General features: G+C 65.5%; 53 protein-coding genes (2 of these 53 running past the window's edge). 22 read left to right on the forward strand and 31 right to left on the reverse strand.

The features are described from left to right. The 3 genes from BW38_RS03740 to BW38_RS03730 form a co-directional block, all read right to left on the reverse strand. Positions 1 to 713, reverse strand: the start of a protein-coding gene (locus BW38_RS03740) for a NosD domain-containing protein (protein WP_032977600.1). 799 nt of this gene lie to the left of the window's left edge; 713 of the gene's 1512 nt are visible here — the first part of the coding sequence; it begins with the start codon at positions 711 to 713; its stop codon lies off the left edge, out of view. A gap of 681 nt (positions 714 to 1394) precedes the next feature. Continuing rightward, complete coding sequence (locus BW38_RS03735) at positions 1395 to 2960, reverse strand: YdiU family protein (protein ID WP_032977602.1); 1566 nt, start codon at positions 2958 to 2960, stop codon at positions 1395 to 1397. A gap of 31 nt (positions 2961 to 2991) precedes the next feature. After that, positions 2992 to 3681, reverse strand: a complete 690-nt coding sequence (locus BW38_RS03730) for a glutathione S-transferase (RefSeq protein ID WP_025875105.1) — start codon at positions 3679 to 3681, stop codon at positions 2992 to 2994. A gap of 91 nt (positions 3682 to 3772) precedes the next feature. Here BW38_RS03730 and BW38_RS21250 point away from each other — a divergent pair, with 91 nt between their 5' ends. Next, positions 3773 to 4192 carry a hypothetical protein gene (locus BW38_RS21250; protein WP_051585111.1) on the forward strand — a complete coding sequence of 140 codons (420 nt, stop codon included), beginning with the start codon at positions 3773 to 3775 and terminating at the stop codon, positions 4190 to 4192. Between the two features lie 78 nt (positions 4193 to 4270). Here BW38_RS21250 and BW38_RS03725 read toward each other — a convergent pair whose 3' ends face one another. Beyond that, positions 4271 to 4480 (reverse strand): cold-shock protein, encoded by a 210-nt coding sequence (locus BW38_RS03725; RefSeq protein WP_025875108.1) that lies wholly within the window; start codon positions 4478 to 4480, stop codon positions 4271 to 4273. A gap of 304 nt (positions 4481 to 4784) precedes the next feature. Between BW38_RS03725 and BW38_RS03720 the strand changes: the two genes are divergently transcribed. Then, positions 4785 to 5273: a YaiI/YqxD family protein gene (locus BW38_RS03720; RefSeq protein WP_032977605.1), complete on the forward strand. Its 489-nt coding sequence runs from the start codon at positions 4785 to 4787 to the stop codon at positions 5271 to 5273. 13 nt (positions 5274 to 5286) lie between these two features. Here the strand turns inward: BW38_RS03720 and BW38_RS03715 are convergent, their stop codons facing one another. Then, positions 5287 to 6156 carry a pseudouridine synthase gene (locus BW38_RS03715; RefSeq protein WP_032977607.1) on the reverse strand — a complete coding sequence of 290 codons (870 nt, stop codon included), beginning with the start codon at positions 6154 to 6156 and terminating at the stop codon, positions 5287 to 5289. Between the two features lie 180 nt (positions 6157 to 6336). On the opposite strand from BW38_RS03715, the gene BW38_RS03710 reads away from it, so the two are divergent. From BW38_RS03710 to BW38_RS03700, 3 genes are all read left to right on the forward strand, one after another. Continuing rightward, entirely contained in the window at positions 6337 to 6885 is a 549-nt protein-coding gene (locus tag BW38_RS03710) for a YaeQ family protein (protein ID WP_025875114.1), read from the forward strand. After that, complete coding sequence (locus BW38_RS03705; protein ID WP_032977610.1) at positions 6882 to 8066, forward strand: NAD(P)/FAD-dependent oxidoreductase; 1185 nt, start codon at positions 6882 to 6884, stop codon at positions 8064 to 8066. The genes BW38_RS03710 and BW38_RS03705 overlap by 4 nt, the downstream gene beginning before the upstream one ends. A gap of 91 nt (positions 8067 to 8157) precedes the next feature. Further along, positions 8158 to 10227 (forward strand): EAL domain-containing protein, encoded by a 2070-nt coding sequence (locus BW38_RS03700; RefSeq protein ID WP_032977927.1) that lies wholly within the window; start codon positions 8158 to 8160, stop codon positions 10225 to 10227. Between the two features lie 119 nt (positions 10228 to 10346). On the opposite strand, the gene fabV is transcribed toward BW38_RS03700, so the two are convergent. The 6 genes from fabV to queA form a co-directional block, all read right to left on the reverse strand. Further along, positions 10347 to 11606 (reverse strand): enoyl-ACP reductase FabV, encoded by a 1260-nt coding sequence (gene fabV, locus BW38_RS03695; protein ID WP_032977613.1) that lies wholly within the window; start codon positions 11604 to 11606, stop codon positions 10347 to 10349. Between the two features lie 687 nt (positions 11607 to 12293). Next, positions 12294 to 13274, reverse strand: a complete 981-nt coding sequence (secF, locus tag BW38_RS03690; protein WP_025875120.1) for a protein translocase subunit SecF — start codon at positions 13272 to 13274, stop codon at positions 12294 to 12296. Between the two features lie 15 nt (positions 13275 to 13289). Continuing rightward, positions 13290 to 15155, reverse strand: coding sequence for a protein translocase subunit SecD (secD, locus tag BW38_RS03685; RefSeq protein WP_032977616.1), 1866 nt, complete (start codon positions 15153 to 15155; stop codon positions 13290 to 13292). Between the two features lie 61 nt (positions 15156 to 15216). Continuing rightward, positions 15217 to 15561: a preprotein translocase subunit YajC gene (gene yajC / locus BW38_RS03680; RefSeq protein WP_025875124.1), complete on the reverse strand. Its 345-nt coding sequence runs from the start codon at positions 15559 to 15561 to the stop codon at positions 15217 to 15219. Positions 15562 to 15697: 136 nt separating this feature from the next. Next, complete coding sequence (gene tgt / locus BW38_RS03675) at positions 15698 to 16828, reverse strand: tRNA guanosine(34) transglycosylase Tgt (RefSeq protein WP_025875126.1); 1131 nt, start codon at positions 16826 to 16828, stop codon at positions 15698 to 15700. A gap of 137 nt (positions 16829 to 16965) precedes the next feature. Beyond that, positions 16966 to 18033, reverse strand: a complete 1068-nt coding sequence (gene queA / locus BW38_RS03670) for a tRNA preQ1(34) S-adenosylmethionine ribosyltransferase-isomerase QueA (protein WP_032977618.1) — start codon at positions 18031 to 18033, stop codon at positions 16966 to 16968. Between the two features lie 210 nt (positions 18034 to 18243). On the opposite strand from queA, the gene BW38_RS03665 reads away from it, so the two are divergent. Then, positions 18244 to 19740, forward strand: coding sequence for an aminotransferase class III-fold pyridoxal phosphate-dependent enzyme (locus BW38_RS03665; RefSeq protein ID WP_032977620.1), 1497 nt, complete (start codon positions 18244 to 18246; stop codon positions 19738 to 19740). Positions 19741 to 19934: 194 nt separating this feature from the next. After that, entirely contained in the window at positions 19935 to 20528 is a 594-nt protein-coding gene (locus tag BW38_RS03660; RefSeq protein ID WP_032977621.1) for a TIGR00730 family Rossman fold protein, read from the forward strand. A gap of 19 nt (positions 20529 to 20547) precedes the next feature. On the opposite strand, the gene BW38_RS03655 is transcribed toward BW38_RS03660, so the two are convergent. Continuing rightward, positions 20548 to 23394 carry an EAL domain-containing protein gene (locus tag BW38_RS03655; RefSeq protein ID WP_032977624.1) on the reverse strand — a complete coding sequence of 949 codons (2847 nt, stop codon included), beginning with the start codon at positions 23392 to 23394 and terminating at the stop codon, positions 20548 to 20550. 247 nt (positions 23395 to 23641) lie between these two features. On the opposite strand from BW38_RS03655, the gene BW38_RS0120870 reads away from it, so the two are divergent. The 5 genes from BW38_RS0120870 (at position 23642) to BW38_RS03635 (ending at position 27817) form a co-directional block, all read left to right on the forward strand. Further along, on the forward strand, positions 23642 to 24160 hold the full coding sequence (locus tag BW38_RS0120870; RefSeq protein ID WP_229291374.1) for an RNA polymerase sigma factor: 519 nt from the start codon (positions 23642 to 23644) through the stop codon (positions 24158 to 24160). Then, on the forward strand, positions 24157 to 25140 hold the full coding sequence (locus BW38_RS03650; RefSeq protein ID WP_032977627.1) for a hypothetical protein: 984 nt from the start codon (positions 24157 to 24159) through the stop codon (positions 25138 to 25140). Before BW38_RS0120870 ends, BW38_RS03650 begins: the two co-directional genes overlap by 4 nt. Positions 25141 to 25174: 34 nt before the next feature. Beyond that, positions 25175 to 25771, forward strand: a complete 597-nt coding sequence (locus BW38_RS03645) for a YigZ family protein (RefSeq protein ID WP_032977630.1) — start codon at positions 25175 to 25177, stop codon at positions 25769 to 25771. Next, entirely contained in the window at positions 25764 to 27542 is a 1779-nt protein-coding gene (locus BW38_RS03640; protein ID WP_032977633.1) for an ABC transporter transmembrane domain-containing protein, read from the forward strand. The genes BW38_RS03645 and BW38_RS03640 overlap by 8 nt, the downstream gene beginning before the upstream one ends. Positions 27543 to 27622: 80 nt before the next feature. Then, on the forward strand, positions 27623 to 27817 hold the full coding sequence (locus tag BW38_RS03635; protein ID WP_025875144.1) for a hypothetical protein: 195 nt from the start codon (positions 27623 to 27625) through the stop codon (positions 27815 to 27817). A gap of 168 nt (positions 27818 to 27985) precedes the next feature. Here BW38_RS03635 and BW38_RS03630 read toward each other — a convergent pair whose 3' ends face one another. The 3 genes from BW38_RS03630 to BW38_RS03620 all read right to left on the reverse strand — a co-directional run bounded on the left by BW38_RS03630 (position 27986) and on the right by BW38_RS03620 (position 31798). Then, entirely contained in the window at positions 27986 to 29110 is a 1125-nt protein-coding gene (locus BW38_RS03630; RefSeq protein ID WP_032977635.1) for a prephenate dehydrogenase, read from the reverse strand. Further along, complete coding sequence (gene pdxY / locus BW38_RS03625) at positions 29107 to 30015, reverse strand: pyridoxal kinase (RefSeq protein WP_032977637.1); 909 nt, start codon at positions 30013 to 30015, stop codon at positions 29107 to 29109. The genes BW38_RS03630 and pdxY overlap by 4 nt, the downstream gene beginning before the upstream one ends. Before the next feature lie 583 nt (positions 30016 to 30598). Then, the gene (locus BW38_RS03620; protein WP_032977639.1) at positions 30599 to 31798 is read right to left on the reverse strand and encodes an MFS transporter; all 1200 of its coding nucleotides are present in this window, start codon (positions 31796 to 31798) and stop codon (positions 30599 to 30601) included. A 73-nt stretch (positions 31799 to 31871) separates the two neighbouring features. On the opposite strand from BW38_RS03620, the gene BW38_RS03615 reads away from it, so the two are divergent. Next, positions 31872 to 32669, forward strand: coding sequence for a helix-turn-helix transcriptional regulator (locus tag BW38_RS03615; protein ID WP_032977641.1), 798 nt, complete (start codon positions 31872 to 31874; stop codon positions 32667 to 32669). 99 nt (positions 32670 to 32768) lie between these two features. On the opposite strand, the gene dnaJ is transcribed toward BW38_RS03615, so the two are convergent. The 4 genes from dnaJ to hrcA form a co-directional block, all read right to left on the reverse strand. Beyond that, positions 32769 to 33902: a molecular chaperone DnaJ gene (gene dnaJ, locus BW38_RS03610; protein ID WP_025878872.1), complete on the reverse strand. Its 1134-nt coding sequence runs from the start codon at positions 33900 to 33902 to the stop codon at positions 32769 to 32771. A 154-nt stretch (positions 33903 to 34056) separates the two neighbouring features. After that, on the reverse strand, positions 34057 to 35982 hold the full coding sequence (gene dnaK / locus BW38_RS03605) for a molecular chaperone DnaK (protein ID WP_025878871.1): 1926 nt from the start codon (positions 35980 to 35982) through the stop codon (positions 34057 to 34059). A 203-nt stretch (positions 35983 to 36185) separates the two neighbouring features. Beyond that, complete coding sequence (grpE, locus tag BW38_RS03600) at positions 36186 to 36701, reverse strand: nucleotide exchange factor GrpE (RefSeq protein WP_025878870.1); 516 nt, start codon at positions 36699 to 36701, stop codon at positions 36186 to 36188. Between the two features lie 63 nt (positions 36702 to 36764). Next, entirely contained in the window at positions 36765 to 37829 is a 1065-nt protein-coding gene (gene hrcA / locus BW38_RS03595; protein ID WP_025878869.1) for a heat-inducible transcriptional repressor HrcA, read from the reverse strand. 115 nt (positions 37830 to 37944) lie between these two features. Here hrcA and recN point away from each other — a divergent pair, with 115 nt between their 5' ends. Beyond that, positions 37945 to 39606, forward strand: a complete 1662-nt coding sequence (gene recN / locus BW38_RS03590; protein ID WP_032977644.1) for a DNA repair protein RecN — start codon at positions 37945 to 37947, stop codon at positions 39604 to 39606. 252 nt (positions 39607 to 39858) lie between these two features. On the opposite strand, the gene BW38_RS03585 is transcribed toward recN, so the two are convergent. After that, on the reverse strand, positions 39859 to 40776 hold the full coding sequence (locus BW38_RS03585) for a LysR family transcriptional regulator (protein WP_025878867.1): 918 nt from the start codon (positions 40774 to 40776) through the stop codon (positions 39859 to 39861). Between the two features lie 97 nt (positions 40777 to 40873). Between BW38_RS03585 and BW38_RS03580 the strand changes: the two genes are divergently transcribed. Beyond that, complete coding sequence (locus BW38_RS03580) at positions 40874 to 42124, forward strand: SGNH/GDSL hydrolase family protein (protein WP_032977647.1); 1251 nt, start codon at positions 40874 to 40876, stop codon at positions 42122 to 42124. 63 nt (positions 42125 to 42187) lie between these two features. Here the strand turns inward: BW38_RS03580 and fur are convergent, their stop codons facing one another. After that, a complete protein-coding gene (gene fur / locus BW38_RS03575) occupies positions 42188 to 42595 on the reverse strand; it encodes a ferric iron uptake transcriptional regulator (RefSeq protein ID WP_025878865.1) in 408 nt (135 codons plus the stop codon). 103 nt (positions 42596 to 42698) lie between these two features. Here fur and bamE point away from each other — a divergent pair, with 103 nt between their 5' ends. Continuing rightward, positions 42699 to 43094: an outer membrane protein assembly factor BamE gene (gene bamE / locus BW38_RS03570; protein ID WP_032977650.1), complete on the forward strand. Its 396-nt coding sequence runs from the start codon at positions 42699 to 42701 to the stop codon at positions 43092 to 43094. A gap of 35 nt (positions 43095 to 43129) precedes the next feature. Here the strand turns inward: bamE and BW38_RS03565 are convergent, their stop codons facing one another. Together BW38_RS03565 and BW38_RS03560 are read right to left on the reverse strand one after the other, a co-directional pair. Further along, on the reverse strand, positions 43130 to 43387 hold the full coding sequence (locus tag BW38_RS03565; RefSeq protein WP_032977653.1) for an RnfH family protein: 258 nt from the start codon (positions 43385 to 43387) through the stop codon (positions 43130 to 43132). A 3-nt stretch (positions 43388 to 43390) separates the two neighbouring features. After that, positions 43391 to 43816 carry a type II toxin-antitoxin system RatA family toxin gene (locus BW38_RS03560; RefSeq protein WP_025878862.1) on the reverse strand — a complete coding sequence of 142 codons (426 nt, stop codon included), beginning with the start codon at positions 43814 to 43816 and terminating at the stop codon, positions 43391 to 43393. A 57-nt stretch (positions 43817 to 43873) separates the two neighbouring features. Between BW38_RS03560 and smpB the strand changes: the two genes are divergently transcribed. Further along, positions 43874 to 44377: an SsrA-binding protein SmpB gene (gene smpB / locus BW38_RS03555; RefSeq protein ID WP_025878861.1), complete on the forward strand. Its 504-nt coding sequence runs from the start codon at positions 43874 to 43876 to the stop codon at positions 44375 to 44377. Next, positions 44377 to 44805: a GNAT family N-acetyltransferase gene (locus BW38_RS03550; RefSeq protein WP_032977656.1), complete on the forward strand. Its 429-nt coding sequence runs from the start codon at positions 44377 to 44379 to the stop codon at positions 44803 to 44805. The genes smpB and BW38_RS03550 overlap by 1 nt, the downstream gene beginning before the upstream one ends. A gap of 82 nt (positions 44806 to 44887) precedes the next feature. Here the strand turns inward: BW38_RS03550 and BW38_RS03545 are convergent, their stop codons facing one another. From BW38_RS03545 to BW38_RS03535, 4 genes are all read right to left on the reverse strand, one after another. Further along, positions 44888 to 45460: a hypothetical protein gene (locus BW38_RS03545; RefSeq protein WP_032977659.1), complete on the reverse strand. Its 573-nt coding sequence runs from the start codon at positions 45458 to 45460 to the stop codon at positions 44888 to 44890. Positions 45461 to 45601: 141 nt separating this feature from the next. After that, positions 45602 to 46033, reverse strand: a complete 432-nt coding sequence (locus BW38_RS03540) for a GNAT family N-acetyltransferase (protein ID WP_032977930.1) — start codon at positions 46031 to 46033, stop codon at positions 45602 to 45604. 70 nt (positions 46034 to 46103) lie between these two features. Beyond that, a complete protein-coding gene (locus BW38_RS21835; protein ID WP_152543323.1) occupies positions 46104 to 46322 on the reverse strand; it encodes a hypothetical protein in 219 nt (72 codons plus the stop codon). A 47-nt stretch (positions 46323 to 46369) separates the two neighbouring features. Beyond that, positions 46370 to 46804 carry a response regulator transcription factor gene (locus BW38_RS03535; RefSeq protein ID WP_032977662.1) on the reverse strand — a complete coding sequence of 145 codons (435 nt, stop codon included), beginning with the start codon at positions 46802 to 46804 and terminating at the stop codon, positions 46370 to 46372. Between the two features lie 317 nt (positions 46805 to 47121). Between BW38_RS03535 and BW38_RS03530 the strand changes: the two genes are divergently transcribed. The 3 genes from BW38_RS03530 (at position 47122) to BW38_RS22130 (ending at position 51850) form a co-directional block, all read left to right on the forward strand. Further along, positions 47122 to 47754, forward strand: a complete 633-nt coding sequence (locus BW38_RS03530; protein WP_032977665.1) for a DUF4388 domain-containing protein — start codon at positions 47122 to 47124, stop codon at positions 47752 to 47754. A 4-nt stretch (positions 47755 to 47758) separates the two neighbouring features. After that, positions 47759 to 48403 (forward strand): response regulator transcription factor, encoded by a 645-nt coding sequence (locus tag BW38_RS21255; RefSeq protein WP_051585113.1) that lies wholly within the window; start codon positions 47759 to 47761, stop codon positions 48401 to 48403. Between the two features lie 1788 nt (positions 48404 to 50191). Then, positions 50192 to 51850: an autotransporter outer membrane beta-barrel domain-containing protein gene (locus BW38_RS22130; protein WP_235189992.1), complete on the forward strand. Its 1659-nt coding sequence runs from the start codon at positions 50192 to 50194 to the stop codon at positions 51848 to 51850. 155 nt (positions 51851 to 52005) lie between these two features. Here the strand turns inward: BW38_RS22130 and BW38_RS21840 are convergent, their stop codons facing one another. The 3 genes from BW38_RS21840 to BW38_RS03520 form a co-directional block, all read right to left on the reverse strand. Continuing rightward, positions 52006 to 52347, reverse strand: a complete 342-nt coding sequence (locus BW38_RS21840) for a hypothetical protein (protein ID WP_152543324.1) — start codon at positions 52345 to 52347, stop codon at positions 52006 to 52008. A 71-nt stretch (positions 52348 to 52418) separates the two neighbouring features. Next, on the reverse strand, positions 52419 to 52760 hold the full coding sequence (locus BW38_RS0120880; RefSeq protein WP_161763260.1) for a YciI family protein: 342 nt from the start codon (positions 52758 to 52760) through the stop codon (positions 52419 to 52421). Between the two features lie 351 nt (positions 52761 to 53111). Continuing rightward, a complete protein-coding gene (locus tag BW38_RS03520) occupies positions 53112 to 53465 on the reverse strand; it encodes a hypothetical protein (protein ID WP_032977668.1) in 354 nt (117 codons plus the stop codon). Between the two features lie 146 nt (positions 53466 to 53611). Here BW38_RS03520 and BW38_RS21845 point away from each other — a divergent pair, with 146 nt between their 5' ends. Then, positions 53612 to 54175, forward strand: coding sequence for a hypothetical protein (locus BW38_RS21845; protein WP_152543325.1), 564 nt, complete (start codon positions 53612 to 53614; stop codon positions 54173 to 54175). On the opposite strand, the gene BW38_RS03515 is transcribed toward BW38_RS21845, so the two are convergent. Next, a protein-coding gene (locus BW38_RS03515) for a PLxRFG domain-containing protein (RefSeq protein ID WP_032977673.1) crosses the window boundary here: on the reverse strand, positions 54169 to 55581 show its 3' portion. It continues 6561 nt past the right edge of the window; 1413 of the gene's 7974 nt are visible here — the last part of the coding sequence; its start codon lies off the right edge, out of view; the stop codon is at positions 54169 to 54171. The genes BW38_RS21845 and BW38_RS03515 overlap by 7 nt on opposite strands.

Below are 55581 nucleotides of genomic sequence, written 5' to 3' on the forward strand. Positions count from 1 at the left end.
GTGGATTGGAACAGGTTGTCGGCCACCAGGTTCCAGGCCGCGCCGCGGGTCAACTCCAGGCCGTCGCCGTTATCGAGGAATACGTTGCGCACGATGCGGTTGTGCACGGTGGTGGTGGCGGTGGACTGGCCCTTGCCGTCATCACCGGTGAGCATGATGCCGGCACCGCCCTTGTTGGCGACGATGCGGTTGTCATGGATCTCGTTGTGGCTGGAGCGGTTGACCAGCACGCCGATGCAGAAATTGCGGATCTCCAGGCCGGCCAGCTCCACGCCCTGGGTGTCGCGCAGGACCAGGCCCGGCAGCGTGGTGGTGCGCACGTTGGTGCCGGACTGGCCCGGCTCGGCGCCGGGGCAGGCATCGGTACCGGTGCCGGTGACGTAGGCCGAGCCATCGATGGCGACGTACTGGCCATCGCGTTCCCAGGACGTGCCGATGATCTGCACCGGCCCCTTGATCTCCGGCAGCGGCGTGGCCGGCGTGATGACGTAAGGCGCAGCGCCAACGGCCGCGATCTCGATGCGGTAGCGACCCGGCGCCGCATTGGCAGTGGTGATCGCCCAGCGCAGCGAGCCGGCGTTGACGTCGTCGGCGTAGCGGTCCACGCGCAGCACCTGCAGTGCTTCGCGCGGCGGTTCGGCCTGGTAGGCCAGCGCCAGCGACGGCAGCACGGCAAGCAGGGATAGGGAAACAATGGACAGACGACGGCGCATGCGATCACTCCGCGCAGAGGAAGGAAAATCCGGCGGCCTTCCCCCTGCACCTGGCATCAGCACCGGACCGGCTGCTGCCCTCGCCCCGCCAGGGGTGGATCGCTTGGACTGCTATGAAACTGCGGAAATGAAAGTAGGTTTATCGCACTGCACCATTCAAGTGCGGTAATCGACTGCGTGTGCGAATATCGCACTGAATGGGTACTACCATCGTTGTAGGCGAGGTGTTTGCAGGGCTTGCAGCCCTGCACCTGCCTGGAGCCAGAGCAGCGTCGAGGTCAAGGGAGGCTCTGGTTTTCTGCTGGCTGGGCGGGGCGGTGCGGGTGGGCAGGACACGCCGTCAACCCATCCTTGGGGGCTCGTAGGCGCCATCCATGGCGCCTGCGGTCCTGCCCACCCACACCGCCCCACCCCTCGACAATTTCCGGATGACGGCTGGTCCATCCACGCTTCGCGTGGATCACATCTGGTTGAAATCGAATATTTCGAATTGAAATCGAAAACATCCGCGCATGGCGTGGCTCTACTGGCCACCGGGGGTTTACGGCGTCCCCGCAAGCCCACAGTGCCCGGCCATCCCACAGGATCCCCGCTGTTGCTGTTGCTGCTGGGCGGTGGTCGCCCGCAGCGCCGTTGCTCCGGCCTCGGCGGGTGCAGGGCGCAGCCCTGCAAAAGAAAACCCTACGAACTGCAGGACAGCATCGAACAGCCTGCGCGGTCGTCAGCCCACGCCGGCCGCTTGCCGGCGTAATGCTCCAGCCCCGGGCGTTCGGTGTACGGATCACGCAGTACGTCCTGCAGCGCATGCACACCGCCCAGGTCGCCCTGCTCGGCGCGGTCGATCGCTTCCTGTGCCAGCCAGTTGCGCAGCACATACAGTGGATTGGCCGCGCCCATCTTCGCGACACGCTCGGCTGCCGGCAGCGGATCGGCACGCAGCCGCGCCGCGTACTCCTGCAGCCACTGCTGCAGAGGTTCCTGTACCGCGTGCTGGCGCTCGGCGTCGTAGAAGACCTCGGCCAATACGCTTGCATCGGGTGCGTTGGCATCGATGCGCATCAACGCACGCCATGCCAGGGTCATGTCCATGCCGCCGTCCTGCATCAGCTGCTGCCAGCGCTGGTAAAGCTGCAGATCGGCATCATCGGCCGCGGCCAGCCCCAGCTTGGCCGCAACATCGCGGCGGGTGCAGGCGACAAAGGTCGCCTGGTAAGCGGCCAGCCCTGCCTGCAGCGGCTGCACGTCGGCGAACAACGGCGACAGCGCCTGCGCAAGCCGGTTGAGATTCCAGTACGCCACCTGCGGCTGGGTGCCGAAACGATAGCGGCGTCCCTGCGCATCGGTGGTGTTCGGGGTCCAGTCCGGGTCGAAGTCTTCGACCCAGCCATAGGGGCCATAGTCCAGCGTCACGCCGAGCACGGAAAGGTTGTCGGTGTTCATCACCCCATGCACGAAGCCCACGCGCATCCAGTGCGCGATCATCTCTGCGGTACGCACGGCGATCTGTGCGAACCAGTCGCCATACAGCGCTTCGCCCTGCCCCGTCAGCTCCGGGAAATCGCGGGCGATGCACGCCTCGACCAGTTGCTTCAGCAGTGCGGTCTCGCCACGTGAAGCAGGCAGTTCAAACGAACCAAAGCGCAGGAACGAGGGCGATACCCGGCAGACGATCGCGCCGGGCTCCGCGCGCGGATGACCGTCATAGAACATGTCGCGCACCACGTCTTCGCCGGTGCCGACCAGCGACAGGGCGCGCGTGGTCGGCACACCCAGGTGATGCATGGCCTCGCTGCACAGGAATTCACGGATCGACGAGCGCAGCACCGCACGGCCGTCGGCGCCGCGCGAGTACGGCGTCGGCCCGGCACCCTTCAGCTGAAGCTCCCAGTGCCGGCCATCGGGGGCGATCACCTCGCCCAGCGAGATGGCGCGGCCATCACCGAGCTGGCCGGCCCAATGGCCGAACTGATGGCCCCCATAGTTGGCCGCCCACGGCTGCATACCCGCATACAACGCGTTGCCGCCGAACACCTCGGCGAAGCCTTCGTCATCGACCTGCGCAGGATCGAACCCCAGCATCCCGGCAACCTCCGGCGACCATGCCAGCAGCACCGGCGCTGCGACAGGCGTCGGCATTACCGACGACCAGGCCGCACCCAGCACTTCGCGCCGGCGCGGACCGGACTCGGGATCGCCCGGCAGCAGATTCAGCAGGCGGTTGTCGAACTGGGGGGCAGTGGTATCCATGGGCAAAGCATGGGGGCGGCGACGGCCATCCTCAATCGCCGCGCAAGGCCTGCAATGCCCCGCCGTGTGCCTCGGCGCGCCGGTAGGCCGGACGCTCGCCGATGCGCTTGAGGAAGCCACGCAACGCCGGCTTGTCGTCCAGCCCGCCGCCGCGTGCGGCCGCCGCCTGGATCGGGAAGCTCATCTGGATGTCCGCAGCGGTGAAGCGTTCGCCTGCAAACCACGGGCTTTCGGCCAGGCGCCGTTCCATCCAGTCCAGATGCAGGCGTCGCTGCGGGCCGATGAAACCGCGCTCGGCCTTGTCGGCGATGCTGCGGGCGATCGGCCGCGCGAAGAACGGCATCGGCGCGCTGCGGATGCGGCTGATCACCAGGGTCAGCAGCATCGGCGGCATGGCCGAACCTTCTGCATAGTGCAGCCAGTAGCGGTAATCGATGCGCTCTTTGCCTTCGGCCGGTACCGGCGACGGCGACAGCTGGCGATGCACGTCGTAGCGGTCAACCAGGTAGTCGAGGATGGCGCCGGATTCGGCCAGGATGAGGTCGCCATCCTGCAGCACCGGCGCCTTGCCCAGCGGATGCACCTGGCGCAGTTCCGGCGGCGCCAGCAGGGTCTTCGGGTCGCGCGGGTAGCGGCGCAGTTCGTAGTCCAGCCCCAGCTCTTCCAGCATCCACAGCACGCGAAGCGAACGGGAATTTTCCAGATGATGGACGATGCGCATGGGCGGCTTCCGCAGAAAGGTGCCCGATGGTAGCGCGGCCTGGTGCATGCAGGTGTCTGCTACCCTGCCCGGCCGTGGAAGGCCTGCCAGCATGGACACCCCGCCGTTCGATGCACTGCTTGGTTACCTCGGGCAATCCGAGGACCACAACTGGACGCAGTACATCTGCGAGCACGTTGCCAAGGGCGTCCTGCGCAGATTCGAAGCGCACGATTGGCAGCGCCTGCAGAAGATGATCGCAGCGCAACCCGCGTTCTGGCAGCAACGCTGCACCGACGCGCTGGGTGAATGCATGAAGCCCGAAGCCTTGCCGCTGCTGTTCAGTCAGCTCCATTCCAGCGATGACGACAGCCGGATACTGGCGGCCTACCACCTGCAATGGATGGAAGTGCCGGTGGGTCCTGAGGTGGTTGATGTCCTGCGCGAGATCCTGTCGCGCATTCCGGCAGCCGAACGCGCCGAGTACCAGGAAATAACCCAGCTGCTGGAGCGGGCGCTGGCTGCGGGTTGAACCCGTCGTGCGACGCAAACGAAAAACGCCGGGAGCTTTCGCTCCCGGCGTTCTGGCTACCAAACGGTAGCAGACGGATTAGACCGCCTGCACCTGGTCAGCCTGCATACCCTTCTGGCCCTGGACGGCGACGAAGGTAACCTTCTGGCCTTCCTGCAGGGTCTTGAAGCCGGTGCCCTGGATCGCGCGGAAATGCACGAACAGGTCCGGGCCGCTTTCCGGGGTGATGAAGCCGAAGCCCTTGGCGTCGTTGAACCACTTGACAGTGCCGGTCTGACGATCAGACATATTTACTAACTCCTGAAACACATGTTGAAAAAAATCGCAGCCACCGGGTATCGGGGCCGAGACTGAGTTGCAGGCGTTGGTAAAGCGGATCGATGAGCGGATCGTGAGATCAACTGCACCAGGCCACGATTCACGGTGACCCTAGCAAACACAGTGGGCCAGACGATACGCGTGTTTTGAGCAAAAAGCGATAGCCATGATATTCAGCGTCAAACGGCCAGCCCCTAGACAGGGCAAGGGGTTGCAACAGATCGAGGCTAAACCCGGGTCCCCATTCAGGTTTTTCCTACCCTACACTGGGTAAATGACTGAAGCTGAAACCCGAGCTGAACCCCTGCTCCCCCGCATCTGGGTGGACGCAGACGCCTGCCCTGTTGTCATCCGCGACATCCTCTTCCGCGCAGCTGAACGGGTCGGCGTGGAGCTGACCTTGGTCGCCAACCAGTGGATCCGCACCCCACCTTCGCGCTGGCTGCGCTCCATCCAGGTACCGCAGGGACTGGATGTGGCTGACAGCGCCATTGTCGAAAGGATGGCTGCCGGCGACCTGGTGGTCACCCAGGACATCCCCTTGGCGGCCCTGGTGCTGGAGAAGAAGGGCGTGGCCCTGAACCCGCGCGGCCAGCTGTACACCCCCAACAACATGGCCGAGCGGCTGTCGATGCGCAATTTCATGGAAGAACTGCGTGGCGCCGGCATCCAGACCGGCGGGCCACCGCCGCTCGGCGCGCGCGACCGCCAGTTGTTCGCTGCCGAGCTGGACCGCTGGCTGGCGCGACGACCGGGCAGGTGAATCCGGCTGTGCGTCAGCCGGGAACGCACAAGGTGCGCGCGCTGCGGAAGCTGCGTCGCTGGCCGGTCAACGGATCATCGAAGGCCAACGCCTGCGCCAGCAGCTGCAACGGCGGCTCGGCCGCCCCCTCTGGCCGCACGTGCAGCTGCGGATAGAGCTCGTCCCCCAGGATCGGCGCCCCGAGCGCGGCCATATGGACGCGCAGCTGATGCTTGCGCCCGGATTCGGGCGCAAGCCGGTAGCGCCAGACCGGACCGTGCGCCTCAATGACCTCGACACGGGTCAGCGCATTCGGCTCGCCGGGAACTTCAGCCATACGGAAGAACGGTTCCCCCGGCTGCAGCCGGCTATGCCGCTCCAGCGGAAACCGCAGGTCCGGCAAGGCCCGCGCCAGCGCCTCGTAGGTCTTCTCGATGCGGCGCTCACGAAACAGCCTCTGGTACGCGTCGCGCGTTTGCGCCTGGGTGGAAAACAGCACCAGGCCGGCCGTCAGCCGATCCAGCCGGTGCAACGGCACCAGGTCGACGTTGCCGGTCCGCTCGACCAGGCGCGCCAGCAGGGTCTGGCGCACGAATGCGCCGGCCGGCGCAGTCGGCAGGAAGTGCGGCTTGTCGGCCACCAGCAGGTGCGCGTCGTGATGAAGGATGTTCTCTTCGAAGGGAATCACCGGCTCATCGGCCACTTCACGGAAGTAGCGGATCTCCAGCCCCACCTGCCACGGCATGTCCGGTGCCAGCGCCCTGCCCTGTGCGTCCTGTATCCGCCCGCGTGCGAAGCGGCTCTCCCATTGCAGCCGGTCGATGCGCGGGAAGCGCGCGCACAGGCCGTCCAGCAGGGAATTCCAGTCACCGGGCGGCAGCTGCAGTCGGCTGGGCGTGGTCATGGCGCGATCGGGGCGCCATCGCTCTGCAGACGGCGCGGACGTGAAAGGGACATACGACAGGACACGCCAGAAGCATCAGGGCGGCCAGCGTGCCACCGATCATGCCCTGCCGACACCCCCATACCGGACACCCCCGGGGCAAACCTCTATCATTGACGGTCTTTACCCCTCTGGATCTTCATGGCCCTCACCGCCACCATCCGCAAGGCCGAACTGCAGATCAGCGACATGGATCGCGGCTACTACGCGACCCACAACCTGACCCTGGCCCAGCATCCGTCCGAAACCGACGAACGCCTGATGGTGCGCCTGCTCGCCTTCGCGCTGAACGCTGGCGACCGCCTGGAATTCGGCCGCGGCCTGAGCACCGACGACGAGCCGGACCTGTGGGAACACGACTACACCGGCGACATCCTGCAGTGGATCGACCTCGGCCATCCGGACGAGTCGCGCATCCGCAAGGCCAGCAACCGCAGCCGGCAGGTGCAGGTGGTCAACTACGGTGGCAATGCATCGGACATCTGGTGGCAGAAGCAGGGCAAGGGCCTGGCCCGCTTCGACAACCTGTCGGTGGTCGATCTGGACGGCGGCTTCGTCGATCTGTGGGGCCAGCAGATCCAGCGTGCGATGCGCTGGAGCGTGCTGATCCAGGACGCCGAAGTTCAGCTGCTCAACGATCAGATGCAGCTGGACGTGATCCCCAACTGGCGAAAGCGCGCCAAGGCATGAGCACGATCCGCTGCGACGTGCTGGTGATTGGTGCCGGCGCTGCCGGGCTGATGACCGCGATCACGGCGGGCCAGCGAGGCCGGCATGTGCAGGTGATCGACCACGCCAACAAGATCGGCAAGAAGATCCTGATGTCCGGCGGTGGCCGCTGCAACTTCACCAACACCGGCACCACCCCGGCCAACTTCCTGTCGGCCAATCCGCATTTCTGCAAGTCGGCACTGGCGCGTTACTCGCCCTACCACTTCATCGAGATGGTCGAGCGCCACGGCATCGCCTATCACGAGAAGGAACTGGGCCAACTGTTCTGCGATGTCTCGTCCAAGCAGATCGTGAAGATGCTGGTGGACGAATGCCAGCAGGCCGGCGTGCAGATCCGCACGCAGTGCAGCGTGGAGCGCATCGAGCACGGCACTGACGGCTTCCGCGTGCACACCACGCACGGCCTGTTCCATTGCGCCTCGCTGGTGGTCGCCACCGGCGGCCTGTCCATTCCCAGCCTGGGTGCAACCGGATTCGGCTATGAGATCGCGCGCCAGTTCGGCCACCAGGTGCTGCCCACCCGCGCCGGCCTGGTGCCGTTGACCCTCAGCGGCACCCACCAGGAGCGCCTGGCCGAGCTCAGCGGCGTCGCCCTGCCGGTCGAGGCCAGCAGCAACGGCACCCGCTTCCGCAACTTCATGCTGCTGACCCATCGTGGCGTCAGTGGCCCGGCCATCCTGCAGATTTCCTCGTTCTGGCAGCCCGGCGACGCGCTGTCGCTGGATCTGCTGCCCGGCCAGGATGCCGCCGAATGGCTGCGCCAGATGAAACGCGAACGCCCCGCCGCGGAACTGCGCACGGTGCTGGGCGATGTGCTGCCCAAGCGGCTGGCGCAGCGCCTGTGCGAGCACTGGCTGCCCGACCGCCCGGTACGCCAGCTGGACGAGCCGGACCTGCGCAAGGCCGCACAGGTGCTTTCAGCGTTCCCACTGGTGGCCAGCGGCACCGAGGGCTACCGCACCGCCGAAGTCACCCTGGGCGGCGTCGATACCAACGAGGTCTCTTCCTCGACGCTGGAATCCAAGCGCGTACCCGGCCTGCATTTCGTCGGCGAGGTGCTGGACGTGACCGGCTGGCTGGGCGGCTACAACTTCCAGTGGGCCTGGGCCAGCGGGCACGCGGCCGGCGGCGTGGTGTGAACCGCATCGCCGTTCCATGCACGCAACCGTTGCGCGCATGGACGCGCCGCCACGCATCGTGTATCTAGATTTGCAGATTGGGGAGCAGTGCATGCAGAACGCGAACGACATCACCATCCGCCTGCTGATCGTCGATGACAGCGGCGAGAACGCCGAAGCCATCGTCAGCACCCTGCGCAACAGCGGCATCGCCGTGCGCCCATGGCGCCCGCAGGACTCGGCCGAGCTGTCGCAGGTGCTGGCCAGCCAGGCGATCGACCTGGTGCTGGCTGCGCCCTCGCAGAGCATTCCGCTGCCACTGGTGGCCCAGCACATCGCCGCCAGCGGCAAGGACATCCCGCTGGTGCTGCTGGCCGAACGCATCGACGAGGACGAGCTGGTACAGGCCAGCAGCAACGGGGTTCGCGCCCTCGCCCTGCGCCAGCGCGCCGAACACCTGCTGGCGGTGGTCCGCGACCAGTGGGTCGACCTGCAGGCGCGCCGCGGCCTGCGCCGGATCGAAGCGCAGATGCGCGAGACCGAGCGTCGCTGCGACGCGCTGATCGCCTCTTCGCGCGAGCCGATTGCCTATGTCCACGAAGGCATGCATATCCGCGCCAACGATGCCTACCTGGAAATGTTCGGTTACGAGGATTTCGAGGAGGTCGAAGGCATCTCGTTGCTGGACATGGTTGCCGCCCAGCACGTGGATGATTTCAAGCAGCTGCTGAAGTCACTCAGCCGCGGCGAAGCGCCTCCGCCGCAGTACCAGCTGGACGCCCGCCACCAGGACGGCAGCGCCTTCCCGGCGACGATGGAATTCACCGCAGCCACCTACGAGGGTGAATCCTGCCTGCAGGTGGTGTTCCGCCGGCGCATGGAATTCGACCCGGAGCTGGCGCGCGAGGTCGAGGACCTGCGCCAGCGCGACCAGGTCACCGGCCTGCTCAACCGCCCCACCTTCATGCTGCAGGTCGAGGACGCGGTTGCCCAGGCCGGGCGCAGCGAAGGCCAGTTCGGCCTGCTGATGGTCGAGCCGGACCATTACGCGCGCCTGCTCCCGGATATCGGACTGGCCTCGGCCGACGCCCTGATCGGCGCCCTCGCCGCCCTGCTGGCCGACGTCGTTGGCGACGATGCGCAGCTGGCCCGTTTCGGCGAACACAGTTTCGCCGTACTGCAGTCCGGCCCCTATGCGCAGACCGTGGCACTGGCCGAGCGCATCCGCGAAGCCTACGCCGCACACGTCTTCAGCATCGGCGCGCGCTCGGCCACGGTGACCGTCAGCATTGGCGGGGTGCAGGTGGGCGAGAAGATCGCCAGCATCGGCCAGGTGCTGGCGCGCGCCAGTGAATGCACGCAGGCCGCAGCCGCCCTCGGCAATACCTGCCGCATCTTCGACCCGGCCGCTGTTGATCGCGTGGAGGAAGAGCGCGTGCAGCGCTGGGTCGCACGTATCCGCGAAGCCCTGGCAGGCGATGGCTTCCAGTTGCATTACCAGCCGGTGCTGAACCTGCAGGGCGAGTCGCTGGAGCTGTATGAAGCCTACCTGCGGCTGGAACACAACGGAGAACTGCTGAGCCCGACCGCCTTCCTCGGCATTGCCGAAGAACATGGCCTGCTGGCGGACATCAACCGCTGGGTCGTGTCGCAGGCAATCGCGGTGCTGGGCGCGCGTGCCCGCGAGGGTCATCCCACCCAGGTGCTGGTGAAGGTGACGCCGGAATCGTTCGATGATCCGAAGATGATCGCCACGCTGCGCCAGCAGCTGCAGGCACACGGCGTGCCGGGCGAACGCCTGTGGCTGCATGCGCCGGAATCGAAGGTGTTCACCCACCTGCGCAGTGCCCAGCAGTTCCTGGCGGAAGTGGCACCGCTCGGCTGCCGGATCGGCCTGGAGCAGTTCGGCTCGGGTCTGGACTCGTTCCAGCTGCTGGCCCACTTCCAGCCGCAGTTCCTCAAGCTTGATCGCGGCTTCACCAGCGACCTGGCCGCCACCCGCGAGAACATCGACCGGGTCAGCCAGATAACCGCACGCGCGCAGGAAGCGGGCATCCGCACCATCGCCGAGTTCGTCAGCGACGCCAACTCGATGACACTGCTGTTCAGTGCCGGCGTGGACTACGTGCAGGGCGATTTCGTCGGCCCGGCAGCGCCGGCGATGAACTTCGAGTTCGGCTGACACCTCACCGGTAGCGCCGGGCCATGCCCGGCGGATGGCCAGCAGACCGCTGCGCTCGCCGGGCATGGCCCGGCGCTACCCATTAAAGAAGGCCGGCTTGCGCCGGCCTTTTCCGTTGATCAGGTCAGATCGACCAGGTTGTCGATCTTCACGTCCGGGTTGACGTCGGCTTCGTAGTCGACGCCTTCGACACCGAAACCGAACAGGCGCAGGAAATCGGCCTTGTAGCCGGCCAGGTCGCTGATCTCGTACAGGTTCTCGTTGGTCACCTGCGGCCACAGCGCCAGCACCTTGCCCTGCACGTCAGCGGCCATTTCCTTGTAGTCCGCGCGCAGGCGGCCTTCCTCATCGATCAGCGCAACGGTACGGCCATCGCCATCGACCAGGTCGTGGCGCAGGCGATCCACCGCCACGCCATCGGCCTTGGCGCCGTACAGGATGTCGTACAGCACGTCGAGCTGCTCGATGCAGCCTTCGTGGGTGCCCTTTTCCTTCATCACCTTGAACAGCAGCGACAGGTACAGCGGCATGGTCGGAATGGCCGAGCTGGCCTGGGTCACCACCGCCTTCAACACCGACACGCGCGCATCGCCGCCGATCCTGGCCAGCTTCTCGCGCAGCCCCAGCACCTTGTCGTCCAGATCCTTCTTGGCAGCACCGATGGAGCCGTTCCAGTAGATCGCCTGGGTGATCTCTTCGCCCACATAGGTGAAGGCCGTGGTGGTGCAGCCGTTGGCCAGCACGCCGGCATCGGCCAGCGCGTCGATCCACATCTGCCAGTCCTCGCCGCCCATCACCGCGACGGTGCCGGCGATTTCTTCCGGGGTGGCCGGCTGCAGATGGGTTTCGGTCAGCACTTCCTTGTCGGTATCCAGGCCACGCAGGGTGATCGGCTCGCCGATCGGCTTCAGCGTGGAACTGATGATCTCGCCCGTCTTGGGATGCTTGCGGCGCGGTGCGGCCAGGCTGTAGACCACCTGGTCGACCTGGCCGAGATCGGCCTTGATCATCTCGATGGTCTTGGCCTTCACCTCATCGGAGAACGCATCGCCGTTGATGCTCTTGGCATACAGACCCGCTTCGTCGGCGTACTTGTGGAACGCCGCCGAGTTGTACCAGCCCGCCGTGCCCGGCTTGGTTTCACTGCCCGGGCGCTCGAAGAAGATGCCCAGGGTTGCCGCGCCACTGCCGAAGGCGGCCGTGATGCGCGCGGCCAGGCCGTAGCCGGTCGAGGCGCCGATCACCAGCACGCGCTTGGGGCCGTTCTGGATCGGCGGGCGCGCACGGATGTAGTCGATCTGCTGCTTGACGGCGGCGTCGCAGCCGGTCGGGTGGGTGGTGACGCAGATGAAGCCGCGGACGCGCGGTTTGATGACCATGAAGACCTCGGGTTGGCAGGTGCGGCGCGCGGGGCGCTCAGCAGGAATACGTGGCGCGCGCGTGCGCGCGAACCGCAGGATCGTAGTGCGCGGGGGAAGATTGCACAACCGACGGCGGCGTAGGGTGGAGTTTGTTCTGCAGGGTTGCACCCTGCACCCGCAGAGACAACGTCGACGGCAGAAGCTGGGTTCCTGTGGGTTGGCGGGGTGGGTCAGGTTGAGGGGGACGCTGCAAGTACGTCCATGTAAGCTCGGTCGCCGCATCCATGCGGCTCACGCCCCCTCAACCGGACCCACCCCGCCTTCGACAGTTTCCCGCGATCTGGTGGAACAGCGTCCGGCCCTGGTAGGTGTCGACCTTGGTCGACACGGATGAGTTCATTCGATATCTGACAGATGTGTCGACCAAGGTCGACACCTACCAACAGCCGCAGGAATCTGTCGGGGGTGGGGCCGTGTGGGTTGGCAGGACCGTTGGCGCCATGGATGGCGCCATCGAGCCCCCATGGACGGGTTTACGGCGTGTCCTGCCAACCCATACGGCCCCGCCCAGCCAGCAGAAAGCCAGTGCCGCTGTGGCTTTTGACGTTGCCGTTGCTTTAGGGCCTCGGCGGGTGCAGGGCGCAGCCCTGCCAACAAAAAACCCCGCTTGCGCGGGGTTCTCTGTGTACTGCGTGCAGCAGAGGCTTACGGACGGCGCGCGAGGGCCTCGACGTCCTTGGCCTTGGGCAGCAGGTCCTGCTTGGTCACGCGCAGCGCGCCGACCGTCAGCATCGGCACCGCCACCAGGATCGAGGACAGCACCACGATCACCGCACCGATCATGTGCGTCTCGGCCAGGCCTTCCATCGAACTGCCGCCGTAAAGGTACAGGGCCAGTGCGGACAGGAAGAACATCACCGCGGTGATCACCGTACGCGACAGCGTCTGGTTGATCGAACGGTTCAGCACTTCCATCGGCTCCACGCGCAGGCTGCGGAAGTTCTCGCGGACGCGGTCGAACACCACGATGATGTCGTTGATCGCAAAGCCCATCACCGACAGCAGGCCGGCCAGCACGGTCAGGTCGAACTCACGGCCGAGCAGCGACACGTAGGCCACCGTCACGATCAGGTCGAACATCGCCACGATGCTCGCGGTGACCGCGAACTTCCATTCGAAACGCACCGCGATGTAGATCAGGAAGCCGGCCAGCATGAAGATGGTGGCGTACAGGCCATTCATCGCCAGGTCCTTGCCGATCTGCGGGCCAACGAACTCGTTGCGCAGCACGGTGGCCTGGTTGTCAGCCGAAGAGACCGCCTTGACCACGGCCGCGGCAGTCGCCTTGTCCTCGGCCGAAGCGCCGCCGGTACCCGGAGCGTGCTCACCGTGCGGGGCCAGGCGGATCAGCAGGTCGGTGTTGCCACCGACGCTCTGTACCTGGGCGCCGTCGAAGCCGTTCTGCTCAAGCTTGCTGCGGACGTCCTCGACATCCACCGCGTGTTCGAAGCGGGCTTCGATCAGGGTGCCGCCGGTGAAGTCCAGAGCGTAGTTGAAGCCCTTGAAGCCGATGATGCCGATCGAGGCCAGGAACACGATGATCGTGACGACCATCGCGACATGGCGCCAGCGCATGAAGTCGATCTTGGTATCGTTCGGGAGGATGTGCAGCGGAAACAGTTTCATGTGCGTGTCGTCCCGTCAGATGGCCACGTTCTGGAGCTTCTTGCGACGGCCGTAGATCAGCGTCGCCAGTGCACGCGATACGGTGATCGCGGTGAACATGGAAGCGAAAATACCGATGATCATGGTCAGCGCGAAGCCCTTCAGCGGACCGGTACCGAATGCGAACAGCGCCACACCGACGATCAGGCCGGTCAGGTTGGCGTCGAGGATGGTGCCCGACGCACGCTCGTAACCGGTCACGATCGCGGTCTTGCCCGGCACGCCGGCACGCAGTTCTTCACGGATACGCTCGTTGATCAGCACGTTGGCGTCGACCGACAGACCGACCGACAACGCCAGGCCGGCGAAGCCCGGCAAGGTCATGGTCGCGCCGAACAGCGACATCACCGCCACCACGATCAGCAGGTTGAACAACATCGCGATCGAAGTAATGAGGCCGAACATGCGGTAGTAGATGGTGAAGAACACCAGGGTGAACATGAACGCGTAGACCACCGCGGTGATGCCGTTCTTGACGTTCTCAGCGCCCAGGCTCGGGCCAACCACGCGCTCTTCGACGAAGTCCATCGGCGCAGCCAGCGAGCCCGACTTCAGCAGCTTGGCCAGGTCCTCGGCTTCCTTCTTCTGCAGACCGGTGGTCTGGAAGTTCTTGCCGAACACGCCGTTGATGTTGGCCACCGAGATCACTTCCTCGTTGACCTTGAAGCCACGCACTTCCTGGCCGTCGACAACGGTCACGGTCGGCACGCGCTCGGTGTAGACCACTGCCATCGGCTTGTTAACGTTGGCGCTGGTGAAGTCGAACATGCGCTGGCCACCGACGTTGTTCAGCGTCACGCTGACTGCCGGGGTGCCGCTGGTGGAGTCGGTCACCGCCTGCGCGGCCACCATCTGGTCACCGGTGACGATCACGCGCTTGTTCAGCAGCACCGGGCCGCCGTTGTCACGGCGCTGGTAGAGCTTCGCTTCCGGCGGAATACGGCCACTTGCAATTTTGTCCGCGACGCTTGTCGGATTACCGTCCACCACGGCCCGGTATTCCAAGGTGGCGGTGGCACCGATCATGCGCTTGGCTTCGGCCGTGTCCTGCACGCCCGGCAGCTGCACCACCACGCGATCAGCACCCTGGCGCTGGATGATCGGCTCGGACACGCCGAGCTGGTTCACGCGGTTGCGCAGGGTGTTGATGTTCTGCTCGATGGCGCCGTTGGCGATCTGCGCGATTTCCGCTTCCGGAATGGAGACCGTGATGCGGTTGCCACTGACGTCGTAGCCGAGGGTCGGCTGCGCCTTGGCCAGCGCGGCGCGGGCACGGGTACCGGCGTCTTCGCCGGCCGAGGGGCTCAGGTTGGCGACGATGGTGTTGTCGGCACGACGCTCGACCGACTGGTAGGCGATGCGCGCATCACGCAGGGTGCTGCGCACGTCCTCGGTGTAGGCGTCCAGGCGCTTGTCCAGCGCGGCTTTCTGGTCGACCTGCAGCACGAAGTGCACGCCGCCCTGCAGGTCCAGGCCCAGCACCATCGGGCGGCCGCCGAGCTTGGCCAGCCAGTCCGGCACGGTCGAGGCCAGGTTCAGGGCAACCGTGTAGTTCTCGCCCACGCTGTCACGCAGCGCATCGCTGGCGGCAGACTGCGACTTCAGGTCCGACAGGCGGACGATCAGGCTGTCCCCTTCCTTCTCTGCACCGATCGTGGTGACACCGGCCTTCTTCAGGTCGGCCAGCACACGGTCGCGCAGCGCATCGTCGATCTGCCCGCCACGGTTGGCGGTGATCTGGATGGCCGGGTCCTTCTGGTAGATGTTGGGCAGTGCGTACAGCGTGCTGAGCGCCAGTACGATCACGATGACGACGTACTTCCAGCGTGGAAATTCGAGCATTGCTTGGGTCCCGCGCGGCGCCATCCCCGGCGCCGCGGTTGTGCTTCAGAAAGGGAGTGGCTTACTTGGCCGAATCCAGGGTGCCGGTCGGCAGCACGCTGCCGACAGCGCCCTTCTGCACGCGGATGCGCACGTTCTCGGCCACTTCGACGGTGACGAAGTTGTCGCCGATATCGGTGACCTTGCCGGCGATGCCGCCGTTGGTCAGCACTTCGTCGCCGCGCTTGATCTTCTCCAGCATGGCCTTGTGCTCCTTCTGCCGCTTCATCTGCGGGCGGATCATCAGGAAGTACATGATGGCGATCAGGATGATCGGGAACAGCAGCGTGGTCAGGCCCATGCCCTGCGGTTGGCCGCCAGCGGCCTGGGCGTGGGCGGCGGGAATCAGGAAGGCAAGCAGGTTCATCGTTGGTCCTTTGGTTGGGCGGCGCTTCGGCCGTTTCACGGGCACGAGGTGTCGACCGCGGATCTGGGTCAGCCTTGAAGTATGCCACGGCCCCGGGCGTTCGTCCTTGGGCCGTTTGGCAGGGGGTGCTGCGGGTTTACAGGGGCGGCGCTACCGCCCCGCGTGCTGCGTAGAAGGACTCGCGGAAGGCCAGGAAGGTTCCCGCCTCGATGGCCGCGCGGATGTCGGCCATCAGCTTTTCGTAATAGAAGAGGTTGTGCTGGGTGCCCAGCATCGGCGCCAGCATCTCGTTGCAGCGGTCCAGATGGCGCAGGTACGAGCGGGTATAGCCGCCGGCACAGGCCACGCAGCCACAGCCCGGCTCGATCGGGTCCATGTCCCGCGCGTACTGCGAATTGCGGATGCGGACGGTGCCAAACGATGTGAAATAGTGGCCGTTGCGCGCATTGCGGGTCGGCATCACGCAATCGAACATGTCCACGCCGCGTGCGACACCCTCGACCAGGTCTTCAGGGCGGCCAACGCCCATCAGGTAGCGCGGACGGTCGGCCGGCAGCTCCGGGTCCAGATGGTCGAGCATGGCGTTGCGCTCGTCTTCCGGTTCGCCCACGGCCAGGCCGCCAATGGCATAGCCGTCGAAGCCGATCCCCTGCAGGGCCTCGGCCGAACGGCTGCGCAGGTCGGTGTGCACCCCGCCCTGGACAATGCCGAACAGGGCCGCATCGTTGCCCAGTTCGTCATGCGCGTTGCGGCTGCGCTGGGCCCAGCGCAGGCTCAGTTCCATCGACCGGCGGGCGACGTCCTCGGTGGCCGGGTACGGCGTGCACTCGTCGAAGATCATCACCACGTCCGAATCGAGCACCTTCTGGATCTTCATGCTCTCCTCCGGGCCCAGGAACACCCGGGCACCGTCGGTCGGCGAGGCGAAGGTCACGCCCTGCTCGGTGATCTTGCGGCGGTGGGCCAGCGAGAACACCTGGAAGCCGCCGGAGTCGGTCAGGATCGGGCCATCCCAGCGGCAGAAGCCGTGCAGGCCGCCGTGGTCGGCGATGATGTCCAGGCCCGGCCGCAGGTACAGGTGGAAGGTGTTGCCGAGGATGATCTCGGCGCCCAGCGCGCGCACCTGGTCCGGCAGGATGCCCTTGACCGAGCCATAGGTCCCCACCGGCATGAAGGCCGGCGTTTCCACCGTGCCACGCGGGAAGGTCAGGCGGCCACGGCGGGCGCGGCCATCACGGGTCTGGAGCTGGAACTGCAATCGGGACATGGAGCGGTCGTTCGGGCAAATAGTCGCCCATTGTCTCCCAAAACCGCCTTTCCTGCTCCGGTAGCGCCGGGCCATGCCCGGCGGATGACCCGCAACTGCGCCTCTCCGGGCATGGACCGGCGCTACCCACCTCAGCCCTACCCCGCCTGCGGGAACAGCAGCATCGCGTCGCCGTAGCTGAAGAAGCGGTAGCGCTGCTCGATCGCGTGCTGGTAGGCCTCGAACACGCGCTCCTTGCCGGCAAACGCCGAGATCATCATCAGCAGCGTGCTTTCGGGCAGATGGAAATTGGTCACCATCGCGTCGACGCTGCGGATCCGGTAGCCGGGGGTGATGAAGATCTGCGTTTCGCCCGCGAACGGCAGCAACTCCCCCTCACGCATCGCACTTTCCAGCGCGCGCACCACCGTCGTGCCGACGCCGATCACCCGGCCACCGGCCGCACGCGTGCGTCGCACCTGCTGCACCAGCTCGGCACCGACGTTCAGCCACTCGCGGTGCATGACGTGGTCCTTCAGGTCGTCGGCGCGCACCGGCTGGAACGTGCCTGCGCCCACGTGCAGGGTGACGTGGCCGAAATCCACGCCCTTGTCCTTCAGTGCTCCCAGCAGCGCCTCATCGAAGTGCAGGCCGGCAGTCGGTGCCGCCACGGCGCCCACTTCGCGCGCGAACACGGTCTGGTAGCGCTCGCGATCGTCCACGCCGGGCTCGCGCTGGATGTAGGGCGGCAACGGCAGCCGGCCAGCGTGCAGCAGCCACTGCTCCAGCGATTCCGGCACATGGAACTGCAGCACGTAGAACTCGCCGTCGCGCCCCAGCACTTCGGCTTCGCCACCGGCATCCAGGGCGATGCGGCTGCCGGCCTTCGGCGACTTGCTGGCACCCACCTGGGCCCGCGCCTGCTGGCCGCCGAGCAGGCGCTCGATCAGGATCTCCACGCGGCCACCGCTGGCCTTCTGCCCGAACAGGCGCGCCGGAATCACCCGGGTGTCGTTGAACACCAGCAGGTCGCCCGGTTGCAGCAGCGATGGCAGGTCGCGCACCTGCAGGTCGGTGAAGGCGGTCGGCGCCGGTGGCACCAGCAGCAGGCGGCTCGCCGAGCGTTCGGCCAAGGGGGCCTGGGCAATCAGTTCGGCCGGCAGTTCGTAATGGAAATCGGACTTCTTCAAGGCAGTGGACGGCAACAGGTCGACAATGGCGCGCATTGTACGTCCAGCGTCTGCGAGCCGGCACGAGCGAGGCCGAACGTCGCGCAAAATGCTGCTATGCAGCAGTCTTTTGCGGGGTTATCGCGCAAAAAAACAAGTGCTAGCATCGACGAGGAAGTCCGCTGCACGAGCCCGCCCCAAGCGCGCGTGAAGACGCGCGTTTTGCTTTTGAAGGCCCGTGCGACCCAACGTTTCAGGAGATCTGCAATGAGCTTCATCGAACGCCTCGCCCCCCTCCGCGCCCAGCCCGGCACCCGCCTCACCAACGGCCTGGATGACGCAACCCTGACCGCCCTCGCCGCGAACCACTCGCAGCTGGTCGCCGCGGTCGATGCCGCTGCTGCCGAATTCGCGCGCGTGCAGGCTGAGCTGGGGCCGCTGCTGGCACAGGATGAGCAGGCGCAGATCGATGCCATGCAGGACGGCTTCGTCAATTTCTACGCCGATGATGCGGTGACCCCGTACGTGGCGTTGGCCGCGCGCGGTCCGTGGGTGGTCACCCTGAAAGGCGCGGTGCTGTACGACGCTGGCGGCTACGGCATGCTGGGCTTCGGCCACACCCCGGACGCCGTCATGGAGGCGATGTCACGGCCGCAGGTGATGGCCAACATCATGACCCCCAGCCTGTCCCAGCAGCGCTTCATCACCGCGCTGCGGGCCGAGATCGGCCACCGTCGTGGCGGCTGCCCGTTCACGCGCTTCATGTGCCTGAATTCCGGCTCTGAAGCGGTTGGCCTGGCCGCGCGCATCGCCGACGTCAACGCCAAGCTGCAGACCGACCCGGGTGCCCGCCATGCCGGTGCGGCAATCAAGCGCGTAGTCATCAAGGGCAGCTTCCACGGCCGCACCGACCGACCGGCGCTGTATTCCGATTCAAGCCGCAAGACCTACATGCAGCACCTGGCCAGCTACCGTGGCGAAGAGTCGGTGATCACCGTCGCCCCGTACGACGAGGCCGGCCTGCGCAAGGTGTTCGAGGATGCCGCGCACAACAACTGGTTCATCGAAGCGGTGTTCCTGGAGCCGGTGATGGGCGAAGGTGACCCGGGCCGCTCCGTGCCGCCGGCGTTCTATGCGCTGGCCCGCGAACTGACCCGCGCCCATGGCAGCCTGCTGCTGCTGGACTCGATCCAGGCCGGCCTGCGCGCCCACGGCGTGCTGTCGGTGGTCGACTATCCCGGCTTTGAAGGCCTGGACGCGCCGGACATGGAAACCTACTCCAAGGCACTGAACGCCGCGCAGTATCCGCTGTCGGTGCTGGCCGTGACCGAGCACGCCGCGCAGCTGTACCGCAAGGGCATCTACGGCAACACCATGACCAGCAACCCGCGTGCGCTGGACGTGGCCTGCGCCACCCTGGCCCAGTTGACCCCGCAGGTCCGCGCCAACATCGCCGAGCGCGGTGCCGAGGCCGTGCGCAAGCTGGAGCAGCTGAAGAACGAACTGGGCGGCCTGATCACCAAGGTGCAGGGCACCGGCCTGCTGTTCTCCTGCGAACTGGCCCCACAGTTCAAGTGCTATGGCGCCAATTCCACCGAGGAATGGCTGCGCCAGCACGGCATCAACGTGATCCATGGTGGCGAGAACTCGCTGCGCTTCACCCCGCACTTCGGCATGGACAGCAGCGAGCTGGACCTGCTGGTAGGCATGGTGGGCCGTGCGCTGCGTGAAGGGCCGCGCCGCGAACAGGCTGCCGCCGCGTAATCCCAGACCCTCGTAGAGCCGGGCGCTGCCCGGCTGAAGGGCTGGCCGTGATCTGAACGAAATGCCGCCGGGCATGGCCCGGCGCTACAGAGAACAACGGCAAAGCCTCATAATTGCCCGGACACCCCGCCCTGCGACCGGCTTCACTGGTTGACCGCGGGGCGTTTTCGTTTCCGGCCAAGACAGGAAGATCCATGAAGTCGATCTGTGTGTACTGCGGTTCCAACGCTGGCAGCAAGCCGGTCTACACCGAACGCGCCATCGCGCTGGGCGATCGCATCGCCCGCGACGGCATGCGCCTGGTGTACGGCGGCGGCAATGTCGGTCTGATGGGTACCGTGGCCAATGCCGTGCTCGCCGCCGGCGGTGAGGTCACCGGCGTGATTCCGCGCCAGCTGGCCGACTGGGAAGTGGCCCATCGCGGCCTGACCGAACTGGAGATCGTCGGTTCGATGCATGAGCGCAAGTCGCGCATGTTCGATCTGTCCGATGGCTTCGTCGCCCTGCCCGGCGGCTTCGGCACCATGGAAGAGATCTTCGAGATGCTGACCTGGCGCCAGCTCGGCATCGGCAACAAGCCCTGCGCGTTCCTCGATGTAGACGGCTTCTATGCGCCGTTGATCGGCATGATCGATCGCATGGTGGAAGAGCGCTTCCTGCACCCCGAGCAGCGCCAGGACCTGTGGTACGGCTCGGACATCGAGGAGATGCTGGCCTGGATGAAGGACTACCAGCCGGCCCAGGCCTCGAAGTGGATCGACGAGAAGCGCCGCGCGGCGCTGCGTTGAAGACTACGTGCGCGGTGGCTCAGGCTGCCGCGCGCGTCCACGGTGCCGGCCGGCCCAGCAGGTAGCCCTGGCCGTAGTCACAGCCGAGCTCGAACAGCGTGTCACGCTGCGCCTCGGTCTCGATGCCTTCGCCGATCGTCTCGATGCCCAGCGTGCGTGCCAGCGACAGCACGCCTTCGACCAGCGCGCGCGTGCTCTGTGCCTCCGGGCCGTGCAGGCCGGCAATGAAGCTCTGGTCGATCTTCAACGTGCTGATCGGGAAACGGTGCAGGTAGGACAGCGCCGAGAAACCCGTGCCGAAATCATCCAGCTGCACCTGGATGCCGCGTTCACGCAGGCCCTTCAGGATGCGCAGCGTGTGTGGACCGTCATCGAGCAGCGCCACCTCGGTGATCTCCAGGCGCAACCGCCGCGGGTCCGCGTTGCTCGCCTCCAGCAGGCCATACAGGCGCCCGCTGAACTCGGCGGAGCGGAAATGCCGTGGCGACACGTTGACCGACACATAGCCACGCCCGCCGTCGGCAAGGCCGGCAATGACCTGCTCATAGATCAGCCAGTCGACCTGTTCGATCAGGCCACTTTCCTCACCCAGTTCCAGGAACGCGCCTGGCAGCAGCAGCCCACGGCGCTCGTGCTTCCAGCGCAGCAGGGCCTCGTGGCCGACCACCTCGCCGTCGGAGAGGCGCACGATCGGCTGGTAGAACGGCACGAAATCACGGTTGTTGATCGCCCGCCGCAGGTCGGCCTCGAGATCCAGGCTGCGCAGCGCCTGCTCGCGCATCTCCTCATCGAAGATCGAGCAGCGGTCGTGGCCTTGGGCCTTGGCCCGGTACATCGCCGCATCGGCGTCGCGCAGCAGTTCCTCGCCGGTGCGATAGCGCGGGTTCCACAAGGCGATGCCCAGGCTGCCGGAGGGGAACAGCTCGCGACCGGCGATCCACATCGATTCCTGCAGTGCCAGCAACAGCCGCTGGCCGAAATCCAGCGCCTGCGCCAGGCCCTCCGGACAGTGCAGCAGCACGGCGAACTCATCACCGCCCAGGCGCGCCACCACATCATTGTCGCCGGCCATGGACACGATGCGCTTGGCTACTTCCACCAGCATGCGATCGCCGGCGGCGTGACCGATGCTGTCGTTGACCAGCTTGAAGCGGTCAAGGTCCAGGAACAGCACCGCGAACACCGGGCCACCTTCGCGCCGGGCCAGCGCCAGCGCATCCTGCAGCCTGTCCAGCAGGTGCAGGCGATTGGGCAGTCCGGTCAGCGCGTCGTGCATCGCCTGGTGGGTCAGTCGCTGCTCGGCGCGCAGGCGCTCGCCGATCTGGCCCAGCAGTTTTTCGTTCACCTCGCCCAGCTCGCGGGTGCGCTCCTCCACCCGCTTTTCCAGCTCGGCATGCGCCGAGCGCAGTCGTTGCTGGTCGCGCTGGCGCGCAAGACCGGTGCCGATGTTCTGCGCAACGAAGATCAGCAGGCGCTGGTCATGCACGCTGAAGGCGATCTGCTCGGTATAACTCTGCACCACGATCGCACCGACCACTTCGTCGTCGCGCAGCAACGGCACGCCGAGCCAGCACTGCGAACGTGCGCCGGATTCGCGCACCTCGCCGGTTTCCAGCAGCGCATCGATCTGCGCACGCGAGGCCAGCAGGGGCCGACGATGGCGGACCACATACTCGGTCAGGCCGCGACTGAACGCGCGCGGTGCACGACTCGCGTTGTGCTCGTCGACCGAATAGACGAAATCCAGCCCATCGCCCTCGGCATTGACCAGCGCGATATAGAAATTGCGCGCATCCAGCAAGCGCCCGACCACGCCGTGCACCTGCCCGTAGAACTGCGCCAGGCTGTCGGCCGACATCGCCATTTCGGCGATGTTGTACAGCGCGGTCTGCAACTGCTCGGCGCGGCGGCGCTCGGCCACTTCATCCTGCAGGCTGAGATTGGCGCGCTGCAGTTCCTGCGTGCGGCGTTCCACCTGCTGCTCCAGCCGCACCTGCGCCTGGCGGCGGTCCATGGCGGTCTGCACGTGCTGGGCGACAAAACCCAGCAGGGCCCGTTCGGCCTCGCCGTAGCGGTCGGCATGCTCGTAGCTCTGCACCACGATCGCACCACACACCCGGCCATCGCGCAGCATCGGCACGCCCAGCCAGTCCAGGCTTTCCGGACCCCGCTGCGGGTCGTGCTCCTGGTCTACCCGCGCCAGCAGTTCGCGCGAAGGCCCGCTCAACGGCCGGCCATGCCGCAGCAGCGCTACTGTCAGGCTGCGCGGCATCTGGTCGATGTCGTAGCCTTGGGCAGGATCGGCGACGAAATCATCGACCTGGTCGGCGAAGTACAGGAAGCGGATCTGCCGGCGGGCATCGTCATACTCGACGATGTAGCAGTTCTGCGCGTACATCAGCGTGCCCAGCACGCCATGCACGTGGCGCAGCATCTCGCTCATTTCCAGGTCGGCACCGGCCAGGTCGGCAATCTGGAACAGGGCCTGCTGCAACCGCTCAGCTTCTTCCAGCGCCTTGATCTGCCCCGCCTGGCGGCCCCGCTGCAGGGCCAGCTCCATGGCCTGCCGGGCCAGCCCCCACCAGGCCGGGGAAGGCGTCGCGCCGCGTACCGACAGCAGCAGCCGGGCGCCGTCGTATTCCCAGCCGTGGCGGCCTTCAGCGTGGTCGGCCAGCGGCTGCCAGATGTCCTCCTCGCCGCCGCCGATCGGCCAACCGCCCTGCCCGCTGCCGAGCTGCGGATCGTCCCAGCCGACGCGCACGATCGCCGTTTCCGGCAGCAGCGCATGCAGCGCGCGCACCAGCGCTGCGCTCAGCACAGGCTCGTTGTTTGACGCTTCCAGCGCGCGGTCGGCTTCGGTGGACAAATGACGTTCTCTTGGCGCCGCCTGAGCGCCGCCTCCCCTGAATTACCGAGCATAACGCGCCACCCGGGGGGCAATGGAAGCCCGGCAACCCCGAAACGTGCCCTCGGGCGTTTTTCCTGTTGATCCCCTCCCGGTTCCTGCCGTGACTGTCGCCCTGTCCCACCCCATCGCTGGCTATGCGCCACCGCCTGCAGGGCTTACCCTGTACGGCGTGGATGCCAGCGCCCTGCCAACCGATGAAGCCTTGATGCTGGCCTGGGCCGCCGGTGAAGTGCACGCGTTCGAAAGCCTGTATGCCCGTCATCGCAAGCGCCTGTTCGGCTTCCTGCTGCGGCAGCTGCGCGACACCGCGCTGGCCGAGGAGATGTTCCAGGACGTCTGGCAGCGGGTGATCAGCGCGCGTGCAGGCTGGCAGGCCGATGCAGCCTTCAGCACCTGGCTGTTCCGCATCGCCCACAACCGCCTGAATGACCACTGGCGCGCCGCCCGCCATCGCCCCCCTGCACCGGCCGATGCCGATCTGCGCCTGGCCGCGCTGGAAGATGGGCAGACACCGGAAGCGGAATTGTCCGAATTCGAGCAACGTCGCCGCATCCAGCTGGCGATGGAAGAACTGCCCGCAGAACAGCGCGAAGTGCTGCAGCTGCGGCTGGAACAGGAACTGAGCCTGGAGGAGATCGGCCAGATCACCGGCGTTGGCCGGGAAACCGTGAAATCGCGGCTGCGCTATGCGATGGACAAGCTGCGTGCGGGACTGAACGCATGAACCGAGACGATGCACTGACGCCGGAAGAACGCGAACTGGCACGCCTGCTTGGGCGCCGCACCGAACAGGGCCCTCCGCCGGCACTGGACGCGGCGATCCTCGCCGCTGCGCGTGCGGCCGTGGAGACGCCAGCACGCGAGGCGGCCCCAGCGCCGGTGGCACCGCGCACGCTGCGCCCGCGCCGCCGCTGGCCGGCCGTATTCGGCGTGGCCGCATCGACGGTGTTCGCCGTTGGCATCGCCTGGCAGATGCGTCCAGAGCCGCCCTCGGCCCCTGCCGAGGCAGTTGCCACCGCACCGGCTGCACAGGAAATGGCGGCCGATGCGAGCGCCGAAGGCACGGCCTACGACAGCGCGGCCGCCGACGTCGCGGCCACCGAAGCCGCACCGGTACCTGCACCGGCCGCAGCACCGGCACCTGCGGCAGCCAAGGCAGCACCGGCTCCGGCACCAGCCATCGCGGAGGCGGTGAAACCCGCGCCTGCCGCACCCCGGCAGGCACCTGCTCCGATGATGGCGCCGGCACCGCCACCTGCGCCTGCAGCCGACACAGCGTTTGCGCCGCCTCCGATGCCGGCGGCGGCGCCCCCCGCAGCCGAAGCCTATTCGGCGCCTGCGCCTGCAGCTCCTGCCGCGACGATGAGGGCGCGCAAGGCCACTGCGGCGGCGGCCGAATCAATGTCCTCCGCACAGCCCACGGCCGAAGACCGCGTCGCGCTCACCGCGGCCAAGCAGGACGCGGCCGGCAGAACCGCGCCTGGCGTCATGCGCCGCGCAAGCGACGCGAACCTCAGCGCGGACGCGGTACAGGCCGAAGTGCAGGCCGATGCCCGGCTGCCACGCCGGCAATGGCTGCAGAAGATCCGCGAGCGCCGCGACGCCGGCCAGCGCGACCTGGCCCGGGCGAGCCTGGAGCGTTATCTGCAGACCTATCCAGAGGCGCGCCTGCCAAAGGATGTGCGACCGTTGCTGGACGACTGAGGCACGTCGGCGGCAAGCCCGTAGAATGAAGGGAATGCCCGACACCCTCGCCCAACCGGTCAACCACACCCTGGACGTCAAGCACAGCCGCTTCATCGCGCATGCCGCGCCGATCGAGAGCGCGTCTGCGGCGATGGCATTTCTGCAGGACGTATCGGTAGCCGATGCGACCCACAACTGCTGGGCCTACCGGCACGGCCAGGACTATCGCTCCAGCGATGATGGCGAGCCCGCCGGCACCGCGGGCCGCCCGATCCTGGCCGCCATCGATGGCCAGGGATTCGACCGGGTGATGGTGGTGGTCACCCGCTGGTTCGGCGGCATCAAGCTGGGCGCCGGTGGCCTGGTCCGGGCTTACGGCGGCGCCGCTGCCGAATGCCTGCGCACCGCGCCGCGCCTGCCACTGGTGGCGATGGCGCGGCTGCAGCTGGTGGCTGGATTCGAGGACCTGGGCGCGCTGCATGCGGCCCTGCCGGCCCACGCGGCCGAAAAGCGCGATGAACAGTTCGATGCCAATGGCGTGAGATTGCGGGTGGAATTGCCCGCAGACCAGGTCGACGCATTGAAAATCCGCCTGCGCGACGCCACCCGTGATCGTATCCGTATCCAAGATGACCCCTTCGATGACTGACAAGGACGCACCGGCGACCGACCCGGCCTCCCCGCCGCTGCGCCGCCTCGGCAGCCTGCGCACACTGTGGCCGTTCGTGCGCCGCCACAGCGGATTGTTCAGCGCCTGGCTGCTGGCCCTGGCCGTTTCTTCAGCGGCGACCCTGAGCCTGCCGCCGGCGGTGAAGCAGATGATCGACCACGGCTTCAGCAGCGGTGGCCAGATCAACCGTGCCTTTGCATTGCTGATGCTGGTCGCTGTGGTGCTGGCGTTGGCGACGGCGGCGCGCTTCTACTTTGTTTCGCTGCTCGGCGAGAAGGTCGTGGCGGATCTGCGCAGCCGGCTGTACGCGCACCTGATCCAGCTCGGCGCCGGCTTCCACGACCGCAGCCGCAGCGGCGAGCTGGTTTCGCGCCTGACCGCCGACAGCGAACTGCTGCGCAGCGTGGTCGGCTCGACCATGTCCGTGGCGCTGCGCAGCAGTGTCACCGTGGTCGGCAGCCTGGCGATGCTGTTCGTCACCAGTCCGCGGCTGGCCGCCTGGTCGCTGCTCGGCATCCCGCTGGCAGTGCTGCCGATCATCATCGGCGCGCGCAAGCTGCGTACCATCGCGCGCAGCAGCCAGGACCGCATTGCCGATGCCAACAGCCTGGCCAGCGAAACGCTGGGCGCGGTGCGCACCGTGCAAGCGCATGCGCGCGAGCCCTATGAACGCGGCCGTTTCGACCATGCGCTGGGCGATGCGATCCGTGCCGCGCGCCGGCGCATCGGCGCGCAGTCGCTGGTGACCGCCAGCGCCATCCTGCTGGTGTTCGGTGCGATTGTCGGGGTGTTGTGGCTGGGCGCGCACGACGTCATCGACGGGCGGCTCAGCGCCGGTACGTTGGGCCAGTTCGTGCTGTACGCACTGATCGGTGGTGGTTCGGTCGGTGCGCTGGCCGAAGTGTGGAACGAACTGCAGCGCGCATCCGGCGGCATGGGCCGCATCGGCGAGCTGCTGCAGGAAGACATCGAGATCCGTGCGCCGGCCAAGCCGCGTGCGCTGCCGCAGCCGCTGCGTGGCGAGATCCGTTTCGACGACGTGCTATTCAACTACCCGCAGCGACCGGACCAGGCCGCGCTGGATCATTTCAACCTGCACGTGCGGCCGGGTGAAACCGTCGCCCTGGTCGGCCCGTCAGGCGCTGGCAAGAGCACGGTGCTGTCGATGCTGCTGCGCTTCCACGATCCGGCAAGCGGCCGCATCTGCGTGGACGGCATCGATGTGCGCGAGGTCGATCCGGCCGAGCTTCGCGCGCAGCTGGCGCTGGTGCCGCAGCAGCCGACATTGTTCGCCTCCAGCGCACGCGACAACATCCGCTATGGTCGGCTGGAGGCCAGTGACGCCGAGGTGGAGGACGCAGCCCGTGCCGCCGAGGCCGACGCCTTCCTGCGTGCGCTGCCAGAGGGCTACGACAGCGAACTGGGCGAGCGCGGTGCCCGCCTGTCCGGTGGCCAGCAGCAGCGCGTGGCGATCGCCCGTGCCTTGCTGAAGGACGCACCGATCCTGCTGCTCGACGAAGCCACCAGCGCGCTGGATGCACAGAGCGAACATGGCGTGCAGCAGGCGCTGGAACGCTTGATGGCGGGGCGCACCACGGTGGTCATCGCCCATCGGCTGGCGACCGTGCTGAAGGCCGACCGCATCGTGGTGATGGACCATGGCCGTATCGTGGCCGAAGGCACGCATACGCAGCTGCTGGCTGAAGGCGGCCTGTATGCGGAGCTTGCACGCCTGCAGTTCATCGATTGATGACGGCCGGCTAACACCGGCCGGATCACTCTGGCGGCGTAGCGAAGAACCACTGGAAGAACCACTGAAGGAGGCCAAGCATGTCGTTCCGTCAGTTCCCCGCTGTCGACAGCAATGGCGAAAGCCACATCATCATCGAGTTCAAGCCCGAGGCCAGCGGCAGTGGGCATGGCTCCGAAGCGACGCCGCGCTATGAGCTTGATGACGGACGCCAGCTGGTACGCAACGGCCGCGAGTTCACCACCAGCGGCGGCGAGGTCAGGTTGTCGATCTAGCGATCCACCGCAGAGCCGGGCATACCCCGGCTCTACTGCTGTTCCGGACAGAAGAAAGGTTGGTCATTTTTTGACCAACCATCTTGACAGCCTTGCACGCCAAGGCCTGCCGCAGGTTATCCACATGTTTGCGCAGAAGCCATCCACACGCCCTGTGGATGAATGGCGTTACGCCAGCACCCGGCCGATCCCGCTGGCATCCACTTCGGCCGCGGCTGCCGCGATAGCCCCTGGCTCACTGCCGGCCACGAAACCGATGCGGAAATGCACTTCGCCGGCGGGCGTGCGCGAGGAGTGGATCGAGGCGAGGCTGATGCCATGCTGCTCGAACACGTTCAGCAGCTCACGCAACGAACCGGCGCGGTCTTCAGGCAGATGTACCGACAGTGCATTGCGCTCGGTCAGGTCGGCCAGCAGATAGCCGACGCGCTCGAAGGTGTAGTTGCCCGCAGCCAGCGCCTGATCGCCGAAGGCACTCCTGTTGGCCTCCAGCAGGTGATCGCGGAACGCGCCCCGCGCAGCGTCGTCGCCCTGCCCCACCTGTACCTGCAGCGTCTGCAGCTGGCCGATCAGGCGTTGCAGCATCGGCGCCACATACGGATTGCCGAACTGGATGTCTTCGTAGATCGCCGGATTCAACGACAGGATGCGCGAGATGATCGCCGTATCCAGTTCGAACGAGGCCGATCGATACGGCAGCATCGCCGCCAGCGTTCCCAGCTGCGGCTGGTACTCGCGCAGCACACCCGCCTGGGCCAGGTGGGTCGCATGCACCATCGCCTGCACCAGCGCCATCATCTGGTCATGGCGCTGTGGGGTGGCGCGCACGCATTCGGCCTGCAGTGCCAGGCACAACGCGTCCACCCAGGGCCGCCAGTGCTGCAGTCGCGCCTCGCAGACCACCATCACCCGGCCCTTCAGGGTCGGCGCCTTGGGCGGCGCCGTCATCGGATGCAGGCCCACCACCTCGGCGCGCGAGGCCAGCATCGCCTGCACCGGCGCTTCCTTCACCGAGGTCACATCCAGCCACAAGCGTTCCTGCTCGCGGCCCGCCGACAGGCGCGCGTACTCGGCGATCAACGTGGACGTGTGCCGGATCGGTGCGGAGAACACCAACACGTCGGCCTGTTCCAGCAACTGCTCCGGCGCATGCGAACCCGGATCGGCCGGATCGTGGCCGATCACGCGCACCTGCATGTGCTGTTCGAAGAACCGGGTCAGCCAGCGTCCATAGGCGCCGGCACTGCCGACGATGCCGACCGTGCGCGGCGTGCGTTCGTGCAGATCGCTCATGCCAGCCGTTCGGCGCGGAAGCGCAAGCCGTCGGCCAGTGCCGCCGGTGCGGCCGCGATCACGTCGAACTCTTCGAAGCCGTGGGCCAGGGTCGCCTCCAGCGCCGCATGGGTGCCGGCGATGGCCCGCGAGATGGCCATCTGCATCGGCTCACCGCGCAGCAGGAAGGACACCATCAGCGACATCAGCACGTCGCCGGTGCCTGCCACATCCACCGGCAGCAGCGGCGAGGTCCAGCGCCAGGTTTCCTCGCGACCCACAGCCAGCGTCACCAGTTCGCCCGGATTGCCGCCGACGCTGTGTGCCAGCACCCACTGCGGCCCGCGTGCCAGCAGCGCGCGCGAAGCAGCAATGGCATCGGCTTCGGCCAGCGCCGGCATGCCGGTCAGGCGACCGAGTTCGAAGGCATTCGGGGTAACCAGCCATGCATGCGGCAGCAGGCGCTCAGCGAAGATCGCTTCCAGTCCCGGCTCCACGTAGGGACCGGTGTGGGTATCGCCGATCACCGGGTCCAGACAGTAGCGCAGCTGCGGACATGCCGGCAGGATCTCGTCCAGCCAATCAGCAAAGGCCGCACCGTTGGCAGCGCTGCCGAAGTAACCGGAGACCAGCATCTTCGCCCGCTGCGGAAGACCCCGTTCATGCGTGCCGAGCAGCAGATCGGCAAACCAGTCGCTGGGCAGCACACGGCCACGGGTGGTCTCGTAGAACGGTGCATTGCTCAGCAGCGTGGTCGGGATCGAGGCCACGCGCACGCCGAGCGCACGCATCGGGGGCAGCGCGGCGCTGTTGCCGGCATGGCCGTAGACCAGTTGTGATTGGACCGAAATGACATCGATCGGCGAAGGGCCGTCGGGCCGCTGGCGGCGGCCGTGGACCAGGTGGTTGTCGAGGGATTCGCTCATGCCCGCATTCTACGCCCAAGGGGGGTTTCGGCAGGGCTGCGCCCTGCACCTGCAGAGGCAACAGCCACAGCCAAAGCCGAGGCAACAGCAACAGCGGCACTCCGAGGAATGGCGGGGCACTGTGGGTTTGCGGGGACGCCGTGAATCCATCCCTGGAGGCTTGGTCGCCGCATCCATGCGGCTCACACCCCGCAAACCCAAAGTCCCCCGCCTTCGAAAGTACCCCCGCGAGCAGTAGATCCACGCCATGCGTGGATGAATCTCTGTCCAACTCGAATATTCAAATCCAAATCGAAAATCGTCCACGCATGCCGTGGATCTACGTGTCGACCAAGGTCGACACTCACCAACAGCAAGTCATGCCATCCCGACAGATTGCGGAGATCTGTCGAAGGCGGGGTGGGTCCGGTCGCGGGGGTGTCCGCGGCATGGATGCCGCGGCCAAGCCTCCAGGGATGGATTCACGGCGTCCCCCGCAACCGGACCCACCCCGCCATCCCACGAAATGCACGCTTTTGCCGTTGCCGTTGCCGTTGCTCTGGCATCTGCAGGTGCAGGGCGCAGCCCTGCCGAAGAACACCCCTCAGTGCGCAGCAGGCCTGGACGGCGGCAGCCAGGCCGCGACGATGCCCAGCAACGGCAGGAACGCGGTCAGCTGGTAGACGAATTCGATGCTGGTTTTGTCAGCCAGCAGACCGAGCACCGCTGCGCCGAGGCCGCCCATGCCGAAGGCAAAGCCAAAGAACAACCCGGACACCATGCCAATGCGGTGCGGCATCATTTCCTGCGCATAGACCACGATCGCGGAGAAGGCCGAAGACAGCACGAAGCCGATCAGCACCGCCAGCACCGTCGTCCACAGCAGGTCGGCATGCGGCAGCATCAGCGCGAACGGTGCCACGCCCAGGATCGAGGCCCAGATGATCGGCTTGCGACCGATACGATCGCCCAGCGGCCCGCCGAAGAATCCACCCGCGGCGGACGCCACGAGGAAGGCGAACAGATGCAGCTGCGCCTGCGCCACCGGAATGCCGAAATGATGCATCAGGTAGAAGGTGAAGTAGCTGCCGATGCTGGCCATGTAGAAGTACTTGCTGAAGATCAGCACCAGCAGGATGGCCAGCACCCGGGCGATCGTGCGCGGCGGATGGCGCGCGGCAGTCACACCATGCGCTGCTGGCCGGGGCGCGCCCAGATGCAGCGAGTACCAGCGACCGACATAGGTCAGCAGGGCAATGCCGATCAACGCTGCACCGGCAAACCACGATGCGGAATGCTGGCCATAGGGCACGATCACCGCTGCGGCGATCAGCGGCCCCAGCGCCGTGCCGAAGTTGCCTCCCACCTGGAATACCGACTGCGCCAGGCCATGACGGCCGCCGGAGGCGAGGCGTGCGATGCGCGAGGCTTCCGGATGGAAGATGGCCGAACCGATACCGACCAGCGCGGCGGCCAGCAGCACCATCCCGTAGTTGGGCGCAAAGCCGAGCAGCAGCATGCCGCACAAGGTCGAGGCCATGCCGATCGGCAGTGAGTACGGGGCCGGCCGGCGGTCGGTGGCAAGGCCGACCAGCGGCTGGAAGATCGAGGCGGTGAGCTGGTAGGTCAGCGTGATCAGGCCGATCTGGGTGAAGCTGAGATTGAAGCCGCCCTTGATCACCGGATAGATGGCCAGGATCAGCGACTGCATCATGTCGTTGACCATGTGCGAGCTGGAGATTGCCGCCAGCACTCCGGGCGATACGGGGCGGGCGGATACGGCGGGAGAAGCCAGAGTCGACATTGCGCACGGTCAGGATGGGGGCGAGCTGTGCATGCTACGGTGGGCATCCGCTCCCTTCTGCCGCGTTCTGGTCATGGCCTATCGCAAAAAGGACACCCTCTGCCCCATCCGCGAAACCGCGCCGTGGAACGAGGTGCCGGTGCATCGCCCGGTCACCTGCCGCGCACGCGACTACCGCGCCGGCACCCACATCGCGGCGCACAAGCACCGGCGGCACCAGCTGGTCTATTCCATGTCCGGGCTGATGGTGGTGCGCTCGGAGGTCGGCCGCTGGGTGGTGCCCTCCACCCGCGCCATCTGGATGCCGGCGGGCATGGCGCATGCGGTGGACTGCATCGCCGAGGTGCACATGCGCAGCCTGTATATCGAACCGTCATTCGCCCCGCAGCTGCCCGCCGAGCCCTTCGCCGTGCAGGTGGCCCCCCTGCTGCGCGAACTGCTGCAGGCAGCCATCCTGATCGACGGGCCGCATGAAGAAGACAGCCGCGATGGCCGCGTGGTGCGGCTGATGCTCGACGAACTGCGCCGCATGGACGTACTGCCGTTGCACCTGCCCGAGCCCGTCGACCCGCGCCTGCACAGGATCTGCCAGCACATCCAGAAACATCCCGGCGACGAGGCGACCCTGCAGGACTGGGCGCAGGCGTTGGCGATCGACGTGAAAACCATCCAGCGCCACTTCGCCAGCGAACTGGGCATGACCTTCGGCCAGTGGCGGCAGCAGGCGCGCCTGCTGGCCGCGATGGAACGGCTGGCCCGCGGCGAGAAGGTGATCGATGTTGCGCTGGCGATGGGCTATGACAGCCCCAGTGCGTTCACCAGCATGTTCAAGCGGCAGCTGGGGCAGACGCCGGCGGCATTTTTCCGTTGATCCGTTGCACCGCGTCCACACATGGCGCGGATCTGCTGCGCCGGAAACGAAAACGCCGGGCATGGCCCGGCGCTGTCGTTCAACATTTCCCTCAAGGGATCAGGACGTCATCCGATCCCAGAAGCCCTTGACGCCGTCGATGAAGGTCGCCGACTTCGGCGAATGCTTGCGCGCATCCTCGCCGTTGAAGGTGGCTTCAAACTGCTCCAGCAGCTTGCGCTGGTCGCTGGTGAGGTTGACCGGCGTCTCCACTACCACGCGGCAGTACAGGTCACCCTCGCTGCGGCTGCGCACCGAACGCACGCCCTTGCCGCGCAGGCGGAACAGCTTGCCGGTCTGGGTCTCGGCCGGGATACGGATTTCCGCTTCGCCACCGAGGGTGGCCACGCGCACGGTATCGCCCAGTGCGGCCTGCGAAATGCGGATCGGCACTTCGCAGTGCAGGTCGTCACCGTCGCGCTGGAAGATGTGGTGCTCGCGCACGCGCACTTCCACGTACAGATCGCCCGGTGGCGTCCCCGCAGGGCCGGCCTCGCCCTCACCCGCCAGGCGGATGCGGTCGCCGGTATCCACGCCCGCCGGCACCTTCACCGACAGCACCTTGTCTTCTTCGACACGGCCGTTGCCGTGGCAGGTCTTGCAGGGCTTGGCGATGATCTGGCCACGGCCACCACAGTTGTGGCAGGCCTGCTGCATGGCGAAGATGCCGCGCTGGATGCGCACCTGGCCACGACCATGGCAGACGTTGCAGGTCTCGACCTTGCCGTCTTCCGAGCCGCTGCCATCGCAGTCGCCGCATTCGGCCAGGGTCGGAATCTCGATGCGGCGCTCGACGCCACGCACCGCTTCTTCCAGGTCCAGCTCCATCACGTAACCGATGTCGGCGCCGCGACGCGCCTGGCGCGGGCCACCACCGCCGGCACCACCAAAGATGTTGCCGAAGATGTCGCCGAAAATATCGTTCATGTCCGGGCCGCCCGGACCACCGCCACCACCGCCCATGCCGTGTTCGAACGCGGCATGGCCATGGCTGTCGTACATGCGGCGCTTGTTGCCGTCGGACAGGACTTCGTAGGCTTCCTTGCACTCCTTGAAGGAGGCTTCGGCCGCCGCATCGCCCGGGTTGCGGTCCGGGTGGAACTTCATCGCGCAACGGCGGTAGGACTTCTTCAGTTCTTCGTCGGTGGCGGTGCGGGCAACGCCCAGCACTTCGTAGTAATCGCGCTTGCTCATATCGTGGATCGCATTCCGGAAAGTCGGGATTCGTCAAAGCGGAAGAGCGGAACCAGGTCCGCTCTTGCGTCGGGCGCCCCGACACGCCAGAGGGCGGTCAGGACCCTGGTACGACAACGGGACGCTGGCAACCAGCGTCCCGTGTCGGTCCGGATCAGGACTTCTTGTCGTCCTTGACTTCGGTGAACTCGGCGTCCACCACGTCATCCTGCGCCTTGCCCGCATTGCCGGCGTCGGCACCCGGGGCGGCACCGCCCTGGTCGGCCGAAGCCGCAGCGAACAGCGACTGGCCAGCTTCTTCCAGCACCTTCGACTTGGCTTCGATCTGCGCCTTGTCGTCACCCTTCATCGCGGTTTCCAGATCGGCCAGGGCCGCTTCCACCTTGCCGATCACTTCGCCACCAACCTTGCTGCCGTGCTCGGTGATCGCGCTGCGGGTGCCGTGGATCAGGGCATCGGCCTGGTTGCGGGCCTGCACCAGCTCCTGGAACTTCTTGTCTTCTTCGCGGTTGGCTTCCGCGTCGGCGACCATGCGTGCGATCTCTTCCTCGGACAGACCCGAACCGGCCTTGATCTCGACCTTCTGTTCCTTGTTGGTCTTCTTGTCCTTGGCCGACACGTGCAGGATGCCGTTGGCGTCGATGTCGAAGGACACTTCCACCTGCGGCAGGCCGCGCGGGGCCGGCTCGATGCCGGACAGGTCGAACTTGGCCAGCGACTTGTTGAAGCGGGCCTGTTCGCGCTCACCCTGCAGCACGTGCACGGTCACGGCCGACTGGTTGTCCTCGGCGGTGGAGAACACCTGCGAGGCCTTGGTCGGGATGGTGGTGTTCTTTTCGATGATCTTGGTGAACACACCGCCCATGGTTTCGATGCCCAGCGACAGCGGGGTCACGTCCAGCAGCAGCACATCCTTGACGTCGCCGCCCAGCACGCCGCCCTGGATCGCAGCACCCAGTGCCACGGCTTCGTCCGGGTTGACGTCCTTGCGCGGTTCCTTGCCGAAGAACTCGGTGACAGCCTGCTGCACCTTCGGCATGCGGGTCTGGCCGCCGACCAGGATCACTTCGCTGATGTCGCTCGAACGCAGGCCGGCGTCATTCAACGCAACGCGGCACGGCTCGATCGACTTCCTGATCAGCTCTTCCACCAGCGATTCCAGCTTGGCGCGGGTCAGCTTGATGTTCAGGTGCTTCGGACCCGACGCGTCAGCGGTGACGTACGGCAGGTTCACTTCGGTCTGCTGGGCGCTGGACAGTTCGATCTTGGCACGCTCGGCAGCATCCTTCAGGCGCTGCAGGGCCAGCGGATCCTTGCGCAGGTCGATGCCCTGGTCCTTGTTGAACTCTTCAACCAGGTACTCGATGACGCGGTTGTCGAAGTCTTCGCCACCCAGGAAGGTGTCGCCGTTGGTGGCCAGCACTTCGAACTGCTTCTCGCCGTCGACATTGGCGATCTCGATCACCGAGACGTCGAAGGTGCCGCCGCCCAGGTCGTAGACAACGATCTTGCGATCCTTGTTGTCGCCCTTGTCCAGGCCATAGGCCAGCGCGGCCGCGGTCGGCTCGTTGATGATGCGCTTGACGTCCAGGCCGGCGATGCGGCCAGCGTCCTTGGTTGCCTGGCGCTGGCTGTCGTTGAAGTAGGCCGGCACGGTGATGACCGCTTCGGTGACCTTCTCACCGAGGAAGTCCTCGGCGGTCTTCTTCATCTTCTCCAGCACCTTGGCCGAGATTTCCTGCGGTGCCATCTTCTTGGCATCGCTGGTGGCCACCCAGGCATCACCATTGTCATGGGCCAGGATGCTGTACGGGACGTGCGCGATGTCCTTCTGCACTTCGGCGTCGGTGAACTTGCGGCCGATCAGGCGCTTCACCGCGTAGAAGGTGTTCTTCGGGTTGGTCACGGCCTGGCGCTTGGCCGAGGCACCGACCAGGACTTCGCCGTCCTTGGTGTAGGCGACGATCGACGGGGTGGTGCGATCGCCTTCCGAATTTTCGATGACGCGGGCCTTGCCGCCGTCCATGATCGCCACGCACGAGTTGGTGGTGCCGAGGTCGATACCAATGATCTTGCCCATGGGGGAGACTCCTTGAAGGATGTTGTTTTTGTCAGTCCGGCCGTTCGGCCGGTGGATGAATGGGATGTGGGGGAGGCTCGTGGAACATTCAAGCCATCCCCCGAACGCTGTGTTTCCGTTCGCCCAACACGTTCAGCGTCGGTCGTGCCGATGCCCCGGTCGCGGCGGGAAAACCCGCGTCAGGCCAAGCCCGGCGCCCGCGGTCAATCGGCGGCAACCACCACCAGCGCCGGCCGCAACAGGCGCTCGTTGAGCAGGTAGCCCTTCTGGAACACGGTCACCACGCTGCCCGGGGCGGCGCCGGGGGCAGCGACCTGGCTGATCGCCTGGTGGTGTTCCGGGTTGAACGGCTGCCCGGTCGGGTCCAGCAGCACCAGGCCGTTGTCACCAGCGACCTTCAGCAGCTGCTTGTAGGTCAGCTCCAGGCCCTCGCGAAGCGGATGGGCATCGTCGCCGGCGGCCTTTAGGCCGGCATCGAGGCTGTCGAATACCGGCAGCAGTTCGCCCAGCAGCTTCTCGTTGGCGAACTTGCGCGCCTGTTCGATGTCGCGGGCCACGCGCTTGCGCTGGTTGTCGAGGTCGGCGCGCTCACGCAGCGCTTCGGCCTTGACCTGCTCCACTTCGGCACGGAGCTGTTCGATCTGTTCGTTGACGCCCTCGGCGGCAGCTGCGTCGGCGGCGGCCTGCTGGGCGGCGATGTCTGGCTGATCTTGATTCATGTCTGGGTCCCTGGCGGTCACTCTCCGCCTCCACCCACCCTAGTGTGGGCGGGATGCTGCGTTTCAAGCGTCCGATGCACCCGGAGTTCGCCCGCCCGGCGAAAAGGCCGCGCCGAGCACATCGGCGGTGGCCTGGACCAGCGGAATCATGCGGTCGTAGGCCATCCGCTTCGGCCCGATCACGCCCAGCACGCCCAGTACCTGGCCGTTGGCGGTGTACGGCGCGGTGACCAGCGAGACGCCCTGCAGGGGTACCACGCCGGTTTCCTCGCCGATGAAGATGCGCACGCCGGGGGCCTGGATGGTCCGCTCCAGCAGCTGCAGGATCTCGCGCTTGCTGGAAAACAGCTCGAACAGCTCGCGCAGGCGCTCCAGGTCGGACAGGTCCTGCACCCCCATCAGACGCGTCTGGCCGGCCACCAGCATGTCGTCGGCCGGCGGCTGCAAGGCCTGCTCGGCCAGCTCGACGCTGTGCGCCAGCACCTGTTCCAGCTCGGAACGGGCGTCGCGCAGCTCCAGCAGCAGGCGGGTACGGATCTCGGCCAGGGGCAGCCCGGCAAAGTGGGCATTGAGGTAATTGGCCACCTGCTCCAGCTGCCCCGGCGCGAAGTCCTGGCGGGTCTCGATCACCCGGTTCTGCACTTCATTGTCGGCAAACACCAGGATCGCCAGCACCCGGCGCCCGTCCAGCGCCACGAAATCGATCTGGCGGAAGGCGAACTGCTCGCGGCGCGGCGCGCTGACCACGCCAACGAAGTGGCTCATCGCCGACAGCAGCTCCGACGCACTGCCGAGCAGCGCCTGGGTACTGCCGCCTCCGGCCAGCTCCTGACGCAGTCGGGCCAGCTCCCCTTCGCCCGGCGGCTGCATCTGCAACAGGCTGTCGACGAACACCCGGTAGCCATGCGCGGTCGGAATCCGGCCCGCCGACGTATGCGGCGAGGCCAGCAGGCCCAGGTCTTCCAGGTCACCGAGGATGTTGCGGATGGTGGCCGGACTGACCTCCAGGCCGGCCACGCGCGCCAGCGTCTGCGAACCCACGGGCTCGCCATCCTGGATGTAGCGCGCGATCAGCGTGCGCAGCAGGTGCCGCGCGCGCGGGGCAAGTTGGTCGGGAGAACCGTGCATGAAATCAACCTGTGAGACAGGGACATTAGATAATGGCGACGCATCCCCTTGGCAAGTCATTGGACGACCCCGCCGCGCGTGCTAGCGTTGCGCGGCTGCAGACACCCCCTTACCCATGCTCAGACATCTTTCAATCAAGGATTTCGCCGTCGTCCGCGCCACCGAACTGGAGTTCGGGCCGGGCATGACCGTGGTTTCAGGCGAGACCGGCGCGGGCAAATCGCTGATGGTCGACGCCCTGGGCTTCCTGTCCGGCCTGCGCGCCGACAGCGGCGTGGTCCGCCATGGCGCGGCCCGGGCCGAACTGTCGGCCGAATTCGCGCTGGACCAGCTGCAGGCCGCCCGCCAGTGGCTGGCCAGCAATGAGCTGGACGATGAAGACCAATGCCAGCTGCGCCGCGTGATCCGCGCCGACGGCGGCTCGCGCTCGTGGATCAACGGCCGCCCGGTCACCCTGGCGCAGCTGGCCGACCTCGCCGGCCTGCTGGTGGAAATCCATGGCCAGCATGAGCAGCAGGCCCTGCTGACGCGCCCGTCGCAGCTGGCCCTGCTGGACGCCTATGCCCGCAACGAAAGCGAACGCCGCCAGGTGCGCCGCGCTGCCGCCACCTGGCAGGCGCTGGTCGATGAATCCCTCGCATTGTCGCAACAGGGCGACGTGAGTGACCGCATCGGCTTCCTCGAACATCAGCTGCGTGAACTGGACCGTGAGGATCTGGAGCCGGAGTCGATCACCGCGCTCGGCGCCAGCCATCGCCGTCAGGCGCATGCCAGCGCCCTGTTGGCCGCCTGCCAGGCAGCTTCGGACCAGCTCAACGGCGACGAAGGCCACTCGGCGCTGGACCTGCTGCAGCAGGTGCGGCATGAACTGGCCAGGGTGGCCGAACATGACCCGCGCCTGGGCGACGTCGATGCCCTGATCGACAGCGCCTCCATCCAGCTGCACGAGGCGCTGGCCCTGCTCGACCGGGTGCATGACGACCTGGACGCCGATCCGGACCAGTTCGAGGAGAACGAGCGCCGCCTCGGCCGCCTGCACGACCTGGCCCGCAAGCACCGCGTGCCGATGGATGAGCTGGGTGCGCAGCGTGAGCGCATGCACGCCGAAGTGGAACAGCTGCGCGGCGCCGACGAGCGCCTGCAGCGTCTGGCCGGCGAAATTGAGAAGGCCGCAGCGGCCTGGCGTGTCGAGGCTGCAGCACTGACCACCAGCCGTCGCACCGCTGCTGCCGAGCTGTCGGCCACCACCACCGGCATCATTGCCGAGCTGGGCATGGGCGGCGGCCAGTTCCTGATCGAGCTGGAGCCGCAGGACAACGGCAAGCCGGACCCGCAGGGCGCCGAGCGCGTCGAGTTCCTGGTGGCTGCCAATGCCGGCCAGCCACCGCGTGCGCTGCGCAAGGTCGCTTCCGGTGGCGAGCTGTCACGTATTTCGCTGGCCATCGAAGTGGCCGCGCTCGACCTGGATGCAGTGCCGACCATGGTGTTCGACGAAGTCGACTCCGGCATCGGTGGCGCGGTGGCCGATATCGTCGGCCAGAAGCTGCGCGCCCTCGGCGAAAAGCGCCAGGTGCTGTGCGTTACCCATCTGCCGCAGGTCGCCTCCAAGGGCCACGCCCATTACCGGGTCAGCAAGGCACCGGTGGAAGGCATGACCCAGAGCGCAGTGGAGAAGCTCGACGCAAAGGCCCGCGAGGAAGAGCTGGCGCGCATGCTGGGTGGAGTGGAAGTGAGCAAGGAAGCCCGCGCCGCCGCGCGCAAGCTGCTGCAGGTGTAGGTCCCTGCACGCCTGTTGGCGCGCGTGAATCGGGGGCATTCATCCACGCATGGCGTGGATCTACTGCAGGCCTGACGCCTGGTAGTGCCGGCCGCTGGCCGGCAACCCAACGCACGTGGACGAGGACCTGGTAGTGCCGGCCGCTGGCCGGCAACCCGACGCACGCGGACGAAGACCTGGTAGTGCCGGCCGCTGGCCGGCAACCCGACGCACGCGGACGAAGGTCATGACGCTGCCGGCCAGCGGCCGGCACTACCCCCGCGGCTGCGTCAGATCGACGTTCTCCACCAGGAAATCAAGGAACGCGCGCACCCGCAGCGGCAGGTAGCCCCCCTGGCCCAGGAACACCGCGTGCACCTCTTCCAGGTCGCCCGGGTTGGCGTCCTCCAGCACCGGCAGCAACCGGCCTGCCGCAATATCGGCCTGCACCTGGAACGCCGCCAGCCGGGCCAGGCCCAGCCCACCCAGCACCAGCTGACGCAGCGCGTCGCCATTGCTGGCGCGCGCATTCCCGCTCGGAAGCACCCGCTGCTGCTGGCCATCCTGAAGCAGCGGCCAGCCCTGCACCGACCGTGCATGGCCGATATCCAACCGGTTGTGCGCCAGCAGCGCATCGGCATTGGCCGGCAGTCCGTGTCGTGCCGCATAGGCCGGTGCCGCCACGATCATCATCCGCGTTGCACCCAGCCGGCGCGCGACCAGGCTGGAACTCTTCAACGGACCGGCCCGCACCGCCACGTCCGTGCGCTGCTCCAGCAGATCGATCACCTCGTCGGTCAGGGTCAGGTCCACACCGACCTGCGGATGGCGCTGCAGGAATTCCGGCAGCAGCGGCAGCAGGAAATGCTGGCCGAACGGCACGTTGGCATTGACCCGCAGCCGCCCGCGCGGCTCGGCGTGGGCGCTGGCACAGCGTTCGGCCTCTTCCAGATCGGCCAGCACCCGCAGGCCGCGCTCATAGAACGCGCAGCCCTCCGGGGTCAGCTGCAACTGGCGGGTGGAGCGCTGCAGCAGACGCGTGCCCAGCCGTTGTTCCAGCCGCGCAACCAGCTTGCTGACCGCCGACGGTGTCATCTCCAGGCTGCGGGCGGCGGCGGAAAAGCCGCCGGTTTCGATCACCCGTACGAACACTTCCAGTTCGCCGGATCGGTTGATGTCGGTGCGTGCCATGCCAATGAATTCGATTCACAGATGATTGTCCATGCGCAGTCTAGGTCACAGATGACCCTGGACGCACCATGGTCGTCCCTCCCACCGGGTCATCCCGATGAATCGCCTGAGCCAACTGACCGCCACCGCCCTGCTTGTCCTGTCCGGCGCCGCCGCCGCGTCACCTGCCCCGCACTGGGTGGCCAGCTGGCAAGCCAGCCCGCAGCCGGTGTGGGGCAGCGATTTCCTGTTTCCTACCCTCATTCCCGGCCAACTGCAGGACCAGACCTTTCGCCAGAGCGCTCGCATCAGTCTGGGCGGGTCCCGCCTGCGGATCCGCCTGAGCAATGCCTACGGCACCCAACCTTTGCGGATCGGCGCTGCCAGCATCGCCGCCCATACCGGGGACACGCCGCAGCCGCTGCGCTTCGACGGCCAGCCCGGGGTCGTGATTGCGCCCGGGCAGGACCGCCTGAGCGATCCGCTCCCCCTTCCCACCGCTGATCGGCAGGCGGTGCAGGTCAGCGTTTACCTGCCCGACCGCACGCCGCTGCAGACCTTCCATTGGGAAGGGCGGCAGACCAGTTGGATTGCGCCGGGCGACCAGCATCAACGGCCCGCGCTGCGGGACGCCAGCAGCACCACGGCCCGCCTGCTCCTGTCGGCTATCGAAATCGAGGCCCCGGCCATCGCGCGCAGCGTGGTGGTGATCGGCGATTCAATCACCGATGGCGCCACCGCCAGCCTCGACCAGGACCAGCGCTGGACCGATCACCTCGCCGCGCGGCTGGCACCAGAAGGTGTAGCGGTGGTCAATGCCGGCATATCCGGCGGTCGCCTGCTGCACGATGGCATGGGCGAATCGGCCCGCAAGCGTTTCCAGCGTGACGTGCTCGACCAGCCCGGTGTCGCCAGTGTGATCGTGCTGATCGGCATCAACGACATCAGCTGGCCGGGCACGGCCTTTGCCCGCGCGCAGGCCCGGCCCAGCCTGGCCGAGCTGCAGGCCGGCTACCGCGACCTGGCCCAGCGCGCCCATGCCCGCGGCCTGCGCATCCTCGGCGCGACCCTGACCCCGTTTGCCGGCGCCCTGCCCGGCACCCCGTTGGACGACTACTACGCCGCGGACAAGGACGCCCTGCGCCAGCGGCTCAACGCCTGGCTGCGCACGGACAGCCCGTTCGACGCGGTGATCGACCTCGACGCGGCCCTTCGCGATCCGGCCGATCCCTCACGGATGGCGGCTGCCTACGACTCCGGCGACCACCTGCACCCGGGCGATGCAGGGAACCGGGCGATGGCCGAGGCGGTGGATCTGGACGTCCTGATGGGGCCATCCACGCATGGCGTGGATCTACCGCGACGCTGAGGCCAGACAAACAAAAACCCCGGGCATGCCCGGGGTTTCGTCGCAATCAACTGGCTGCGCGGCTTACTTGCGCTTCTTGCGCACGTACAGCACCAGCGAGTGTTCCTCCAGCTCGTAGCCATGATCGGCAGCGATCTTGCGCTGCAGGTCTTCGATCTCAGTGCTTTCGAACTCGATGATCTTGCCGCTGTCCACATCGACCATGTGGTCGTGGTGGCCGCCGCGGTCGAGTTCGTAGACGGCCTGGCCGCCTTCGAAATTGTGCTTGAGCACGAGGCCGGCGGCCTCGAACTGGGTCAGCACCCGGTACACCGTGGCCAGGCCGATCTCGTCGCCATGCTCCAGCAGCTGGCGGTAGATGTCTTCGGCGGTCATGTGGTGCTGGGCATTGCGCTGCTCGAGCAGCGCCAGGATCCGCATCCGCGGATGGGTCACCTTCAGGCCGACTTTACGCAGGTCGTGGGTTTCCATAGGTCTCCGTTCATTGGCGATTTAGCGCCAGCTGCCTCGGATTGGGTCGCGGTGGCACGCCGGGAGTGTATCATCGGATTGATTTCCCCAACCGCCAGTCCCGATGCGCAATCTCCTGTTGGTCGCCGCCGTCGCCTTGTCCACCACCGGGTGCGGCATCATCTACAAGCAACCCATCTACCAGGGCAACCTGATCCGGGAAGATGCCGTTGCCAAACTGCAGGTCGGGCAGAGCAAGCAGCAGGTCACTGCCCTGCTGGGCACCCCGTCGGTGCCGGATCCGTTCCACGCCCAGCGTTGGGACTACACCTCGACCGAGCGCGTGAACCGCCTGGGCCGTACCGACGTGAAGAATTTCGTCGTGTACTTCGAAAATGATGTGGTCACCCGCTGGGAAGGCGATTACTTCCCGGCCAACGACAAGGCCCTTGCCCAGCAGACCGTGCGCCAGTTCGGCCGCAATCTGCCGAAGGACAAGAAGAAGAAGGGCGGCCGCTGAGCCACCCTGCCCGTCCTCCGGACGGGCCTTGGAGATCAACCGCCGCGCGCGCGTCGCCGGCGGTTGTCCTTCGGGTCGGCCTGCAGGCCACGCAGCAGCTCCACACGATCACCATCCAGCAGCACCTGATGCGGCTGCGCCAGTACGCCATGCACGGCGGCGGCAGGACAGTCGGCACTGCCTTCGAGCCGGGCCGCTGCCACGGCATCAGCCACGGTCGCCCCCTCCTCCAGCTGCAGCCGGCGCGACAGCACCTGGTGTGGCCAGGCCAGCACGACCTCGACCTCGATCATCGTTCAGCCCTCGTCGGCGACGCGGACGAAATCGTTGACCATGCGATCGGCCAATCCCTGGAAGCCGATGGCCAGCGCCGGACCCAGCAGGCGTGAACTCGGCTCGAAGTCCAGGGTGAGGGTGACCTTGCAGGCATCTTCCGCCAGGGCGTGGAATTCCCAGCGGCCGTGCAGTTGCTTGAACGGCCCCTCGCGCAGCTGCATGTCGATGCTGTGCGGGCGTTGCAGGGTGTTTTCGGTCTGGAACCAGGTGCTGAACGAACCCAAGCCCAGGTCCAGGCGAGCGACCAGCCGGTCTTCGCCCTGCTCGAGGATGCGGGCGTCGGAGCACCAGCGGAAGCGGCGCGGATAGGCCTGGACGTCGTTGACCAGATCGAACATGCGCGCGGCCGAATGTTCGACCAGGGCACTGCGGCGGATAGTAGGCATGAATACAGGACGCTTCGGCAATCGACCGGGCGGGCCCGAATCGGAGACAATACGGAAATGAGCAAGAACACCGGCAAGGATAAAGCAAAGAGCGCGACGGCCAACAAGACCATCGCGTTGAACAAGCGTGCCCGTCACGAGTACCACATCGAAGACCGCTTCGAAGCCGGCCTGGCCCTGCAGGGCTGGGAAGTGAAGTCGATCCGCGCTGGCCGCGGCAACATCGTCGACGCCTACGCCTATGTGAAGGACGGCGAGATCTTCCTGATCGGCGCGCAGATCACCCCGCTGATCCAGGCCTCCACCCACGTGGTGGCCAACGACCGGCGCGAGCGCAAGCTGCTGCTGCACCGGAGCGAGATCGACAAGCTGGTTGGCAAGGTCGAGCGTGATGGCTACACGATCGTGCCCACCGCCATGTACTGGAGCAAGAACAAGATCAAGCTGGAAGTGGCGCTGGCCAAGGGCAAGCAGACCCACGACAAGCGCGATGCCGCCAAGGATCGTGACTGGGCGATCGAGAAGCAGCGGGTAATGCGTCGCGGCAACCGCGACGCCTGATGGAGCGCGCCGACGCTCCTGCGGCGGCCAATGCTGAAGACGCGCGCGAGCTGTGCGCGCGGTTGTCTGCGTTCAACCGCGCCAGCAGCGGTTTCGACTTCGAAGACGTGCCGGTCCGGCTGGCCTGGCGCGATGAACAAGGTGAACTGCGGGGCGGACTGCTTGCCGATGTCTGCGCAGGCTGGCTGCAGGTGCATGTCCTGTGGGTCGACCCGGAACTTCGCGGGCGTGGCATCGGCCAGCGCCTGTTGGCGGATGCCGAGACCCAGGCCCGTGACGCTGGTGCGTGCGGGGTGATGCTCGACACCTTCGACTGGCAGGCCGAACACTTCTACCTGCGACAGGGCTATGAAGTGTTCGGGCGGCTCCCCGATTGCCCGCCGGGCCACGAGCGGATCTATCTGCGCAAGGTGCTGCCAGGCCTTTAGCCCACGGCCCCTCCGTCGGCTTTCGAAGGACTGCGCCAGACTGCCCAAGCGCGGGGCGTCGCCCACCGTTTCGGGCAACGACTCAACCCGCCAGCATGCCCTGCCCGCGCAGACGCGGTGACAGCGCCGCGTGCATCACTGCCAGGTGCATCACCACCGACAGCTCAGGAGCATGGCGATCATCACCGGCACGCCACTGCTGTGCCAGCCGCGCCGCATCGACGGGCAGCAGGGCCAGCAACTGGGCGTCGTCCAGCGCGTCGGCGGAGGCCTGCAGCTGCCGCGCCAGTTGCCGCGACTGCCACACGTGCACGCCAATGCTCAGGCTGGCCAGCGACATGAGGGTCAGGGCCAGGCCATGCTCGAACCACTGTGACAGCACATCCGGACCCCACAGGAGTGCGGCCAGTACCGCCAGGGCCGGCAGCCGCCAGCCCAGCCAATGGAAGCGGCCACGCCGAGGCCAATGCACCACCACCGCACTGGCGATCAGCGCGGCTGCAGCCGTGGCCGGCAACTCGGTTACCCAGGTTGCAGCCAACAACACCGCCAGCACCGCCCAGACCCAGCCGGGCGGCAGTGCCCGCCGCTGGTAATCGGCCCCTACCGGGCCAACCAGCTGACGCAGGCTGCGCTGTTGCATTGCTTCGGTCACCGGCCGTCTCCGTATCTGTTCTGGCTGGAATGGTCGTAGCCAGTGTGTCGCAAATTCGTGCCCACGACGTTAGCAATCCGCTATGACGGACGCTCTACAACATGTTGCGGATTGGCGTGGCGACCGGCCGACGCCTGCCATTCACGCCGCGCGGAGATCCTTGCTGAGGAACACGCGACTGGTCCCCGGCGGATCGCACGGGACCTGGCCGAATACGGTCCAGCCATGCTTCACATAGAAGTCCGGCGCCTGGAAGCTGATGGTGTAGAGCACGGCGGAACGGCAGCCGCGCCGGCGTGCTTCCTCTTCGGCAGCGGCAAGCATCTGCGACCCCAGGCCATTACCCCGGTTTGCGGGCGGCAGGTAGAACAGGTCGATGAACAACAGGCCCAGCGAGGTGCGCCCGCTCAAGCCACCCACCACTTCGCCGCTGGCCGGATCGGTGGCCAGCACGGCCAAGGTGCGTCGATCGGCATGGCCGGCCGCCTGCAGATTGAACTGATCCAGGCCATCGGCAATCAGCTCCAGTGCTTGCGGGCTGGGGGCGTCGGTCACGGCGATTTCGAGCTGCATGCGGTCCATTCCCTGGGCGACTAACGGAACCGCCGATGCTAGCAAGCGACCTGCGGAAGCGGGTGACTGTTCAGGTTTTTTGGCGTAGCATGCGCAGCGTTGGGCAGGCACTGACCGTGGCGACACGGAACAGGCCTCGTACCTTGCAGAACTTGAAGAAACCGGGGGTGCATTGTCCCCGTGACGCCATAGGCGCCGGTTTCGCAAATACCAGAATAACGAAGCCCATCAATGCTTTAGCTTGATGGGCTTTTTCGTTCAGGACGTCCGCATGGGCAGAAATGGGCATCGATTGGCAGCGTAGTGCCAGCTTTTCTGCCAGCAATTTGCCACCCACTATCCACGGCTAAATCCACGGCAAAGCAAGGGCACGACGGTAGCCCCTCGGGCAACTTCATCGACGAACGCTCGGAATTCCGCGCACTTGCCATCGAAGTCGTCCAAGCTCAATCCCCTCAGCACCCCCACCCCCCGGGCCTCGGCAATCATCTCGGCGGCCCTAACCATGGCGGTCGACTTGCCTCCAAAAAAGGCAATCCGCGACTGTGGCGAGTGCAGGGAGAAGCAGTTGATCAGATCCACTAGTGATCGTCCAAGGCCAAACGCGTTCACCACCACCAAGCTGTAGTGCCGCCATTCCACGAGTGTCGCAGCGCTGCAAATGTCGCCAACGGTTTCTACCACAATCCTATCGTCAATCGACAAGCGCGACTCCATAGCAATTCGGTCCATGGTTCGATCACCAACCAGCAGAACCCTGATCAATCGCATCACACCTCTCCTTTCCTTGCTCTCCCGGCCCGCGATGGTTGCTTTGACATCTACTCACACCATGCATGCGACTAGAAATCCGAAGAAATAGGGATGCTAGTGCGCTCCCACTCCATTTCAAATAAGGCAATCCTTAATTTCTATCCTCCGGTCATCCAACAGCCCCCGTCCTAAGCGACGACAACCAACAGAGGACCAAAAATAGGAAAGTTCTCATTCCCATCAGCACACTCTTCAAACTACTCTCGCCACCTTAGCGTCGCGCCGATCCTGCCAAGTGCGTGACTGCAACATGGAATAATCCGGAGAGCACTGGAATGTCGATTTATGGTCACCTCGACGACATCGACCTGGAAGAGATCATCGCGCTGGTGGGCGGCAGGAGTGGGGTACTTTCCCTCGGACCAGTGCAGGGAAAGACCCTGAGCGTCCACGTAGCTGCCGGCTTGATCGCATCGTTCTCCATCGAACAGAAAATCGAGGGAAAGGACAAAATTCTCAAGCTTGCACGCTGGTTCGCCGGGCATCACTGCAATTTCAGTTTTGAGCAAAAACCGATCTACACCACCCAGGCCGTACATATGGGGCTACCAGAGCTTTTTCCACGTCGCCAGCACGCCGCTCCTGACACGGGACAGGTGGCTGCCCAGCTGTCCGACCCGGACACCGTGTTCATGCTGATCAAAGCAAAGAAAGTTGACCTTCCGCTTGAACTGCAGCTATTCCTGAACAGGGTCGCGCCGATGCTGGAAAAGGGCGCCAGCGCCCGTGGCATCGCGCAGCGTACGCAAATGCCTCTAGCAGATGTGCAACTTGCCCTGCATGGCCTGAAGCAGGCTAGAAAGGCATGGCCGGCGTTCATTGCGACTACGCCGCCGCTCCAAACTGCCAAACAGGGCCTGTTCTCTTGGCTACTGCGCCCTCGCATGGCGCGCATTGCCGCAGGTTGAAGTCATGGCCGACGGAAGCCACTTCATTCCAGACGGCAAGACTGTGGTTGTAGCGGACGAACATGCCATATTTGCACTAGGCTTGGTGAGTTCGCTGCGAGTCGTTCCGCATATCACGATCAGCGGCCAGACTACGCAGCTTGCCACGCTTCTTAGCTTGGTTGCCCAACATCAGCCGGACGTGGTCATCACTGGCTATAACCTACAGGTTGAAGAGGCCGCGACAGTTAGCCATGCTCCGGTCCGGGAGATCGGCCGACTATCACCGCGGAGCCGGATCATCGTAATCATGCCGCGCCCAAGCGAGGTGTTGCGCCACCGCCTCCTGCGCGCCGGCGCCCACCTAGTACAAAGCAAGGCTTGTGCCATCAACGCTCTGATTTGCGGAGTGATCGGCAACCTCAAAATCGGGAACTCCAGAGATGCGAGGGAGCGGCAACCCGTGTCCCCAAACGCTGCGCACCTCTCTCCATCCGAAAAGCGAGTACTGCAACTCTACTTGTCCGGCATGAACGTCACGGCTATCGCCTCGCTGCTTCAACGAAGCAGCAAAACCATCAGCTCGCAGAAGGTCAACGCCATGAGGAAGCTTGGCGTTTCGAGCAACCAGGAGCTAGTCCTTCTTGCCAGCAGCCTCGAAGTACGTTGACGGACAGCTTAGTCCGAGCCACGGAATCATTGCGCCTGGAGCCGATCTGTTCTTCCCGCAATCGAAAGAATAAGAATCGCCTGATTCTTTGGCCAGACCAGCGCCAGCAGAATTGGCTGCATCCTAGGTGATCAGGGCTGCCTGCGCCTGTAGCCCAATGAGAGACATCCGATCACCGACTCCGCAGTCGGCGGAACGTCGGTCCGTGTCCTGCTGCCGTTGGCTGCAGCTATCACTGGCCTTCTCATTCGGCACCCTGACCACCCGGAGGCTTGCCTTTTCGACACTGAGGTCCACATGAGCATCCGGAAGAACCCCCTCTCCTGCGCGGTTCTAGCCGCTCTTTTCCCCATCGCTGCGGCCCAAGCACAAGAATCGCCAGCGAGTCTGGTCACCGCCGATGGCACCAATCTCACCGTTCAGGACGAAATTCTGCAAGCGGTGGGTGACAACACCTATGGTCTGTACGCACTGAACTCCGGGCACATCATTGCATCGTCGCTTGACGTTACAACCCGGGGAGAAAACGCGAGCGCGTTGGTAGCACGCAGCGGCGGACAAATCGATATCTCGGACGGGAGTATCAGCACTCAAGGCCAGTCCTCCTATGGCTTAGACCTAAAGGACTCCGGAAGCAGCATTCGAGCAAGAAACGTCTGCCTAAGCACGACTGGCTGGTCGGCTTCGGCAGTCCATGCCACCTTCCAGACAAGCGTGCGCCTCGAGGATGCCTCTATCAAGACACAGTCTGCAACTGCAGCTGCAGTTCACCTTGAGGAATCAGACTTTTTGGCTACAGGCACTAGCGTCGTGAATAGCCAGCATGGCGGCGGAATCATTGCCTGGGGCGGCTCAGTTTCATTTAGCGCCGGCAGCATCCAGTCGCTGGGGGTTGGCATCAGGTTAGACAGCTCTTTGAACGACACTAATCCAGCTGCGAGCGCGCGCATTTCAGATGCCACGATTCTCGCTGGGTGGGCGGGTCTTGCCCTATACGGAGCGGGCACTACTGCGGATCTGGAGTCCATGACTATTACCGTCGATGGCGATGATAGCTCGAGCATGAAGTCGGGCATTCTGATTGCGGAGCCCAGTGGATCTGCAAGCGTGAACGTGCGCGATTCCGTGATTAAGGCGTACGGAACCGTTAGCTATGGAGTCACGAGCCTCGGCGGCAGAATCTCTTTGGAAGACTCAACCATTGCCACCAATGGCGAGAATGGCTTTGGTGTCATGGTCAACGGAATAGATAGTTTGGCAACCGTCGACGCAAACGACGTCGCAATACACACCGCGTCGCGCGGCAGTGTTGGCGCAATGGTGCTAGAAGGAAGCTTCGCCTTCAACGGGGGGAACATTACCACCCTTGGAGACGTTGCATTCGGTGTTATGGCTGATGGAATTTCCAGCAAAGGAGCTGTGAGCCTGACTGGAACGCGGATCAGCACATATGGAAATGATGCCCATGCCATCGTCGCAGGCAGCGCCACTCTCGACGTCAAAGGCACGCAGCTGATCACAAGCGGATCGAGCTCTCACGGCATTTGGATGTACGGACGCACCTCGACTGATCAGGGTTCGCTGCTGCTGACGCATGGCAACTGGGTGGATTCACAAGACTCTGCAGCGCTGCGCCTAAGCGGTGGCGAACATCAATTGTCGATCAGCGATTCCACGGTTGTGGGCAGATCAAACTTTGGAAGCGGGACCCTCCTCCTGGTAGAGGATGTCACCGGTGTACTTCCTCTGGAGCAACTCCTAGACCCATCCGCTGTCGCCGGACCTCCGGTGGCAACGCACAGGGTCCTCTTCGACGTTAGCGGAAGCAAACTCTACGGCGACGTAGTCGTCGACAGCGCCACCGCCAACGTGCAGATGACGCTGCGCAACGGCACCGTGTTCAACGGTGCGCTGCGCAACGACTCGGGCTACCAGGTCGCACAGCTGGCGATGGATGGCAGCAGCCAGTGGAACGTGCGTGGCACTTCCAGCGTCGGCTCCCTGGACCATGCCGGCACCATCGCCTTCGTCGCACCCACCACCGACGACTTCAAGACCCTGACCGTCACCGGCGACTATGTCGGCAACGATGGCCATTGGCTGTTCAACCGCGCACTGGGCGACGATGCCTCGCGGGGTGACCAGTTGGTGATCCAGGGCAACAGCAGTGGCACGGCCTCTGTCAGCGTGCGCAACGCGGGGGGCGCCGGTGCCCTGACCAGCGAAGGCATCCGCCTGATCAGCGTGGCTGGCCAGTCCGATGCGCAGTTCTCGCTGCAGGGACGCGCGGTGGCCGGCGCTTACGACTACTTCCTGTACAAGGGCGGCGTCTCCACGCCGGATGACGGCAGCTGGTACCTGCGCTCGGAATACGACCCGCCGGTCGACCCGCCGGAACCGCCCGACCCGCCGAAGCCGCCGATTGATCCGCCTGCTCCGCCGATCGATCCGCCGGTGGCCCCGCCGGTCGACCCGCCACTACCGCCGCTACCGCCGGTCCCGCCGCGTGTGGAGCGCCCGGAGCCGGCGGTGTACATGGCCAACCAGAGCAGCGCACTGGGCATGTTCCGGCACAGCCTGTACGACCGCAGTGGCGATCCTGCCGATGCAACCGACGGCGGCAGCGACGCCATTGCCTGGGCACAGGTGCGCAGCAGCCAGCCCGGCAGCCGCGGCAGCCAGGTCGATGTGGACAGCGAACTCAACAGCGTGCTGCTGGGTGTCGGTCGTCGCTTCGAAGCCAATGCCGGTGGCCAGCTGCAGGCAGGTGTGATGGCCGGCCAAGGCCGGGCACGCAACGACAGTCGATCGCAGGTGACCGGTTTCACCGCGCGCGGTGTGGTCAACGGCGCCAGCCTGGGCCTGTATGCCACCTGGCTGCAGGACGCGCGGATGGACAGCGGTGCGTATGTGGACAGCTGGTTGCAGTACGGGCGGTTCCGCAACAGCGTGCAGGGCGAAGGGCTGCAGAAGGAGCACTACCGTTCGAGCAGCTGGACCGGATCGGCCGAGGCAGGCTATGTGCTGCCCGTGCAGCGCACGGCGCAGCGCGGTGTCTACCTGGAGCCACAGCTGCAGGTGATCCACAGCCGCTACGACGCCGACCGCGTGGTCGAGGCCAACGGCACGGTGGTTGAAGGTTACGACAAGGACAGCACCACCACGCGTGTGGGTCTGCGCCTGTACACCCGTTCGCTGACGCAGCGCCAAGGGCAGGTACAGCCGTTCGTCGCGGTGAACTGGTGGTCCGGTGGCAACGACGTAGCCATCGCTGTGGACAGCGAACGCCTGCGCCGGCAGTTGCCGCGTGACATCTACGAAGCCAAGGCCGGCGTGCAGGTGAATCTGTCGGGCGGCTGGCGTGGCTGGGGCGAGATCAGCCGGCAGACCGGCGGCATGGGCTTCCGCGATACCAGCGGGCAGTTGGGCCTTTCGTACAGCTGGTGAGACCCATCAGGATAGGGGTTTCGAAATGAAACCCCGTACGTCTTAGTGGATGATGGACACCACGGTGCTGGATGCACGGGGCATGGACGCCCATCCCTGCAATTCGCAGAACCTCTAAATCGACTACACGGGGCCCAACGATGTAGCTCTGTAGCTCATAAGTCCGGCAGGCCCAATCGCCTCCGCAGAGCTGCCAAAAGCTGGTGATCTATCAGCCAGAAGTCGTCAATTCCGTTGTAAAGGATGTTGCGCTCATGACGATCACATTTTGTGATCCACTCATCAAAGCATGTAGCCTTGATCAATCCAGGCCACGCACGCAATTGATCAAAATCACTTGAAACTTCAGTTCCCCGTGATGCCATCGGCGCCGGTTTCGCAAAACAAAAGATAACGAAGCCCATCAATGCATTAGCTTGATGGGCTTTTTTGTTCACAACTTCAGCATGAGCAGAACTGAGCAGCGCTTGGCAGCGTTCGGTCAACTTCTTGGTCAACTTTCGATGGCACCCGCACTGCCAATGCTCAAGCACCTACACTGCTACCGTATGTGCTGACACTCTCAGGTTCACCCCATCATATCCACTGGCCGGAACTCCATGTCGTACGGCGGTAGAACGTCCGAGAGTTTCAGAAGTAGATCCAAATTTGGTGTCTCCACAAGGAAGAAGCCACCCAAGCCTTTATAGGCGGCGGCATACGGTCCTTCAGAGACCACCCTCGCACCGCCTGATCTACACACGGTCGTGGCAGATTCACCGCCTTGCAGCGCTTCTCCGGCCAGGATTTCGACGCCGCTGGCATCGCACTCACTCTGGAACTGTTCGAACCGTTCCATAAGTGCGGCCTGCTCAGACTCATTCAGGCCTTCCCACGCAGGGACATCGCCATCTCCCGTCAACAACAACATGTACCTCATATCCTTTTCCTCTCCGATCAAAGTGAAGGCGTATCGCCTCCCACATAGTGGCATCTACGGTCCAAACCAGAATATCAGACAAATCTTAATAACTGGCAGAGTGCTTCGAGCAAAGGCCGGTCTATGCGACTCAAGCAGCGGAAATAGAACCTACCCAGCTATTCTCCCAGCGCCGACAGGCCTGCCACGAAGATGACCAAAGAGCTATCCCTCTCGCCGACCCGAACACAGACCTTCTGAAGATCAAGGTCAGGAGGGTTGAGCCTACGGTGGAGTTACAGCGCTTTCTGGACAGAGTCGCGCCGATGCTTGAGAAGGGCCGCCGCTGCGACCCTCTTTGAGCTACAGGTCCGGCAGGCCCAATCGCCTCCGCAAAGCTGCCAGAAGCACGGTCGAGGTCCGTACCAGCGCATGCTGGTCGCGGGTCAACTCGTCATACATCTCCAGCACCTCTGCGGGGACCTGCCCTGCCCGGCCTGCCTTGAAGGCCTCCATCGAGACCACCTGAGCCTTGTGGCGCTCGTCTTCCATGCCCTTCTCCAGCGTCTGGCGGCCGGCGTGCCGCCCCCTAGATGCCTTGGGTTCCACGTCCAAGCCTATTGCAGGGGAAGGAAAACCAGCACCGCTGTCCATGGGCTGGTCGTTCTCCTGCTTTCCTTCTCCAATGGCCACCACCTGCAAGTCCTTCTCTTCCATCGACTGCTGACCCCTGTTCCAGTAGCGTCGGCAACATCGCCGATGCATTCACGATGCCTCCATGCAAGCACATCGCTTCGCGGCTCAACGTTGCGCGGCGCCCGCTGCCTCAATATCCTGAACGAATCTAGGGAGAGGATGAGCAGATGGTGAGAGTCATCGCAGCTGTTGCATTTGCAATCACCATTGCGCTGCCGACAGCCTCGGCCCAGCAGATTTATTCCTGTGGCAATGGCGTCTACCAGCAGACGCCATGCCCTAAGGGAACAGCATCCAAGGCCATCAACTACAAGCGCGTGCCGGACAGCCCGACTGTCCAGTACGGCTCGACAGGCTCCCAGGCCGCCGACTATTCCAGTCACCAGCGCCCCACTGTTGCACCTAGTGCCGCGCGACCTCCAAGCAGAGGCGGAATCATCGCCAACCCGGGCGGCATGAGTCTGCAGGACAAGCTACGGCAGATCGCGACTGACTCGGCTTACAAGGGCAGTGCATCCGCGCGGCGAGCGGCTATGAACGCCGCCCTGCAGGAGGCGGGCTACCAAGGCGTCGGTGACTATCAGCCGCCAAAGCCTGCCTACGACCCCGGTATCGGCCAGCCCGTAAATGCCATCGACTCGCAGACCGGCATGCCCATCAATGGTGCCGTCCGGGTCGCACCAAACCAGATATGGGATCCAAACACTGGGCAGTACCGGAGCACTTACTGATCGCCCCCCGGCGTGACGCGGTCAACCAACTGGCCGCGCAGCCGCTTGTTCAACATCACGCCATTCTCCGCTTGGGCGCTATACCGCGCCCGTCCGGAGATGCCGCGATTGAGACTCGCCGAATCAATAGCGATCTGTGGCCAAGCCCTGTTGAAGTCTCGAATCTTGGCCAGCACCGAGGCGCGATCTGCGGCGCTGCCATTGCGCACCGCCATTGCAAAGGCATTCCGTAGGGATTGCTTCCTGTCGAGTACGTGCTGCTCGTAGTTCTTCAGCGCGCGCGTCGTCTCGTACTGTCGGGACACCTTCTCCGGCGCAAAACCATTGCCCTGCAGCACGATCTGCCACGGGTTGAGATCCTCAACCACGGGATCACCGCGAAGCGTGTTGACTCCTTCGCTCGAGTAGCGGATGGACTTCATGATGTCCTTCAGGCCCTTCGGCAACATGGTTTCCACACCCCGCCATGTGTGCCCTTCATCAATCTGCTGCTTGCCGACCAGGACGTTCTTCAGTACGCCACCCATAGGGCCGGCGGCCTGCTCAAGGAGATGGCTGTACATGCCGCGGCCATCGAGCTCACGATCGGCGTCGCGGATCCACAGGCTGTCCAATCCAACGCGGCCGGAAATGTTCGCGCCGGTCAGCTTGTCGGCCGGACCATGCAGCAACAGGTCCGCGCCGCCCTGCCCCAGCATGCCGGTGAGGAACGCCCGCAGCTCGGTCTCGGCATCCCACGGCTCGTCGTCATCCCCGAAGGTGGCCTGGATGCCGTTGAGCGCCCCCATGATCATTCCCATCATCGGCAGGCCCATGGCGCCAGAGAACAGCGCGCTCATGCCCAGCAGGCCGGTCAAGTTGCGCCGGGCAACCTGGCGCACCTCCGGATCCTGCCCCTTGGTGGCCTGCCACACCATCCGCCCGAGCGCCCAGGTCATGTTCAGGCTGTACTGCCGGAACATCAACACCACCTTGGCGGTGCCGCTCTGCATGAAGCGGGCGCGGTTGGCGTTGCTGTAGTCGAAGTGGGTGTCGAAGATTGCGTCCCGGGCAAACTTCACCGCCTCGTCGAACGACTTGCCATCTGCGCGCGCCAGGCGGTAGGCGGCCATGCCGGTTGCCTCGCGGTTGATGACCTCGGTCTTGTGGAAGCCCCAACCGATGATCTCCATGGCCTTGCTCCAGGCCGGGTTGTAGCCGGCCATGCCACCCTCGGCGATGCCGGCGAGATTGTGGGCCTGCGTCTTCTCGATGGCGCCGGCGACCTCCAGCGCCTGATAGGCACGTAGCTCGTCAGGGTCGGTCAGAGTCTTCTGGATGTTGCCCACGGTGCGCACAGCGTCGCGGCTGGCGGCCAGCACGTAATTCATTGCCTTGATCCCACCGTGGCGAGCGGCCAGGTAGGG

The organism is Stenotrophomonas sp. RIT309 (genome assembly GCF_000632045.1).
GTDB lineage: Bacteria > Pseudomonadota > Gammaproteobacteria > Xanthomonadales > Xanthomonadaceae > Stenotrophomonas > Stenotrophomonas indicatrix.

What these genes read in the sequence shown, in the direction of transcription:
- BW38_RS21845 (WP_152543325.1), top strand. Translation starts at nt 53,612, where the DNA reads ATGGTGAGAGTCATCGCAGCTGTTGCATTTGCAATCACCATTGCGCTG.
- fur (WP_025878865.1), bottom strand. Translation starts at nt 42,595, where the DNA reads ATGGAAACCCACGACCTGCGTAAAGTCGGCCTGAAGGTGACCCATCCG.
- BW38_RS03665 (WP_032977620.1), top strand. Translation starts at nt 18,244, where the DNA reads ATGAGCTTCATCGAACGCCTCGCCCCCCTCCGCGCCCAGCCCGGCACC.
- BW38_RS03520 (WP_032977668.1), bottom strand. Translation starts at nt 53,465, where the DNA reads ATGGAAGAGAAGGACTTGCAGGTGGTGGCCATTGGAGAAGGAAAGCAG.
- BW38_RS03700 (WP_032977927.1), top strand. Translation starts at nt 8,158, where the DNA reads ATGCAGAACGCGAACGACATCACCATCCGCCTGCTGATCGTCGATGAC.
- BW38_RS03560 (WP_025878862.1), bottom strand. Translation starts at nt 43,816, where the DNA reads ATGCCTACTATCCGCCGCAGTGCCCTGGTCGAACATTCGGCCGCGCGC.
- BW38_RS03650 (WP_032977627.1), top strand. Translation starts at nt 24,157, where the DNA reads ATGAACCGAGACGATGCACTGACGCCGGAAGAACGCGAACTGGCACGC.
- BW38_RS03620 (WP_032977639.1), bottom strand. Translation starts at nt 31,798, where the DNA reads ATGTCGACTCTGGCTTCTCCCGCCGTATCCGCCCGCCCCGTATCGCCC.
- BW38_RS03540 (WP_032977930.1), bottom strand. Translation starts at nt 46,033, where the DNA reads ATGCAGCTCGAAATCGCCGTGACCGACGCCCCCAGCCCGCAAGCACTG.
- BW38_RS0120870 (WP_229291374.1), top strand. Translation starts at nt 23,642, where the DNA reads ATGCTGGCCTGGGCCGCCGGTGAAGTGCACGCGTTCGAAAGCCTGTAT.
- fabV (WP_032977613.1), bottom strand. Translation starts at nt 11,606, where the DNA reads ATGGTCATCAAACCGCGCGTCCGCGGCTTCATCTGCGTCACCACCCAC.
- secD (WP_032977616.1), bottom strand. Translation starts at nt 15,155, where the DNA reads ATGCTCGAATTTCCACGCTGGAAGTACGTCGTCATCGTGATCGTACTG.
- BW38_RS03660 (WP_032977621.1), top strand. Translation starts at nt 19,935, where the DNA reads ATGAAGTCGATCTGTGTGTACTGCGGTTCCAACGCTGGCAGCAAGCCG.
- BW38_RS03635 (WP_025875144.1), top strand. Translation starts at nt 27,623, where the DNA reads ATGTCGTTCCGTCAGTTCCCCGCTGTCGACAGCAATGGCGAAAGCCAC.
- BW38_RS03710 (WP_025875114.1), top strand. Translation starts at nt 6,337, where the DNA reads ATGGCCCTCACCGCCACCATCCGCAAGGCCGAACTGCAGATCAGCGAC.
- BW38_RS03705 (WP_032977610.1), top strand. Translation starts at nt 6,882, where the DNA reads ATGAGCACGATCCGCTGCGACGTGCTGGTGATTGGTGCCGGCGCTGCC.
- recN (WP_032977644.1), top strand. Translation starts at nt 37,945, where the DNA reads ATGCTCAGACATCTTTCAATCAAGGATTTCGCCGTCGTCCGCGCCACC.
- BW38_RS21835 (WP_152543323.1), bottom strand. Translation starts at nt 46,322, where the DNA reads ATGCCCATTTCTGCCCATGCGGACGTCCTGAACGAAAAAGCCCATCAA.
- secF (WP_025875120.1), bottom strand. Translation starts at nt 13,274, where the DNA reads ATGAAACTGTTTCCGCTGCACATCCTCCCGAACGATACCAAGATCGAC.
- dnaK (WP_025878871.1), bottom strand. Translation starts at nt 35,982, where the DNA reads ATGGGCAAGATCATTGGTATCGACCTCGGCACCACCAACTCGTGCGTG.
- yajC (WP_025875124.1), bottom strand. Translation starts at nt 15,561, where the DNA reads ATGAACCTGCTTGCCTTCCTGATTCCCGCCGCCCACGCCCAGGCCGCT.
- BW38_RS03565 (WP_032977653.1), bottom strand. Translation starts at nt 43,387, where the DNA reads ATGATCGAGGTCGAGGTCGTGCTGGCCTGGCCACACCAGGTGCTGTCG.
- dnaJ (WP_025878872.1), bottom strand. Translation starts at nt 33,902, where the DNA reads ATGAGCAAGCGCGATTACTACGAAGTGCTGGGCGTTGCCCGCACCGCC.
- smpB (WP_025878861.1), top strand. Translation starts at nt 43,874, where the DNA reads ATGAGCAAGAACACCGGCAAGGATAAAGCAAAGAGCGCGACGGCCAAC.
- BW38_RS03585 (WP_025878867.1), bottom strand. Translation starts at nt 40,776, where the DNA reads ATGGCACGCACCGACATCAACCGATCCGGCGAACTGGAAGTGTTCGTA.
- BW38_RS03640 (WP_032977633.1), top strand. Translation starts at nt 25,764, where the DNA reads ATGACTGACAAGGACGCACCGGCGACCGACCCGGCCTCCCCGCCGCTG.
- BW38_RS03735 (WP_032977602.1), bottom strand. Translation starts at nt 2,960, where the DNA reads ATGGATACCACTGCCCCCCAGTTCGACAACCGCCTGCTGAATCTGCTG.
- BW38_RS03725 (WP_025875108.1), bottom strand. Translation starts at nt 4,480, where the DNA reads ATGTCTGATCGTCAGACCGGCACTGTCAAGTGGTTCAACGACGCCAAG.
- BW38_RS03550 (WP_032977656.1), top strand. Translation starts at nt 44,377, where the DNA reads ATGGAGCGCGCCGACGCTCCTGCGGCGGCCAATGCTGAAGACGCGCGC.
- BW38_RS03720 (WP_032977605.1), top strand. Translation starts at nt 4,785, where the DNA reads ATGACTGAAGCTGAAACCCGAGCTGAACCCCTGCTCCCCCGCATCTGG.
- BW38_RS03645 (WP_032977630.1), top strand. Translation starts at nt 25,175, where the DNA reads ATGCCCGACACCCTCGCCCAACCGGTCAACCACACCCTGGACGTCAAG.
- BW38_RS21250 (WP_051585111.1), top strand. Translation starts at nt 3,773, where the DNA reads ATGGACACCCCGCCGTTCGATGCACTGCTTGGTTACCTCGGGCAATCC.
- BW38_RS03580 (WP_032977647.1), top strand. Translation starts at nt 40,874, where the DNA reads ATGAATCGCCTGAGCCAACTGACCGCCACCGCCCTGCTTGTCCTGTCC.
- BW38_RS03530 (WP_032977665.1), top strand. Translation starts at nt 47,122, where the DNA reads ATGTCGATTTATGGTCACCTCGACGACATCGACCTGGAAGAGATCATC.
- pdxY (WP_032977637.1), bottom strand. Translation starts at nt 30,015, where the DNA reads ATGAGCGAATCCCTCGACAACCACCTGGTCCACGGCCGCCGCCAGCGG.
- BW38_RS0120880 (WP_161763260.1), bottom strand. Translation starts at nt 52,760, where the DNA reads ATGTTGTTGTTGACGGGAGATGGCGATGTCCCTGCGTGGGAAGGCCTG.
- BW38_RS03730 (WP_025875105.1), bottom strand. Translation starts at nt 3,681, where the DNA reads ATGCGCATCGTCCATCATCTGGAAAATTCCCGTTCGCTTCGCGTGCTG.
- bamE (WP_032977650.1), top strand. Translation starts at nt 42,699, where the DNA reads ATGCGCAATCTCCTGTTGGTCGCCGCCGTCGCCTTGTCCACCACCGGG.
- hrcA (WP_025878869.1), bottom strand. Translation starts at nt 37,829, where the DNA reads ATGCACGGTTCTCCCGACCAACTTGCCCCGCGCGCGCGGCACCTGCTG.
- grpE (WP_025878870.1), bottom strand. Translation starts at nt 36,701, where the DNA reads ATGAATCAAGATCAGCCAGACATCGCCGCCCAGCAGGCCGCCGCCGAC.
- tgt (WP_025875126.1), bottom strand. Translation starts at nt 16,828, where the DNA reads ATGTCCCGATTGCAGTTCCAGCTCCAGACCCGTGATGGCCGCGCCCGC.
- BW38_RS03630 (WP_032977635.1), bottom strand. Translation starts at nt 29,110, where the DNA reads ATGAGCGATCTGCACGAACGCACGCCGCGCACGGTCGGCATCGTCGGC.
- BW38_RS21255 (WP_051585113.1), top strand. Translation starts at nt 47,759, where the DNA reads ATGGCCGACGGAAGCCACTTCATTCCAGACGGCAAGACTGTGGTTGTA.
- queA (WP_032977618.1), bottom strand. Translation starts at nt 18,033, where the DNA reads ATGCGCGCCATTGTCGACCTGTTGCCGTCCACTGCCTTGAAGAAGTCC.
- BW38_RS03615 (WP_032977641.1), top strand. Translation starts at nt 31,872, where the DNA reads ATGGCCTATCGCAAAAAGGACACCCTCTGCCCCATCCGCGAAACCGCG.
- BW38_RS03535 (WP_032977662.1), bottom strand. Translation starts at nt 46,804, where the DNA reads ATGCGATTGATCAGGGTTCTGCTGGTTGGTGATCGAACCATGGACCGA.
- BW38_RS03715 (WP_032977607.1), bottom strand. Translation starts at nt 6,156, where the DNA reads ATGACCACGCCCAGCCGACTGCAGCTGCCGCCCGGTGACTGGAATTCC.